Annotated in this window: 48 protein-coding genes (1 of these 48 only partly in view); 28 read left to right on the top strand and 20 right to left on the bottom strand. The window is 71.1% G+C overall.

Features of this window, described 5'->3' with window-relative positions; genetic code table 11:
- Positions 1–1,245, top strand: the 3' portion of a protein-coding gene (locus RS86_RS09185; RefSeq protein WP_045271942.1) for an MFS transporter. 135 nt of this gene lie to the left of the window's left edge; 1,245 of the gene's 1,380 nt are visible here — the last part of the coding sequence; its start codon lies beyond the left edge, outside the window; its stop codon occupies positions 1,243–1,245.
- A gap of 123 nt (positions 1,246–1,368) precedes the next feature.
- On the opposite strand, the gene RS86_RS09180 is transcribed toward RS86_RS09185, so the two are convergent.
- Entirely contained in the window at positions 1,369–2,067 is a 699-nt protein-coding gene (locus RS86_RS09180; protein WP_045271941.1) for an IclR family transcriptional regulator, read from the bottom strand.
- Positions 2,068–2,246: 179 nt separating this feature from the next.
- Between RS86_RS09180 and RS86_RS09175 the strand changes: the two genes are divergently transcribed.
- Positions 2,247–4,115, top strand: coding sequence for an FAD-dependent monooxygenase (locus tag RS86_RS09175; RefSeq protein WP_045272098.1), 1,869 nt, complete (start codon positions 2,247–2,249; stop codon positions 4,113–4,115).
- A gap of 149 nt (positions 4,116–4,264) precedes the next feature.
- On the opposite strand, the gene RS86_RS09170 is transcribed toward RS86_RS09175, so the two are convergent.
- The 4 genes from RS86_RS09170 to RS86_RS09155 form a co-directional block, all read right to left on the bottom strand.
- A complete protein-coding gene (locus RS86_RS09170; protein WP_045271940.1) occupies positions 4,265–5,125 on the bottom strand; it encodes a PhzF family phenazine biosynthesis protein in 861 nt (286 codons plus the stop codon).
- A 56-nt stretch (positions 5,126–5,181) separates the two neighbouring features.
- Positions 5,182–6,828 (bottom strand): thiamine pyrophosphate-binding protein, encoded by a 1,647-nt coding sequence (locus RS86_RS09165; protein WP_045271939.1) that lies wholly within the window; start codon positions 6,826–6,828, stop codon positions 5,182–5,184.
- Positions 6,829–7,029: 201 nt separating this feature from the next.
- Positions 7,030–8,553, bottom strand: a complete 1,524-nt coding sequence (locus RS86_RS09160; protein ID WP_045271938.1) for an ATP-dependent DNA ligase — start codon at positions 8,551–8,553, stop codon at positions 7,030–7,032.
- Between the two features lie 58 nt (positions 8,554–8,611).
- A complete protein-coding gene (locus tag RS86_RS09155; protein ID WP_045271937.1) occupies positions 8,612–9,031 on the bottom strand; it encodes a hypothetical protein in 420 nt (139 codons plus the stop codon).
- Positions 9,032–9,114: 83 nt separating this feature from the next.
- On the opposite strand from RS86_RS09155, the gene RS86_RS09150 reads away from it, so the two are divergent.
- Positions 9,115–11,253 carry a RecQ family ATP-dependent DNA helicase gene (locus RS86_RS09150; protein ID WP_045271936.1) on the top strand — a complete coding sequence of 713 codons (2,139 nt, stop codon included), beginning with the start codon at positions 9,115–9,117 and terminating at the stop codon, positions 11,251–11,253.
- A 481-nt stretch (positions 11,254–11,734) separates the two neighbouring features.
- On the opposite strand, the gene RS86_RS09145 is transcribed toward RS86_RS09150, so the two are convergent.
- From RS86_RS09145 to pdhA, 3 genes are read right to left on the bottom strand one after another with little or no spacing between them, the layout of a single operon-like run.
- Positions 11,735–13,234 (bottom strand): dihydrolipoamide acetyltransferase family protein, encoded by a 1,500-nt coding sequence (locus tag RS86_RS09145; protein WP_045271935.1) that lies wholly within the window; start codon positions 13,232–13,234, stop codon positions 11,735–11,737.
- On the bottom strand, positions 13,231–14,289 hold the full coding sequence (locus RS86_RS09140) for an alpha-ketoacid dehydrogenase subunit beta (RefSeq protein ID WP_082076705.1): 1,059 nt from the start codon (positions 14,287–14,289) through the stop codon (positions 13,231–13,233). The genes RS86_RS09145 and RS86_RS09140 overlap by 4 nt, the downstream gene beginning before the upstream one ends.
- Positions 14,286–15,443, bottom strand: coding sequence for a pyruvate dehydrogenase (acetyl-transferring) E1 component subunit alpha (gene pdhA / locus RS86_RS09135; protein WP_082076704.1), 1,158 nt, complete (start codon positions 15,441–15,443; stop codon positions 14,286–14,288). The genes RS86_RS09140 and pdhA overlap by 4 nt, the downstream gene beginning before the upstream one ends.
- 151 nt (positions 15,444–15,594) lie before the next feature.
- Between pdhA and RS86_RS09130 the strand changes: the two genes are divergently transcribed.
- Both RS86_RS09130 and RS86_RS09125 read left to right on the top strand, forming a co-directional pair.
- Positions 15,595–16,032 (top strand): Lrp/AsnC family transcriptional regulator, encoded by a 438-nt coding sequence (locus tag RS86_RS09130; protein ID WP_181158196.1) that lies wholly within the window; start codon positions 15,595–15,597, stop codon positions 16,030–16,032.
- A gap of 60 nt (positions 16,033–16,092) precedes the next feature.
- Positions 16,093–16,602, top strand: a complete 510-nt coding sequence (locus tag RS86_RS09125) for a phosphoribosyltransferase (protein ID WP_045271934.1) — start codon at positions 16,093–16,095, stop codon at positions 16,600–16,602.
- A 329-nt stretch (positions 16,603–16,931) separates the two neighbouring features.
- On the opposite strand, the gene RS86_RS09120 is transcribed toward RS86_RS09125, so the two are convergent.
- On the bottom strand, positions 16,932–17,699 hold the full coding sequence (locus RS86_RS09120) for an IclR family transcriptional regulator (RefSeq protein WP_045271933.1): 768 nt from the start codon (positions 17,697–17,699) through the stop codon (positions 16,932–16,934).
- Between the two features lie 262 nt (positions 17,700–17,961).
- On the opposite strand from RS86_RS09120, the gene dhaK reads away from it, so the two are divergent.
- The 3 genes from dhaK to ptsP all read left to right on the top strand — a co-directional run bounded on the left by dhaK (position 17,962) and on the right by ptsP (position 22,295).
- Positions 17,962–18,957, top strand: coding sequence for a dihydroxyacetone kinase subunit DhaK (dhaK, locus tag RS86_RS09115; protein WP_045271932.1), 996 nt, complete (start codon positions 17,962–17,964; stop codon positions 18,955–18,957).
- Between the two features lie 181 nt (positions 18,958–19,138).
- Positions 19,139–19,783, top strand: a complete 645-nt coding sequence (gene dhaL / locus RS86_RS09110; RefSeq protein WP_052680182.1) for a dihydroxyacetone kinase subunit DhaL — start codon at positions 19,139–19,141, stop codon at positions 19,781–19,783.
- A 7-nt stretch (positions 19,784–19,790) separates the two neighbouring features.
- Positions 19,791–22,295: a phosphoenolpyruvate--protein phosphotransferase gene (gene ptsP / locus RS86_RS09105; protein WP_082076703.1), complete on the top strand. Its 2,505-nt coding sequence runs from the start codon at positions 19,791–19,793 to the stop codon at positions 22,293–22,295.
- 27 nt (positions 22,296–22,322) lie between these two features.
- Here ptsP and RS86_RS09100 read toward each other — a convergent pair whose 3' ends face one another.
- A complete protein-coding gene (locus RS86_RS09100; RefSeq protein WP_045271931.1) occupies positions 22,323–22,973 on the bottom strand; it encodes an HAD-IA family hydrolase in 651 nt (216 codons plus the stop codon).
- Between the two features lie 100 nt (positions 22,974–23,073).
- Between RS86_RS09100 and RS86_RS09095 the strand changes: the two genes are divergently transcribed.
- From RS86_RS09095 to RS86_RS20385, 4 genes are all read left to right on the top strand, one after another.
- Positions 23,074–24,219: a DUF998 domain-containing protein gene (locus RS86_RS09095; RefSeq protein ID WP_045271930.1), complete on the top strand. Its 1,146-nt coding sequence runs from the start codon at positions 23,074–23,076 to the stop codon at positions 24,217–24,219.
- A gap of 136 nt (positions 24,220–24,355) precedes the next feature.
- On the top strand, positions 24,356–25,789 hold the full coding sequence (locus tag RS86_RS09090) for an aldehyde dehydrogenase family protein (protein ID WP_045271929.1): 1,434 nt from the start codon (positions 24,356–24,358) through the stop codon (positions 25,787–25,789).
- Between the two features lie 3 nt (positions 25,790–25,792).
- Positions 25,793–27,295, top strand: a complete 1,503-nt coding sequence (locus RS86_RS09085) for a GMC family oxidoreductase (protein WP_045271928.1) — start codon at positions 25,793–25,795, stop codon at positions 27,293–27,295.
- 502 nt (positions 27,296–27,797) lie between these two features.
- A complete protein-coding gene (locus tag RS86_RS20385) occupies positions 27,798–28,094 on the top strand; it encodes a hypothetical protein (protein WP_152642129.1) in 297 nt (98 codons plus the stop codon).
- Positions 28,095–28,137: 43 nt separating this feature from the next.
- Here RS86_RS20385 and RS86_RS09075 read toward each other — a convergent pair whose 3' ends face one another.
- Positions 28,138–29,166, bottom strand: a complete 1,029-nt coding sequence (locus RS86_RS09075; RefSeq protein WP_045271927.1) for a LacI family DNA-binding transcriptional regulator — start codon at positions 29,164–29,166, stop codon at positions 28,138–28,140.
- Between the two features lie 153 nt (positions 29,167–29,319).
- Between RS86_RS09075 and RS86_RS09070 the strand changes: the two genes are divergently transcribed.
- The 5 genes from RS86_RS09070 to RS86_RS09050 are packed head-to-tail and all read left to right on the top strand — an operon-like array spanning position 29,320 to position 34,639.
- Entirely contained in the window at positions 29,320–30,672 is a 1,353-nt protein-coding gene (locus RS86_RS09070; RefSeq protein WP_235281726.1) for an ABC transporter substrate-binding protein, read from the top strand.
- 2 nt (positions 30,673–30,674) lie between these two features.
- Complete coding sequence (locus tag RS86_RS09065; RefSeq protein WP_235281725.1) at positions 30,675–31,676, top strand: carbohydrate ABC transporter permease; 1,002 nt, start codon at positions 30,675–30,677, stop codon at positions 31,674–31,676.
- The gene (locus tag RS86_RS09060; protein ID WP_045271925.1) at positions 31,673–32,497 is read left to right on the top strand and encodes a carbohydrate ABC transporter permease; all 825 of its coding nucleotides are present in this window, start codon (positions 31,673–31,675) and stop codon (positions 32,495–32,497) included. The genes RS86_RS09065 and RS86_RS09060 overlap by 4 nt, the downstream gene beginning before the upstream one ends.
- Before the next feature lie 4 nt (positions 32,498–32,501).
- Positions 32,502–33,488 (top strand): glycoside hydrolase family 68 protein, encoded by a 987-nt coding sequence (locus RS86_RS09055; RefSeq protein ID WP_045271924.1) that lies wholly within the window; start codon positions 32,502–32,504, stop codon positions 33,486–33,488.
- Complete coding sequence (locus RS86_RS09050; RefSeq protein WP_045271923.1) at positions 33,485–34,639, top strand: serine hydrolase domain-containing protein; 1,155 nt, start codon at positions 33,485–33,487, stop codon at positions 34,637–34,639. The genes RS86_RS09055 and RS86_RS09050 overlap by 4 nt, the downstream gene beginning before the upstream one ends.
- Positions 34,640–34,669: 30 nt before the next feature.
- On the opposite strand, the gene RS86_RS09045 is transcribed toward RS86_RS09050, so the two are convergent.
- Entirely contained in the window at positions 34,670–35,299 is a 630-nt protein-coding gene (locus RS86_RS09045; protein WP_045271922.1) for a TetR/AcrR family transcriptional regulator, read from the bottom strand.
- 219 nt (positions 35,300–35,518) lie between these two features.
- On the opposite strand from RS86_RS09045, the gene RS86_RS09040 reads away from it, so the two are divergent.
- Genes RS86_RS09040 through RS86_RS09020 form a run of 5 tightly spaced genes read left to right on the top strand, consistent with a single transcriptional unit; the run spans position 35,519 to position 41,233 of the window.
- Positions 35,519–36,523, top strand: a complete 1,005-nt coding sequence (locus tag RS86_RS09040) for an ABC transporter substrate-binding protein (RefSeq protein ID WP_235281723.1) — start codon at positions 35,519–35,521, stop codon at positions 36,521–36,523.
- Positions 36,524–36,528: 5 nt separating this feature from the next.
- Positions 36,529–37,311, top strand: coding sequence for an ABC transporter permease (locus RS86_RS09035; protein WP_045271921.1), 783 nt, complete (start codon positions 36,529–36,531; stop codon positions 37,309–37,311).
- Positions 37,308–38,144: an ABC transporter permease gene (locus tag RS86_RS09030; protein WP_082076702.1), complete on the top strand. Its 837-nt coding sequence runs from the start codon at positions 37,308–37,310 to the stop codon at positions 38,142–38,144. The genes RS86_RS09035 and RS86_RS09030 overlap by 4 nt, the downstream gene beginning before the upstream one ends.
- Positions 38,141–38,923, top strand: coding sequence for an ABC transporter ATP-binding protein (locus tag RS86_RS09025; RefSeq protein ID WP_052680180.1), 783 nt, complete (start codon positions 38,141–38,143; stop codon positions 38,921–38,923). Before RS86_RS09030 ends, RS86_RS09025 begins: the two co-directional genes overlap by 4 nt.
- Complete coding sequence (locus RS86_RS09020) at positions 38,924–41,233, top strand: arylsulfatase (protein WP_045271920.1); 2,310 nt, start codon at positions 38,924–38,926, stop codon at positions 41,231–41,233.
- A gap of 138 nt (positions 41,234–41,371) precedes the next feature.
- On the opposite strand, the gene RS86_RS09015 is transcribed toward RS86_RS09020, so the two are convergent.
- Positions 41,372–42,046, bottom strand: a complete 675-nt coding sequence (locus tag RS86_RS09015; RefSeq protein WP_045271919.1) for a winged helix-turn-helix transcriptional regulator — start codon at positions 42,044–42,046, stop codon at positions 41,372–41,374.
- Between the two features lie 94 nt (positions 42,047–42,140).
- Between RS86_RS09015 and RS86_RS09010 the strand changes: the two genes are divergently transcribed.
- Positions 42,141–43,610 (top strand): DHA2 family efflux MFS transporter permease subunit, encoded by a 1,470-nt coding sequence (locus tag RS86_RS09010; RefSeq protein ID WP_045271918.1) that lies wholly within the window; start codon positions 42,141–42,143, stop codon positions 43,608–43,610.
- Between the two features lie 104 nt (positions 43,611–43,714).
- Here RS86_RS09010 and RS86_RS09005 read toward each other — a convergent pair whose 3' ends face one another.
- The 3 genes from RS86_RS09005 to RS86_RS08995 all read right to left on the bottom strand — a co-directional run bounded on the left by RS86_RS09005 (position 43,715) and on the right by RS86_RS08995 (position 47,878).
- Positions 43,715–44,887, bottom strand: a complete 1,173-nt coding sequence (locus tag RS86_RS09005) for an acyl-CoA dehydrogenase family protein (protein ID WP_045271917.1) — start codon at positions 44,885–44,887, stop codon at positions 43,715–43,717.
- Positions 44,888–45,083: 196 nt separating this feature from the next.
- Positions 45,084–46,364 (bottom strand): beta-ketoacyl-[acyl-carrier-protein] synthase family protein, encoded by a 1,281-nt coding sequence (locus RS86_RS09000; protein ID WP_045271916.1) that lies wholly within the window; start codon positions 46,362–46,364, stop codon positions 45,084–45,086.
- Positions 46,361–47,878 (bottom strand): ANL family adenylate-forming protein, encoded by a 1,518-nt coding sequence (locus tag RS86_RS08995; protein WP_045271915.1) that lies wholly within the window; start codon positions 47,876–47,878, stop codon positions 46,361–46,363. Before RS86_RS08995 ends, RS86_RS09000 begins: the two co-directional genes overlap by 4 nt.
- A 169-nt stretch (positions 47,879–48,047) precedes the next feature.
- On the opposite strand from RS86_RS08995, the gene RS86_RS08990 reads away from it, so the two are divergent.
- Complete coding sequence (locus RS86_RS08990; RefSeq protein ID WP_045271914.1) at positions 48,048–48,410, top strand: PadR family transcriptional regulator; 363 nt, start codon at positions 48,048–48,050, stop codon at positions 48,408–48,410.
- Positions 48,407–49,060 (top strand): HAAS signaling domain-containing protein, encoded by a 654-nt coding sequence (locus tag RS86_RS08985; RefSeq protein WP_045271913.1) that lies wholly within the window; start codon positions 48,407–48,409, stop codon positions 49,058–49,060. The genes RS86_RS08990 and RS86_RS08985 overlap by 4 nt, the downstream gene beginning before the upstream one ends.
- Before the next feature lie 23 nt (positions 49,061–49,083).
- On the opposite strand, the gene RS86_RS08980 is transcribed toward RS86_RS08985, so the two are convergent.
- From RS86_RS08980 to RS86_RS08970, 3 genes are read right to left on the bottom strand one after another with little or no spacing between them, the layout of a single operon-like run.
- Entirely contained in the window at positions 49,084–50,733 is a 1,650-nt protein-coding gene (locus RS86_RS08980; RefSeq protein WP_045271912.1) for an amidohydrolase, read from the bottom strand.
- A 1-nt stretch (position 50,734) separates the two neighbouring features.
- On the bottom strand, positions 50,735–51,577 hold the full coding sequence (locus tag RS86_RS08975; RefSeq protein ID WP_045271911.1) for a MoaF C-terminal domain-containing protein: 843 nt from the start codon (positions 51,575–51,577) through the stop codon (positions 50,735–50,737).
- 43 nt (positions 51,578–51,620) lie between these two features.
- Complete coding sequence (locus RS86_RS08970) at positions 51,621–53,066, bottom strand: APC family permease (protein WP_045271910.1); 1,446 nt, start codon at positions 53,064–53,066, stop codon at positions 51,621–51,623.
- Between the two features lie 264 nt (positions 53,067–53,330).
- On the opposite strand from RS86_RS08970, the gene RS86_RS08965 reads away from it, so the two are divergent.
- Both RS86_RS08965 and RS86_RS08960 read left to right on the top strand, forming a co-directional pair.
- Positions 53,331–54,077, top strand: a complete 747-nt coding sequence (locus tag RS86_RS08965) for an SDR family NAD(P)-dependent oxidoreductase (RefSeq protein WP_045271909.1) — start codon at positions 53,331–53,333, stop codon at positions 54,075–54,077.
- A 75-nt stretch (positions 54,078–54,152) separates the two neighbouring features.
- A complete protein-coding gene (locus RS86_RS08960; RefSeq protein ID WP_045271908.1) occupies positions 54,153–54,959 on the top strand; it encodes an SDR family NAD(P)-dependent oxidoreductase in 807 nt (268 codons plus the stop codon).
- 24 nt (positions 54,960–54,983) lie between these two features.
- Here RS86_RS08960 and RS86_RS08955 read toward each other — a convergent pair whose 3' ends face one another.
- A complete protein-coding gene (locus RS86_RS08955; protein WP_082076700.1) occupies positions 54,984–55,766 on the bottom strand; it encodes a potassium channel family protein in 783 nt (260 codons plus the stop codon).
- Positions 55,767–55,821: 55 nt separating this feature from the next.
- Here RS86_RS08955 and RS86_RS08950 point away from each other — a divergent pair, with 55 nt between their 5' ends.
- A complete protein-coding gene (locus RS86_RS08950) occupies positions 55,822–56,298 on the top strand; it encodes a DUF3465 domain-containing protein (RefSeq protein ID WP_082076699.1) in 477 nt (158 codons plus the stop codon).
- Positions 56,299–56,664: the final 366 nt, after the last annotated feature.

Below are 56,664 nucleotides of genomic sequence, written 5' to 3'. Positions count from 1 at the left end.
GTGGGACTGGTGTTCGGCCAGCTCTTCTTCAAGGATCTCGGTGCCAACAGCGCTCTGGTCGGTTTCGCGACGGTCGGCGTCAGCTTCCTGTTCCGCCCCCTTGGCGCATTCCTGGCCGGCCACTTCGGCGACAAATTCGGTCGCAAGGCGGTCCTGATGTGGACGCTGATCCTGATGGGTGCGGCGACAGCGCTGATCGGCGTGCTTCCCGATGCCAACGCGATCGGGGTCGCGGCGCCGATCCTGCTGGTGCTGCTGCGCATCCTGCAGGGCATCTCGGCCGGCGGGGAGTGGGGTGGCGCGGTGCTGATGGCCGTCGAGCACGCACCCAAGGCCAAGCGCGGCATCTTCGGTGCGGCGCCGCAGATCGGCGTGCCACTCGGCCTGCTGATCGCCTCTGGCGTGATGGCGGTCATGGCGCTGGTCGCGCCGGGCGACCAGTTCCTGTCCTGGGGCTGGCGGATCCCGTTCCTGCTCAGCGTGGTGCTGATCGTGGTCGGCTACTACGTGCGGCGCCGGGTCGAGGAGAGCCCGGTGTTCACCGAATTGGCCGAGCGCAAGGAGGCGGCGAGCATGCCGATCGTGCAGCTGTTCCGCAAGCACCTGCTGCTCGTGATCATCGCTGCACTCGTCTTCGCCGGCAACAACGCAGTCGGTTACATGACCACCGGGGGCTACATCCAGGGGTACGCGACCAACCCCGATGGTGCGCTCAAGCTCGACCGCGGACCCGTGCTGTGGGCGGTGGCCGGCTCTGCCGTCACTTGGCTGCTGTCGACCCTGGTCGCCGGATGGATCTCGGATCGGATCGGGCGCCGGACCACCTACATCGTCGGATGGATCCTGCAGCTCGTGGGCGTGTTCACGCTGTTCCCGCTGGTGAACACGGGGCAGGTCGGACTGCTGTTCGTGGCCCTCGCCATCCTCACGATCGGTCTCGGCTTCACGTACGGTCCGCAGGCGGCGCTGTACACCGAGCTCTTCCCCGCCTCGATCCGGTTCTCCGGAGTCTCGATCTCCTACGCGATCGGGGCCATCGCCGGAGGCGCCTTCGCTCCGACGATCGCGACCGCGATCGTGCAGGCCACCGGATCCACCATGGCCGTCACCTGGTACCTCGCGGGCATGACCGTGATCGGCCTTCTCGCGACGCTCCTGCTGCGCGACCGCAGCGGCATCCCGCTCGGGCCGGAGGCCGAGGCCGAGCAGGCCGTCAGTCCGATCCGCGGGCTCTCGCGGGTCTGAGGCCGGCGGGCGCGGGGCTGCTCCGCGCCCGCAACTCCGAAGGTTCCTTGCAACTCTGCAGGACGATGCGTGATCGTCCTGCAGAGTTGCGTTCGTCCTGCGGACTGAGGCTGGTGGTCCGGCTCAGGCCCCGAGCGCGTCGCGGATCGTCGTCGCCGAGCGCTCCAGGCGTGCGGCGATCTCCGCGTCGGTGCGGTCCGTGGCGACGTGCAGGACGGCGATCGCGGCCGGGCGCTGTCCGCGCAGGGCGAGTGGCACCGCCACGGACTGCACGGTCGGGATCACCTCGTCATGACTCGTGGCGTATCCCGTGGTGCGCACGCCGGCGGCCTCCGCGCGCAGCGCCGCACCGGCGCCCGAGGGCCACTCCGGCTCGGTGAGCTGGGCGAGGATCGCCTTGCCCGGCGCGCCTACGGTGACCGAGTGCCGCGCGCCAGGGTGCTGGGCGACGCTCGCCACGGCGTGGCGCGGCTCCACGCTCACGAGGGTGATGCATTCCTCGCCGTCGAGCACCGCGAGGAAGCAGGTCATGCCGAGCTCGTTCGCGACGGCGGTGAGCTCGGGGAGGGCTTCAGCCTGCAGATCGTTCGCGACGCCGGCGGCGAGGGCGGCCATGCGCGCACCCAGCGCGACGAGGCCCGAGGCGTCCCGCGAGACGAGCCCGTGATCCTCGAGCGTGCGCAGCAGCCGGTAGGCGATCGAGCGGTGCACGCCGAGCGCTGCGGCGATCTCGTCGATCGAGAGGGGTCCGCGCGCGTCGGCGAGGACCTCCAGGATCCGGATGCCGCGGCTGAGGGTCTGCGAAGCGGGGGCGTCGGCCATGAATGCTCCTCGCGTCTTGATCGCTCGCGCGACCTCGGATAGTCTGTGTTCAATAGTAGAACGTCATGTTCGAATATAGAACACGACGATGCGAGGCGCAAGACATTCTCGCGAAGCGCATGATCCGCGCACCAGCCCGAACCGAGCCCGACGGCGCCGTCAGGAAGGAATCGACGACGATGCAGTTCCACCACCACGGATACGTCTCCCACGACCCCCGCGTGCTCCCCGCCGCAGGGACGGGCATCGACCGTCCCGCGGACCTCCCCGACACGATGGATGTCCTGATCGTCGGATCCGGCCCTGCGGGCATGCTCCTCGCCGCCCAGATGTCGCAGTATCCCGACGTCACCACGCGGATGATCGAGAAGCGCGGCGGACGCCTCGTGCTCGGCCAGGCGGACGGCATCCAGCCGCGCAGTGTCGAGACCTTCCAGGCGTTCGGCTTCGCCGAGCGGATCGTCGCCGAGGCCTACAACATCGGCTGGATGAACTTCTGGGGCCCGGATCCGGAGAACCGCCAGAACATCGTCCGTACCGCGCGGACCGCCGACTACGCCTACGACATCTGCGAGTTCCCGCACCTCATCGTGAACCAGGCGCGCGTGCTCGACTACTTCGCCGAAGCAGCCGCCGACGGCCCGGGGCGGATCCTGCCGGACTACGGCGTGGAGTTCCTCGGCCTCACCGTGCACGAGGAGGGGGAGCACCCCGTCGAGGTGCGGGTGCGCTACTCCGCGGGGGAGCGCGCAGGCGAGGAGCGCACCATCCGCGCGAAGTACGTCGCCGGTTGCGACGGCGCCCGCAGCGGCGTGCGCGAGGCGATCGGCCGCAAGCACGTCGGCGGGATCTCCGCGCACGCCTGGGGCGTCATGGACGTGCTGGTCAACACCGATTTCCCGGACTGGCGCACCAAGTGCGCGATCAACGCCGAGGCGGGCAACATCCTGCACATCCCGCGCGAGGGCGGCTACCTCAGCCGCATGTACATCGATCTCGGCGAGGTCGCCGCCGACGACAACCACGCCGTGCGCGCGACGCCGATCGAGGCGATCATCACCAAGGCGAACGAGATCCTGCACCCCTACGCGATCGACGTGAAGGAGGTCGCCTGGCACAGCGTGTACGAGGTCGGCCACCGGATCACGGACGGCTTCGACGACGTGGATCCCGGTTCCGTCGCCGCGCCGCGCGTCTTCCTCACCGGCGACGCCTGCCACACGCACAGCGCCAAGGCGGGGCAGGGCATGAACGTGTCGATGCAGGACGGATTCAACCTCGGCTGGAAGCTCGGCTCGGTGCTCACCGGCCGCGCCCCCGCCGCGCTGCTGTCGACCTACGGCGCCGAGCGGCATCCTGTCGCCCAGCAGCTCATCGACTTCGACCGCGAGTGGTCCTCGCTCATGGCGCGCAAGCCCGAGGAGATCTCGGACCCGCAGGAGCTGGCGAAGTACTACCTCGCTACGGCGGAGTTCCCCTCGGGGTTCATGACGCAGTACACCTCGTCGATGATCACCGGATCCGATGCGCATCAGGCGCTGGCCGCGGGCTTCCCGCTCGGCAAGCGCTTCAAGAGCGCCGAGGTCGTGCGCGTATCCGACGGCAACGTCATCCACCTGGGCCACCACGCCAAGGCCGACGGCCGCTGGCGCCTGTACGCGTTCGGCGACGCCGCCGGTTCCGGGCTGGACGCGTGGGCCGAGGCCGCGGCGCCCGTGCTCGCCCGCTTCACCCCGGCCGACGGCGACGTGGACGCGGTGTTCGATGTGAAGGCGATCTCGCAGCAGTCCTACGAGGACCTCGACGTCACGACCGCCCCCGCGCTGTTCCAGCCGAAGACCGGCCCGCTCGGTCTCACCGACTGGGAGAAGCTGTACGCCGCGGCGCCCTCGCACTGGTCGACGACGGACATCTTCGCCGAGCGCGAGCTGTCCCGCGAAGGCGTGGTGGTGGTGGTCCGCCCGGACCAGTACGTCGCCGCGATCCTGCCGCTCGACGGTGTCGACGAGCTCGCCTCGTTCCTGGAGGGTGCCTTCCTGGAGGTGTGAGGCAGGGCCGGCCATTCCTGCGCCCGCTCCGGGGAGGGGCGGTGCCCACCGTGTCCCACTTTGTGCGGGGTGGTGTCCCACTTTCGGCTGTGAAACAGGCCGAAACCCAGCCAAAAGTGGGACACGGTCGGAAATTCGGCCGGGCGGACTCAGCCCGGGATCCTCGTCGCCCCGCCGGTCACGACGATGCCGCCGGACTCCGGGATCGTGACCGTCAGCAGGCTCGGGCGGCCGACATGCGCGCCCTGGTGGATCCGCACGATGCGGGCCTCGGGGACGCGGCCGATCGCGCGCAGGTAGGCGCCGGTCGCGGCGGCGGCGGATCCGGTCGCCGGGTCCTCGGTGATGCGTGCGACGGGGAAGATGTTGCGGGCGAGGAACTCGCGCTCCGATAGGGCGTGCAGCACGGTGATCGTGCCGGTCCAGCCCTGCGCGAGCATGAGCTCGGCCACGGGCTCCGGCGCGAACCGGAACTGGTGGAAGATCTCCGGATCCCGCAGCACCAGCACGGGGTGCCAGTTGCCCGCGAAGGCCTCCCGCGGCGGGTAGGCCGGATCCAGGTCGTCGGTGCGCAGCGAGAGCAGCTCGAGGGTTCGGCCGAGGACCTGCGGATCCAGCGCGCGCACGGTCGGCTCGACGCTCGTGAAGGAGACCTCGATCCCGTCCGCCGCTGATGTCGCCGCGATCGCGACTTCACCCACGGGCGTGTCGAAGACCATCGCGCCCGGTCCCTCGCGCTCGGCGAGCACCACGGCGGTGGCGACGGTCGCGTGCCCGCAGAACGGGACCTCCGCGGCGGGCGACCAATATCGGATCCGGTGCCGCCGGACGCCGTCGACGGTCGCGGAGGAGAGCAGGAACGCGGTCTCCGGATATCCGACATCCGCGGCGATCCGCAGCATCTCGGCATCGGTCAGGGCGGCGGCGCCGAGGACGATGCCGGCCGGGTTGCCGCCCTCGGGCGCATCGGCGAAGGCGGCGTAGCGGAGGATCTCGGGGCTGGCGCTCATGAGACCGAGCCTAGGGCGAGCGGGCGATCCGAGGACGGCCCGGATCGCCCGACGCGTCAGGAGTTCACCCGGATGATCTCCTCCTGGTACGGGGCGACCACGTCGCCGGAGATCCGCAGATCGAGCACGAGGAACGGGCGGGCGGCCGGATCCTCTGTGCTCCAGGAGGCGAGGCGGTCGAGGTCGGCGAGCGTGCGCACGGCAACCCCCTCGGCGCCCACGGCGGCGGCGAACGCGGAGAAGTCGACCTGGGGGATGAGCATGGGCTCGCGGGCCAGGCCCTTGAGACCGTACAGGTTCACCTCGGCGCCATAGGCGGCGTCGTTCCAGATCACGGCCATGCCGCGGCCTCCGGCGGCGCGGACGGCCGACTCGAGGTCGGCGATCGCCATGAGGCCGCCGCCGTCGCCGGAGGTGAGCACCACGGTCGCCTCGGGGCGGGCGCGCGTGGCGCCGACGACGCTCGGCCAGCCCTGACCGATCGCCTGGAACGCGGTGCCGATCATCATCATCCGGTCGGGCGACGCGACCGGCCAGTACATGTTCGCCCAGCCGATGAAGTGCCCGCCGTCCGAGACCACGACGCGATCCGCAGGGAGCAGCTCGGCGATGCGGCGCGCCGCGGAGCGCGGGTCGAGCCGGCCGTCGGGTGCGGCCTCATCGCCGGCCTCGTAGACGCGGGCGGCGGCGACGTCGACGCTCTCGCGCCAGCCGGATCCGTCGACCCCGTGCAGCCGCGACACGAGCGCCTCGGCCGCGAGCCGGGCGTCGGCGCGCACGAAGCCGCCGACGTGCGCGTGCGTGGCCGCGGGGGCCACATCGATCTGGAAGACCTGCGTGCCCGGGGCGAACAGCGCGCCGAACCGCATCGTGAACTGGTTGAGCGACGCGCCGAACACCACGGCGACGTCGGCCTCGCGGATGAGCTCCATCGCACCCTCAGCGCCGAAGCCGCCGGTCACGCCGAGGTCGAAGCGCTGGTCGGGGAACACCCCGCGGCCGAGCGCGGAGGACGCGGTGAGGGCGCCCGTCGCATCGGCGAGGGCACCCAGGGCCTCGCCTGCACCGGCGAGCCAGGCACCGCGGCCGGCGAGCAGGAACGGGCGCTTCGCGGAACGCAGGGCCGCGGCGAGCCGGTCGAGCATCCCCTCGGCGAACTCGCCCTTCGGGGCCAGCGGCGCCGGGACACGCGGGGCGGGGGCGGCGGCCACCTCGCCCGCCTCGAGGGCGGCGACGTCGTAGGGGATCGCCAGGACGACCGGCACGCGGTAGGTGAGGGCGTGCTCGATCGCGATGATCGTGGTGGCAGCCGCATCGGCGCGGCCCACGGTGTACGTGCGGGCGCCGACGCCCGAGGCGAGAGCGATCTGGTCGACGTCCCAGGGGCGCGGGCCGCTCGTGGGCTCGTCGCCGACGACGAGCACGAGCGGAATGCGCGCCTGCACCGATTCGGCGAGGGCCGTGAGCGTGTTGGTGAAGCCGGCGCCGTAGGTGCTGGTGGCGGCGGCGATGCGGCCCGAGGCGCGGAAGTGCGCGTCGGCGGCGACCACGGCCCCCTGCTCGTGACGGACGGCGGTGAACGTGGCGTCGGTCTGCTTCTCGATCGCGTCGAGGAAGTAGGCGTTGCCGTTGCCCATCACGCCGAAGACGGCGTCGATGTGCTGGGCGAGGGTGAGGGCGACGTGCGCGGAGACGGTGGGCATGCTGAACGGCCTTTCGAGACGACAACGGAACGAGGATCCGTATGTGTCTCGCCGGAGCGCGTCGTCGCACTGCGGGCTTCGTGCCCCTTTTTCGAGCACCGGCGCAGCAGCGGGTCGCGCATGCGCCGGACCCGTTCATTCTAGCGAGCGCCGGACGGGCGCGCGGATCGCTCTCAGAGGGAGCGGGGCCGCCGGGGCAGGTCACTCCCGGAGCAGTGCGCGGAGGGTCTGGATCGTGTCGGCATCGGCCGCCGTCTTGTCGGGGCGGTAGTGCTTGACGCGAGCGAAGCGCAGCGCGATCCCGCCGGGGTAGCGCGGAGAGTGCTGCACCCCGTCGATCGCGATCTCGACAACGATCTCGGGGCGCAGGAACACGGCCGCGCCCGTGCGTCGCGTCTCGTACCCGGGGAAGGTCTCCGTCTGCCAGCGCAGCAGCTCGTCGGTGAGGCCCTTGAAGGTCTTGCCGACCATGACGAACTCTCCCGGTTCGCCGAACTCGCCGACCGGATCCCTCGCGCCGAGATGCAGGTTCGAGAGCCAGCCGCGGCGGCGCCCGGATCCCCATTCCGCGCCCAATACGACGAGGTCATAGGTGAGCACGGGCTTGACCTTCACCCAGGACTTGCCGCGGCGCCCCGCTGCGTAGGCGGATCCGATCGCCTTGACCACCACGCCCTCGTGCCCGGCGGCCAGCGCCTCCCGGGAGAGGTGCTCGGCGGTTTCGGCGTCCGCGGTGACGATGCCGGGCATGCGCCAGGCGCCGGCCACCCGCTCGAGCTCGGCGAGGCGTTCCGAGAGCGGCTCGTCGAGGAGGTCGCGGCCGTCGACGTGGAGCAGATCGAAGAACCAGGGCCGCAGCACGAGCTCGCGCGAGGCATCGGCGCCGAATCGCGACATGGTCTGCTGGAACGGGCGAGGCCCGCCGTCCTCGTCGAGCGAGAGGGTCTCGCCGTCGAGGATGAGGTCGCGGGCGGGCAGCGCGCGCACGATCTCGACGATCTCGGGGAGCCGGTGCGTGACGTCCGCGAGGCTGCGCGTGAAGATCCGGACATCGTCGCCGTGGCGGTGCACCTGGATGCGCGCGCCGTCGAGCTTGTACTCCACCGAGGCCTCGCCGGTGATCTCCAAAGCGGCGCTCGGGGTCGTGGCGCTCGCCGCGAGCATCGGCAGCACGGGGCGCCCCACGGCGAGCCCCACGGCATCCAGGTCCTCCGCGGTGCCGGTGAGGGCGATGATCGCGGTCGCGCCGAGATCGCCGGAGAGCATCGCCGCCCGCCGGACGGTGGCGGAGGGGCGGTCGGCGGCGCGGGCGATCGCGTCGAGCAGCACGCCCGCGAGCGCGCCGGTGCGCAGCTCGCCGAGCATCGCGCGCACGAGGAAGTCCCATTCCTCCGCCGTGGCACGGGCGGCCAGTTCCGCGAGGAGGGCGGAGCGCGCCGCGGCGGATCCGGATCCCGCCACCGCGGCCAGGTCGTCGAGTGCGCGGTCGACGTCGGCGACGGTCAGGGAGGACGTCTCGGCGGGCGTCGCCTCGACCGCGGTGATCCCGCGCCATCCGACGCCGAGCCTGCCCTGTCGCGGCGAGGCGAGGAGCAGGCCGACGAGCGGCGCGAGCTCTTCGGGATCCGCGCTCTGGAGCAGTCGCGCCAGCACCTCGATCTTCGCCAGGCGAGACGAGGTGGCGGCGGCCTCTCCGGTCGCGGTGACGAGCGCGCTGAGCCTCATGACGGCATTGTCGCACCGGCTTCCGACATCGCGGATCCAGGACGCTGTCGGTGCCGTCTCAGCGTGAGCGCCGGACGAGCGCGAGCAGCGCGCGCCCATAGGCCTCGGACGGGTCCGGGTGCTCGAAGCCCATGCGCTCGCCCGCGATCTCGATCTCGACGCGGAAGGCGTCGTCGAGCCGCACGAGGCGGCGGAACGTGCCGCGCAGGAGGTCGCGGAGCTGATCCTCGCGGGGAAGCCAGACGGCATCGGCCAGCGTCACCGCGTCGAGCGCCCACTCGGTGGTGCCGTTGAACGCGAGGATCGTGCCGGTCGGGGTCTGCCGCGCCTCGATCGTCATCGTGCTGACCGTGTAGGTGTCGGCCTCGGCCTCCAGCTCCACCTCGTCCGGGAGGTCGAGCTGGAAGCGGTCGCCCTCGGCCGGGTGCCAGGCGAGGCCCGCGTCACGCAGGGCGAGCGCGAGCTCGCGGGCGATCACTCCGCGCTCCTGGTCATCGTCCGAGACTATTCCCGTGACCGCATCGGTGCGGCGATGTCCGCGGGAGAGGGCAGGGTGGAGGCATGACGTCGAACGCAGGCACCGCCGGAATCAGGGATCAGGCGCTCGAAGCGCTGCGCGCGCTCGTGGGCCGCCCCGATGCGGTGTTCCACGACGGGCAGTTCGAGGCGGTCGAGGCGCTGGTGGCCGACCGCCGCAGGGCGCTCGTCGTGCAGCGGACCGGATGGGGCAAGTCCGCCGTGTACTTCGTCGCGACTCTGCTCCTGCGTCGGGCCGGCGCAGGACCGACCGTGCTGGTGTCGCCGCTGCTGGCCCTCATGCGCGACCAGATCGGCGCCGCCGAGCGGGCCGGGGTGCGAGCGGTCGCGATCAACTCGACCAACGCGCACGAATGGGCCGATGTGCTCGAGCAGCTCGACCGCGACGAGGTCGACGTGCTGCTGGTCTCGCCCGAGCGGCTCAACAATCCCGCGTTCCGCGAGCAGCAGCTGCCCGCCCTCGTGCGCCGGATCGGCATGCTCGTGGTCGACGAGGCGCACTGCATCAGCGATTGGGGGCACGACTTCCGCCCCGACTACCGGCGGCTGCGCGACCTGATCGCGCAGATGCCGTCCGACGTGCCGGTGCTGGCGACCACCGCGACGGCGAACAGCCGGGTGGTGGCCGACGTCGCGGAGCAGCTCGGCACGAGTGGCGCGCACACCGAGGGTGAGCCCTCCGGATCCGGATCCGAGGTGCTCACGATCCGCGGACCGCTCGCGAGGTCGTCGCTGCGGCTGGGGGTTCTGCGCCTGCCGGATGCGACGAGCCGGCTCGCCTGGCTGCTCAGCCACCTCGACGACCTTCCGGGATCCGGCATCATCTACACGCTGACGGTGGCCGCCGCGGTCGACACGGCACGGCTGCTGCGCGAACGCGGGCACGAGGTCCGCGCCTACACGGGCCAGACGGATCCTGATGAGCGCGCCGAATCCGAGAGCATGCTGAAGCGCAACGCGGTGAAGGCGCTGGTCGCGACGAGCGCACTCGGGATGGGCTTCGACAAACCGGATCTGGGCTTCGTCCTGCACCTTGGCGCCCCCTCATCACCCGTCGCGTACTACCAGCAGGTGGGTCGCGCGGGGCGCGCGAGCGAGAGCGCCGACGTGCTGCTGCTGCCCGGTGCGGAGGACCGCGACATCTGGCACTATTTCGCGACCGCGTCGATGCCGGACCGGGAGCGCGCCGAGCGCGTGATCGCGGCGCTCGGGGATCAGCCCGTCTCGACGCCGGCGCTCGAGGCGATCGTCGACATCCGGCGCACGCCGCTCGAGCTGCTGCTGAAGGTGCTCGACGTGGACGGCGCGGTGCGGCGGGTGCAGGGCGGGTGGATCGCCACGGGGGAGCCGTGGAGCTACGACGCCGAGCGCTACGGCCGGATCGCGGCGGAGCGCCTCGCCGAGCAGCAGCACATGGTCGAGTACGAGCAGACCGGCGGGTGCCGCATGGAGTTCCTGCAGCGCACTCTCGATGACGCGACCGCTGTGCCCTGCGGGCGGTGCGACAACTGCGCGGGCGTCTGGTTCCCGACGGAGGTCGGATCCGCTGCGGCGGCCGCAGCCACGACGTCGCTCGACAGGGTCGGCGTGCCGATCGAGCCGCGTCGCGCCTGGCCGACCGGGGCGGACCGCCTCGGAGTGCCGGTGAGGGGGCGCATCGACGCGGCGGAGCAGGCAGGTGAGGGGCGCGCACTCGCACGGCTCACCGACCTGGGCTGGGGCGGCACGATGCGGGAGCTGTTCGCGGCCGGCGCCGTCGACGGGCCGGTATCCCCGTCGGTGCTGGCCGCCTGTGTGCGGGTGCTGGCCGATTGGGGCTGGGCGGAGCGCCCGGCCGCGGTCATCGCGATGCCGTCGCGATCGAGACCCCAGCTCGTCGAGTCGCTGGCGCAAGGGCTCGCGAGCATCGGCCGGCTGCCGTATCTCGGCGCGCTCGGTCTCGCGGATGGCGGGCCGACGGGTGGCCCTGGTGGCAACAGCGTCTTTCGTCTGGCAGGCGTCTGGGACCGCCTCAGCGCAGACGGCATCGACGTCCCCGCAGGTCCCGTGCTCCTCGTGGACGATATGGCCGACAGCCGGTGGACGCTCACCGTCGCCGCCCGCCTCCTCCGCCGTGCGGGTGCGACCGACATCCTGCCGTTCGTGCTCGCGCTGCGGGGCTGAAGGCCGCGCCGACGGTTCATCCTCCGGATCGTCTTGAGGCTTGCCCTCCGGTTTGGGGCGCACCAGCGCGTTTTGGGGCGCGTCACACCGGGATTTCGTGAGGAGACGCGCCCCAAACGGGATGATTGCGCCCCAAAACGTGAGTTTCGGGGTCTGGGGGCCGGACCGGAGGAATCGAGACGGAGATCGAAGGGTCGTATCCCTGGATCCGGATCCGGATCCGGATCCGGATGATGCTCTGAATCCGAATGATGCTCTGAATCCGGATGATGCTCCGGATTCGGTTGCTGCTCCGGATCCGGATGATGCTCCGGATCCGGACGCTGCTCCCGGCACGTTCACCACCCGGTTTCGGGGCGCGTTCATGCGTTTTGGGGCGCGTCACCGCGAGATTCGGCGTCGGGACGCGCCCCAAACGGAGCAGGCGCGCCCCAAACCGGGCGGGAGCGGCAGCGGGCGCGGGTCAGCGCACCCGCCGGGGTCAGCGCACCCGGCCGAAGGCGCGGGCGGGGTGCTCCAGGAGTTCCATGACGCGGCGCAGGAACGAGGCGGCGTAGCCGCCGTCGCACACGCGGTGGTCGAAGACCAGCGAGAGCTGCGCGATGCGCCGGGCCACGATCGCGCCGTCGACGACCCACGGGCGCTCGATCATCCGGCCGATGCCGAGGATCGCGACGTCGGGGTGGTTGATGATCGCGGCGGATCCGTCGACGCCCAGACCGCCGTAGTTGTTGAGCGTGAAAGTCGATCCGCGCAGCCGGTCAGGCGGCATGGATCCGGCACGGGCGGTCGTCGCGAGTTCGCGCAGCGCGGCGTCGAGCTCGTCGACGCTGAGTTCGTGCGCTCGCGGGATCACCGGCACCATGAGACCGCGCTCGGTGTCGGCGGCGACGCCGAGGTTGACGCCGTCGAACGAGAGGATCTCGGTCGCGTCGTCGCTGAGCCGCGAGGCCAGGAGCGGGTGCTCGGCGAGCGCGATCAGCACGAACCGCGCCACGAGGGCCGTGACGGAGGGGGCCTTGCCGCCTTCCGGCGCCATGGCGGCGCGAAGGTTCCAGAGCTCGGTGACGTCGACGTCGACCCAGACCGTGGCCTCGGGGATCTCGGACCGGCTGCGGGTGAGCTTGGCGCTCACAGCCTTGCGCAGCGGCGACATCCGCTCGCGGGAGGCGACGGCAAGGCCGTCGACGGTTCCCCCGGCGCTCTCCGCAGTCCCGGGCGCTGCCGCGGGAGCACCTCCCGGGGAGGCGAGCGCGTGCAGCGACATCCCGTCCACCGCCTGGTCGACGGCCGCGCGCAGCACATCGGCGCGGGTGACGGCGCCGTCGGATCCGGTGGGGCTGATCCGACGCACGTCGACACCGAGATCCCGCGCGAGCCGGCGGACGAGCGGGGAACGCACCGCGACCGGGCCGTCCTTCGTCTCGCTGCGCTCGCTCAGGAACCGGTCCGGGGATGGGGACGTCGATGCGGGGGGCTCCTCGGGTGCGGTGTTTCGTCTCGGTCGCGGCGGCGCCGCGTCCTCGCTCAACGACCCCAGGGTGTGACCTGCCGTGCGGCGTGCGCGGCGGCGGCCCGATCCGGCGCGTTCGGTCGTGCCGTAGCCGATCAGCACGTTGCCGGAGCCGGATCCCGCACGCTCCTCGGCGCGATAGGCGTCCTTCTCGACGTCGCCGCCCGTCGCGGCTTCGGCGGCGGGAGCAGCCGGATCCGCCGGAGCCGCGACAGCATCGGGATCCGCGACCTCGAGCACCGGGGCGCCCACATCGATCGTCTCGCCGGGCTCGCCGTGCAGCGCCAGGACCACGCCCGCGAACGGCGACGGCAGCTCGACGACGCTCTTCGCGGTCTCGACCTCGGCGATGGGCTGGTCGGTGCGGATGGTGTCGCCGACCTGCACCAGCCACTGCACGAGACCGGCCTCGGTGAGGCCCTCGCCGAGGTCGGGCAGGCGGAAGACCTTCGTCGTCGCGGTGGTCATGCTTCTTCTCCGTGCTCGTCGAGCCAGTGCAGCGTGTCGATCGCGTCGAGCACGCGGTCGGCGTCGGGCAGGTACCAGTGCTCGAACTTCGGCGGGGCGAACGGGGTGTCGAAGCCGGTGACCTTGCGCACGGGCGCCTCGAGGAACTCGAAGCAGCGCTCGAACACCCTGGACTGGATCTCGCTGGCCACGCTCGCGTAGCCCGGCGCCTCCGCGACGACCACGGCGCGGCCGGTCGAGCGCACCGCGGCGGTGATCGTGGCGTCGTCGATCGGGGTGAGGGTGCGCACGTCGATGACCTGCACGCTGCGTCCCTCGGCGGCCGCGATCCCGGCGGCCTCGAGGCACGTCGCCACCGAGGAGCCGTAGGAGATGAGCGTCACGTCGGTGCCCTCGCGGGCGACGCGGGCGGATCCGATCTCGCCGACGATCGACGTGTCGACCTCGCCCTTCGTCCAGTACAGCTTCTTCGGCTCGAGGAAGATCACCGGATCCGGCGACGCGATCGCGGCGCGCAGCAGCGAGTACGCGTCCTGCGGGGTGGACGGGCACACCACGGTCAGACCCGGTGTGTGCGCGTAGTAGGCCTCGGAGGAGTCGCAGTGATGCTCGACGCCGCCGATGCCGCCGCCCGTGGGGATGCGGATCACCATCGGCATCGGCAGGGCGCCACGGGTGCGGTTGCCGAGCTTGGCGACGTGGCTGACGACCTGCTCGAAAGCGGGCAGCGCGAACGCGTCGAACTGCATCTCGATCACGGGACGCATGCCGTTCATGGCCATGCCGACCGCGGTGCCGACGATGCCGGACTCGGCGAGCGGCGTGTCGAAGCAGCGGTCCTCGCCATAGCGCTCGGTGAGGCCGTCGGTGATGCGGAACACTCCGCCGAGGGCGCCGACGTCCTCGCCGAAGACGATGACGTCGGAGTCGGCCTCGATCGCGTCGGCGAGGGCGCGGTTGAGGGCCGCCGCCATCGTCATGGTCTGCACGGTCGACGCGGTCCGGTCCTCGGGGTGCGCGGCGTCCACACGGACGTCCTCGTGGGCGATGGTCATCGGATGCCTCCTCCGGGAGCGGATGCTTCGTGGGCGGATCCGGAGCGCGCCAGCTCGTCGCGCAGCTGGTGCCACTGCTCCTGCAGCTGCGGCGACCTGGTGCTGCGCACGAATCGGAACAGGTCTTCCGGATCGAGGTCGGTGTCGGCGTTGAGAGCATCGCGGAGCGCGGCGGCGATCGTCTCGGCGCCCTCCGCGAGCTCCTGCTCGCGGGCCTCGTCGAGCAGACCGCGGGCGGTGAGATGCGCGCGCAGGCGCGTCAGCGGGTCCTTCTCGGCCCAGGCCTGCACCTCGGCGCGCTCGCGGTAGCGCGTGTCGTCGTCGGCGTTCGTGTGCGCCTGCATCCGATAGGTGTGCGCCTCGACGAGGGTCGGGCCTCCTCCGGCCCGCGCGCGGTCCACGGCCTCGCCGAGCACCGCGAGGAGCGCCGCCACGTCGTTGCCGTCCACGCGCTGGCCCGGCATGCCGTAGCCGATCGCCTTGTGCGCGAGGGAGGGGGCGGCGGTCTGCCGCGAGAGCGGCACCGAGATCGCGAACTCGTTGTTCTGCACGAAGAAGACGACGGGCAGGTGGAACACGGCGGCGAAGTTCAGCGCCTCGTGGAAGTCTCCCTCGCTCGTGGACCCGTCGCCGCACATCGCGAGCACGACCGTGTCCTCGCCGCGGTGCTTCGCGGCCTGCGCGAAGCCGACCGCGTGCAGCAGCTGCGTCGCGAGCGGCGTGGTCTGCGGGGCCACGTGGTGCTCGTGCGGGTCGTAGCCGGAGTGCCAGTCGCCCTTCAGCAGCACCATGGCGTCGGCGGGGGAGACGCCCCGGGCGATCACGGAGACCGAGTCGCGGTACGTCGGGAACAGCCAGTCCTGCGCGCCGAGCACGAGCGATGCCGCGATCTGGCAGGCCTCCTGGCCGTGTGAGGAGGGGTAGACGGCGAGGCGCCCCTGCCGGACCAGGGCGTTCGCCTGGTCGTTGATCCGGCGCCCCTCGATGAGGCCGCGATAGGCGCGTCCGAGGAGCTCGTCCTCGGGCATCGGGTAGCCGTCGTCGACGCGGGCGGATCCGGTCTCGTCGATGAGCCGCACCGGCTCAACGCGGGGGAGCAGATCGCGGGGATCCGCGTCGTGCGCGTGGCTCGTGGCAGGCATGGTGTGCTGCATCGGGTCCGCCTTCCTTGCCGAACGTGATGCCTCCAGTGTGCGTCCGGAAATGCAGTCGTCCAACAGGATCCCGGCGAATCTGGACGATTGCAGAGCAACCACGCCAGAATGATGCAGAGTGTCAATGAATCACGAGCGGGAAGGCGCACGCATGGCGGAGCTGGATGACATCGACCTGGCGATCCTCGACGAACTGCGCCGCGACGCGCGCGTGTCGATGACGGCGATCGCGGAGACCGTGCACATCTCGCGCGCGGGCGCTCATGCCCGCATCAAGAGGCTGACCGATGCCGGGGTCATCACCGGTTACACCGTGCGCACGGATCCGGTGCTGCTCGGCCACCACGCGTCGGCCTACGTGATGCTCGCGCTCGAGCAGCCGGCCTGGCAGGAGGTGCAGGAGCAGCTGCAGCGGATCCCCGAGGTCGAGCACATGGCGCTCGTGGGCGGGGACTTCGACGTGATCCTGCTGGTGAGAGCCAGCGATGCGCGGGACCTCCGCCGGATCGTGCTCGAGGACATCCAGGCGATCTCCGCGGTGCGCTCGACCCGCACCACCCTGATCTTCGAGGACTTCGGCCGGAACTGAGAGGAGTCCGGTGAGGGATCCGCGTACCCCGGAAGGGGATCCGCACGGCAGAATGGGTCCATGACGGATGCGGTGATCGAGCGCGAAGTGCTCACCTGGGATGGTTTCGGCGAGGCGATGCGGGATCTGGCCCGCGACATCCTCGAATCGGGCTTCGAGACCGAGGTGGTCGTCGCGATCGCCCGCGGCGGGCTGCTGCCGGCCGGCGCCATCGCGTACGGCCTCGGCGCGAAGAACTGCGGCGCGATCAACGTCGAGTTCTACACGGGCATCGGCACGGTGCTGGACGCCCCCGAGGTGATCCCGCCCGCCCTCGACATGGACTACCTGAACGGCCGTCGCGTGCTGCTCGTCGACGACGTGGCGGACTCCGGGCGCACCCTCGCGCTCGCCGTGGAGCTGCTGCGCGAGAAGGGCGCCGCCGTGCGCTCGGTCACGATCTACACGAAGCCCACCACGATCATCCAGCCCGACTACGCGTGGAAGGACACCGATCGCTGGATCGACTTCCCGTGGTCGGCCAAGGGCACGGTCCGCGAGGAGGACCTGGGTCTGCCCCCCACCGCCTGACCCCCTCCCTCTACTATCTTCCGAGTCGTCCCCGTGAGCGCACCCCATAGCGTGCGCTCACGGGGACGACTCTGTTGCGGAGGGTGCTCCCGCGGGGCCCATTGACCGCGAGACTGCAACTCCGCGACGAGAATGCGCTTCGCACCCGCTGTCTCGTCGCCCAGATGCAGTCTCGCGGATGGTGCCGCGGGGCGACTGCGCCGCGAGGGCGACTTTGCCGCGAGGGCGACTTTGCCGCGAGGGCGACTGCGCCGCGGGGGCGACTTTGCCGCGGGGGCGGCTGCGCCGCGAGGGCGACTTTGCCGCGGGGGGCGGTTGCGCGCGAGGGGTCAGTCGTCGGGGGGAGCGATGCGCGGGGGCCAGGCCGAGGCGCCGAGCTCGCGCGAGATGTTGCGTGCAGTATCGCGGAGCGCGTGCAGCACGGCGTCGGACGCGGGGCCGTCTGCCGTGGGGTACACCACGGCGACCGCCGCGACGATGTCGCCGCGGGCATCCGCGACAGGCGAGGCGAGCGACGACTCCCCGAGCACCGCCTCGTCGACCTCGGTCGCGTAGCCGTGCTCGGCGATCGCGGGCAGGGCCGCCGCGAGCACCGCGGGATCCGTGACGGTGTCACCCGTGAGGCTCGTCAGCGGATCCGCGAACACCGCGCGCTGGAAGCCGAGGTCGTGCGCGAGCAGCACCTTGCCCATGGCCGAGGCATGCGCCGGCAGCGCCGCTCCCGTCTCCAGCATCTGCGGGCTGTCGTCGGGCCGCAGCGCGTGATGGATCACCAGCACCTCGGCGAAATGCGGGGCGCCGAGCCGCACGGCCATCCCGGTGCGCCGCGCGAGCTCCTGCGTCCAGCGCATCGATCGCGCCCGCACGTCGAGGGAGTCGAGGTAGACGCTGCTGAGCTTCAGCAGCGTGGGGCCGAGCATGTACCGCTGTCCGCCGCGCTCCTTCGCGACGAGGCCGTGCTCGCGCAGGGACGACACGATCCCGTGCACGGTCGACGGCGGTAGCTGCAGCGCGGTCGCCAGGTCGGTGATGCCGAGATGGCGGGATCCCTGCAGCAGTTCGAGCACCTTCGCGGCGCGATCGATCGCCTGGATCATCGGTGCTGCTCCCTCCTCGACGGCGGCGGCGACGACGGTGCGGATCCGGCCGCCCGATGCCTTGACAATCCGACGGCCTCATCGCATATTCGACATTAACGAAAAGTATTCCGATTCTGGAGTGCTGTCGCCCCCGGCGCAAGAGGCCCCGTCCTCTGTGTCGTGGCACGCCCCCGGAAGGCGGATCCGTCGGGATCCCACGGCTGCGGAGTGCTGCTCGGACGACAACGTGCTGGTGGAACTGCAACAAGGAGGTCGCAGGATGAAGAAGCTCATCAACGCTCCGGAGGACGTGCTCGCAGAGTCGCTGCGCGGGCTCGCGCTCGCGCATCCGGAGCTCGACGTCGACATGGCGAACCGCGTGATCCTGCGCCGGGAGCGCAAGGCCGAGGGCAAGGTCGCACTGCTGAGCGGCGGCGGATCCGGTCACGAGCCCCTGCACGGCGGGTTCGTCGGGACGGGCATGCTCGACGCCGCGTGCGCAGGAGAGGTCTTCACCTCGCCCACGCCGGACCAGATGCAGGCCGCGACGAAGGCGATCGACCGCGGCGCGGGCGTGCTCCACATCGTGAAGAACTACACCGGCGATGTCATGAACTTCGAGATGGGCGCCGAGCTCGCCGCCATGGACGGCATCGAGGTGCGCTCGGTCGTGGTGGACGACGACGTCGCCGTGCAGGATTCGCTCTACACCGCGGGCCGCCGGGGCGTCGGCCTCACGGTGCTGCTCGAGAAGATCGTGGGCGCCGCCGCCGAGGAGGGACAGGACCTCGCCGCCGTCGCCGACCTCGCCGAGCGCGTGAACGGCCAGGGCCGGTCCATGGGCATGGCGCTGACCAGCTGCACCGTGCCGGCCGCGGGCAAGCCCACATTCGACCTGCCAGAGGACCAGATGGAGATCGGCATCGGCATCCACGGGGAGCCCGGCCGGCACCGTGTTCCGCTGGCGCCGGCCAGGGACATCGCGGCGCAGCTCGTCGAGCCGATCCTCGCCGACATGGACTTCACCGGATCGCCGGCGATCGTGATGGTCAACGGGATGGGGGCGTCTCCGCTCATCGAGCTGTATCTCATGTACGGCGAGGTCGCGGCGCTGCTCGAGAAGGCGGGTGTCACGATCGCCCGCAACCTCGTCGGCGACTACATCACGTCGCTGGACATGGCCGGCTGCTCCGTCACCGTGCTCAAGGCCGACGACGAGCTGATCCGGCTCTGGGACGCGCCCGTCGTGACGCCCGGCCTGCGCTGGGGCGCCTGACCCTCAGCCCCTCCCGACACCGGCTGCCCTTCCCGGCACCGGCGGATCGCCCCCTTCAGGTCGCGATCACCCCGTTCAGGTCGCGAAATATGCGCCGAACCGGGCAGCGGAGGAGCAGAAATCGAGACCTGAACGCCGAGAGCCCCTCCCCGACACCATCATCAGCAAGGAGTACCGCCGGATGCCGACCTCGAACACCATCCCGCTCGCCGTCCTCGTCGACTGGCTGCACCGCTTCCGCGACGCCGTCGTGACCCAGCGCGACTGGCTCACCGAGCTCGACTCCGCGATCGGCGACGCCGACCACGGCGCGAACATGGCGCGAGGCATGACCGCGGCCGTCGAGAAGGTCGAGCAGACCGCGCCGCAGACGGCGGACGAGCTGTTCAAGACCGTGGGCATGACGCTCGTCTCGACCGTGGGAGGGGCGAGCGGTCCGCTGTACGGCACGTTCTTCCTGCGGATCGGTGCGACGCTCGGCGTCGTGACCGACGTCGAGCCGTCTGCGCTCGCCGCCGGTCTGCGTGCGGGGCTGGAGGGCATCGTCGCGCGCGGCAAGGCCGAGGCGGGCGACAAAACGCTGTTCGACGCGATCGCCCCGGCGCTCGACGCGCTGGGCGCGGCGCTCGCCGACGGGAAATCCCCGGCCGAGGCGACCGCCGCTGCTGCCGCCGCAGCCGCAGCGGGCCGTGACGCCACGATCGACCTCGTCGCGCGCAAAGGCAGGGCCAGCTATCTCGGCGAGCGCAGTGCAGGACACATGGATCCGGGATCCGCGTCGGCCACGCTCCTGTTCGAGACGCTCGCCGCGGCCGTCGCGGGCTGAGGCGACGATGAGCGCCGTCGGCATCGTCGCCGTCTCGCACAGCCTGCGCCTCGCCGAGGCCGCACAGGAGCTCGCCGCGCAGATGGTGCCGGGCGGGACCGTGCCGATCGCACTCGCCGCCGGTGCCGGGACGGACGCGGACGGCGCCCCGATCCTCGGCACGGACGCGACGCGCGTGGCCGCGGCGATCGATGAGCTCGCCGAGGCCTGCGACGGGGTGCTCGTGCTGATGGATCTCGGATCCGCGGTGATGAGCGCCGAGTTCGCGCTCGAGCTGCGCTCCAGCGCGGTTCCGGTGAGGCTCGCCTCCGCGCCCTTCGTGGAGGGGCTGCTCGCGGCGTCCGTGACCGCGGCGCAGGGCGCGTCGCTGGACGACGTCGCGGCGGAGGCGAACGGTGCCCTGATCGCGAAGTCGGCGCAGCTGGGAGACGAGCCGCAGGCTCCGGCCGGGTCGGGGGGCCCTGAGCTCGAGGAGAGCGCGCCGGCGTCTGCGGTCTCGCGGCCGGGGGAGGCGTCGCGCACCGTGCTCGTGCGCAACCCCGCGGGCGTGCATGCGCGTCCGGCCGCGATGATCGCGCAGGCCGCGGCGGGAGCGGAGCTGCGGCTGCGGCGACTGCCGGACGGGGATCCGGTCCCGGCGTCGAGCATGATGCGCCTGCTCGCCTTCGGGGCCCGACCCGGAGACGAGGTGCAGCTGGCGGGGGATCCCGCCGCGGTGGAGCGCGTGGCCGCGCTTTTCGAGGACGGCTTCGGCGAGATGGACGGCACTCCGCAAGCGCCCGGGCCGTCGCCGGGAACCGCCCCGTCGGGGTCGTTGAGCGAGGACGCGCGGACGGGGGTGTCGAGTGGAACCGCCCCTGCACCCCCGTCCCCGGGATCGACGCTCCGCGGTCTCGGGGTGAGCCCGGGGCGCGCGATCGCGCCCGCCGCGCAGCTCGGCGCGGCGATCCCCGAGCCGTCCGCAGACCGGGTGCCGGCCGCCGATCGCGATGCAGAGGCGGAGCGGATCGCGCCCGCCACGGCCGAGGTCGTGGCGGCCCTGCGCGCGACGGCCGCCGCATCGGATGGCGAAGCCGCGCAGATCCTCGAGGCGACCGCGCTGCTGGCCGCGGATCCGGACTTCGCCGCGGGCGCCGCCGCACGCGTGCGCGCCGATGGCGCGTCCGCCGCCCGCGCGGTGTGGGACGAGGCCGCGGATCAGGAGCAGGTGCTGCGCGGCCTGGGCGGGCGCCTGGCCGAGCGCGCCGTCGACGTGCGGAGCGTGCGCGATCGCATCGTGGCGAGGCTGACCGGGCAGGAGATTCCCGGGGTCCCCGATCGTGAGGATCCGTTCGTGCTCGTCGCGCGGGATCTCGCCCCCGCCGAGACCGCGACGCTGGGCCGCAGCAGGTGCGTGGGGCTCGTGACCGAGGAGGGCGGACCGACCTCGCATACGGCGATCCTGGCCCGCGCGCTGGGCATCCCCGCGGTCGTCGGGGCGACAGGCGCGGTCGGCATCGAGCCAGGGACGACCGTGCTCGTCGACGGCGAGGCCGGGACCGTGCGTCTCGACCCGCCTGCCGGGGAGGCCGTGGCCGCCGTGGAGCAGGTCGCTGCGTTCGACGGCACAGGGCTGCTCGCGGACGGCACGGCGATCCCTCTGCTCGCCAACGTCGGCGGCGCGGCCGATGCGGTCGCGGCGGCCGAGGCCCGCGCACAGGGCATCGGCCTGTTCCGCACGGAGTTCTGCTTCCTGGATCGCGCCGAAGAACCGACGGTCGCCGAACAGGTCGCCGCCTATCGCGGGGTGCTCGCGCCCTTCGCGGGACGCAAAGTAGTCGTGCGCACGCTCGATGCCGGAAGCGACAAGCCGCTTCCCTTCGCGACCGCGGCGGACGAGGAGAATCCGGCGCTCGGGGTGCGCGGCCTGCGCGTCTCCGTGGCGCATCCGGCGCTGCTCGCGCATCAGCTCGCGGCGATCGCCGCGGCGGGCGCGGCCGAGAGCGCGCAGCTCGAGGTGATGGCGCCGATGGTCGCGACGGTCGAGGAGGCCCGCGACTTCGCCGCCGCCTGCCGGGAGGCGGGGATCGCGCGGACGGGCATCATGATCGAGACGCCGGCCGCCGCGCTGATGGCGGCGGAGCTCTTCGCCGTGGTCGACTTCGTGAGCCTCGGCACCAACGACCTCACGCAGTACACGATGGCCGCGGACCGCCTGTCGGCGCCGCTGGGCGCGCTCAATGACCCGTGGCAGCCCGCGGTGCTTCGTCTGATCGCCGCCGTCGGGGAGGCGGGGCGCGCCGCGGGCAAACCCGTGGGCGTGTGCGGCGAGGCGGGGGGCGATCCGGCCCTCGCACCCGTGCTGGTCGGGCTGGGCGTCACGAGCCTGTCGATGACGGCGCGATCCCTGGACCGGGTGTCCGCGCGCCTGCGCACGGTGACGGCCGAAGACTGCCGTCGCGCCGCGGCCGCCGCACTCGGTGCGGCGACCGCCGCCGAGGCGCGCTCAGCCGTGGCCGCCGTCCTCGGCTGATGGCCGGAGACCCGGCTCTCGCGAACGTCAGTCGATCGTGAGGACGAAGCCTTCGGGGGCGGGGGTGATCGTCACGTGCGTGAGATCGGAGACGACGGCGTCAGGGGAATAGGCGGCGGATCCCGTGCCCACCCCGACCACGCGCATCCCCGCGGCGCGGGCGGCCTGGATCCCCGCGCCGGAGTCCTCGAAGACGATGCAGTCGGCCGGATCCGCACCGAGCCGGGAAGCGCCGAGCAGGAAGCCCTCCGGATCCGGCTTGGAGGCGCTCACGTGCTCCGCGGTGACAGGGCCGGTCGGCACGCCGAGCTCGGCGGCGCCCATGCGGACGCGCATCAGCCGGTCGTCCGCCGAGGTGACGATCGCGTGCGGGAACGGGGCGAGTGCCTGCAGGAACGCGGCGGCTCCCGGCACCTCGACGACGCCGTCCACATCGCCGCTCTCGCGCTCGAGCATGACGCGGTTCTCGGCGAGGTTCTCCTCGTGCGGGCGGTCCGGCAGCATGATCGCCATGCTCTGATGGCCCTGGCGGCCGTGCACGACGCTCAGGACGAACTCCGGATCGAGTCCGTGGGGTTCCGCCCACGCCAGCCACAGCCGCTCCACGACGGCGGTCGAGTCGACGAGCGTGCCGTCCATGTCGAGCAGGGCGGCGCGGGCGTGGAAGGTCTGGGTCATGTTCTCAGGGTAGTGGCGGCGCTGCTCCGCGTTCCCCGGGTGAGGGCTCCGCGCGGCCATAGGCTGGACGGACGCGGGACGAGACGAGAAGGGCGGCGCGATGAGAGCCGAGTGGGACCGACTGATCCGGCGTCTGCAGGATGCGCGCGCCTCGGCGACGCGGCACCAGATGCGCGAGACCGACGCGTTGCTCAGCGGCGCCGTGGCGTTCGTACTGGGCTTCCTCGTCTCGCTCCTGGTCTTCTGGCATCGCACCCCGTCGATCACCGGGGCGTGGTCGGTCGGCGCGGTCGCCGCGATCGGGGGCGCCGCCGTCGCCGTGCTGAGCTTCACGGCGGGCCGCATCGGTCTGCGCGCCGAGGCGGCCGAGGCGCCGGACGAGCAGGATCCCCATGCCGCGAACGACGGCTTCGCGATCCCTGGTCAGCGCCTGCGCTGGTACGAGCTGACCGCGATCGCCCTCGCTCACGGCGCCGTCGCGCTGCTCGCCCTGTCCGGGCTCGGCGCCCTGCTCGAGGCGGGCTTTCGCGACGCCCCGGTCTTCGCCTTCCCCGGCGCCGTGCTCGTCGGCGTCGCGCTCGCCCTCACCGGGTACGTCTGCTACCTGAGCGCGATCGCGCTGAGCCCCACGTCGATCTCGCTGATCCTGTCGATCTTCCTCGTGATCGGGGCGCTCACGGCGATGCTCGAGGCGAGCGATCCGCACTGGTGGCGCGACAACCTCTCGGCGCTCGGCATGTCGAGCAACGCCTCGTCGCCCGCGTTCAACGGCACCCTCATCGTCGCGGGCGTGATGGTCACCACGATCGCCCGGTACGCGACCGCGGCGCTGCCCGTGCCGGAGCCGCGGGACGAGCGGGGGCGCACGATCGTGCGGGTCGCGCTCATCCTGATCGGGCTGCTCCTGGCGTGCGTCGGGGTCTTCCCGGTGGACCGCTTCTTCCTGCTGCACAACACGGTCGCGACGGGCATGGCGGTGTGCTTCGCCGCTGTGGTGATCGGACTGCCCTGGTTCCTGCGCCGGATCTCGCGCGTGTTCGTGGTGCTGGGCTGGGTCTACGTGCTCGTGATCGCGCTGCTCGGCGTGTTCTTCGCGACCGGCTACTACAACCTCACCGCGGTCGAGCTCATCGCCGCCGTGCTGATCTTCAGCTGGATCATCGTGTTCCTGCGCACGGCAGGCGCCGACCACGGGCCGTGGGACGCCGCGTGGCCCGAGCGCGCGGAGGCTGTCGCGGGGCACTGAGCCGCCGCGCCGGAAGAGCGCGCAGGATCCCTTCGCGGAACGACATGTCCGGCGCACTCGGCGACAACCGGCGGTCTTCGCGCCGGACGACAATGGGGAGCATCGACCGTCGTCCGCACACTCGAAGGAGAGACCGATGACCGACACGTCCGCCGCGTTCGCGCTGCTCGACCGCATCCAGGCGCCCGAGGGCTCCGGCCGCGACATCCCCGATGCCGCCACGCGCGAGATCATCGGCCGCGCTCCGGTGCAGACCGTCGCCGACCTGGACGAGGCGATCGCCCGCGCCAAGGCCGCGCAGCCCGCCTGGGAGGCGCTCGGCCACGCGAAGCGGAGCGAGCTGCTGCTCGCGGCGGCCGACGCCCTCGACGCGAACGCGGAGGCGCTCGCGCACCTGCTCTCCCGAGAGCAGGGCAAGCCGCTGAACGGCCCGAACGCGCGGTTCGAGCTGGGCGCGTGCTCGGCCTGGCTGCGCACGAACGCGACCACGGTGCTGGAGCCCGAGGTGCTCCTGGATGACGAGAACCTGCACGCGGAGCTCGTCTACAAGCCCGCCGGCGTCGTCGGCGCCATCGGCCCGTGGAACTGGCCGCTCATGATCACCATCTGGCAGATCGGGCCGTCCCTGCGGATGGGGAACACCGTGGTCGCCAAGCCCAGCGAGTACACGCCGCTGAGCGTGCTCGCGATGCTGTCGGTCATGAACGAGGTGCTGCCGGCCGATGTGCTGATCGGGATCTCCGGCGACCGCGAGGTCGGTGCGCGGATCGCGTCGCACCCCGACGTCGACAAGATCATGTTCACCGGATCCACGGCCACCGGCCGCAAGATCATCGAGAGCTCGGCCGGCAACCTCGCGCGGCTCACGCTCGAGCTCGGCGGCAACGACGCCGGCATCGTGCTGCCCGGCACGGATCCTGCCGCGATCGCCGAGGACCTGTTCTGGGGTGCGTTCATCAACACCGGACAGACCTGTGCCGCGATGAAGCGCCTCTACGTGCACGACTCGCTCTACGACCAGGTCGTCGACGCGCTCGCGGGTATCGCGGCATCCGTGCCGATCGGCAACGGCCTGGACGAGAACAACGTGCTGGGCCCGCTGCAGAACAAGCAGCAGTTCGACATCGTCTCGCGTCTGGTCGAGGACGCCAGGGCGCGCGGCGCCCGCATCGTGACGGGCGGCGAGGCGGCCCCCGAGCTCGGCGAGCTTTTCTACCGGCCGACGATCGTGGCCGACATCGACAACGACGCCGCACTCGTGCAGGAGGAGCAGTTCGGGCCGGCGCTGCCGATCATCCGCTACTCCGACGTGGACGAGGCGTTCGCCCTCGCCAACGCGGTCGACGTGGGCCTCGGCGCCTCGGTGTGGTCGAGCGACCCCGAGGCGGCGCGCGAGGCCGCGACTCGCATGCAGTCCGGCACGGTGTGGATCAACTCGCACGGTGGTCTGCACCCGATGGTGCCGTTCGGCGGCGTGAAGAGCTCGGGCTACGGCCTCGAATTCGGCGTCGCGGGTCTCAAGTCCGTCGCCGTGCCGCAGGTCGTCTCCGGCCCCGGTCGGAAGGCCTGAGCCATGGCCCGCTCCGCGATCGTCGTCGGAGCCGGCACCTCGGGGAGCATCGTCACCCGGCGTCTCGTGGACGCCGGGTACGACGTGACGCTCATCGAGGCCGGCGGATACGACACCAACCCCGCGATCCACGAACCCTCCCGCGCCGGCGAGCTCTGGCACGCCGCCGAGGACTGGGACTACTACACGGTGCCGCAGGAGCATGCGGCCGGACGCCGGCTGCACCTGCCCCGCGGCAAGGTGACCGGCGGATCCCACGCCCTGAACGCGATGATCTGGGTGCGCTGCGCGGCGGCCGACTTCGACGGCTGGGAGAGCGCGGGCGCGACCGGCTGGGGCTGGTCCGAGGTGCTGCCCGTCTACGAGGCGATCGAGAACGATCTGCTCCCCGTGACCGACGACTACCCGCTCGTGCCGATCCAGCAGTCGATCATCGACGCCGCGGGGGAGGAGGGGCTGGCTCACAACCCCGACTACAACGGCGGCACCCTCGACGGCGTCTCGCAGGAGCAGGTCACGATGCGGGGCGGTCGGCGCGTCAACACGTGGATGGCGTATGTGCGCCCGGTCGAGGACGCCTCCAATCTGCGGATCGTCACGGACGCCGAGGTGCACTCCGTGATCGTCGAGGACGGTGTGGCCGTGGGCGTGCGCCTGACCTCGGTCGCTGAGCCTGTCGAAGCGTCCGAGCTCCGTGCCGACGAGGTGATCCTCGCCGCCGGCGCTCTCGGCAGCCCCGCGATCCTGCTGCGCAGCGGCATCGGCCCCCGCGAGGATCTCGAGGCCCTCGGGATCGACGTGGTCCGCGACGCCCCCGCGGTCGGCGCGAACCTGCACGATCACCTGCTGTCGCCGGTGATCTTCACGACGGCGCGACCGGTCGGCGCGCCGGAGCCCGGCGTCTCCGTCACGCAGACGCACCTGTTCTGGCGCTCGCGCGACGACCTCGCAGAGCCCGATACCCAGCCCATCCACTTCTCGGTGCCGATGTGGGGCGAGCTCGAGCCTCGTCCCGGTGTGCACGGACCCGGCGACGGCTTCTCGCTCATGGCGGGGCTCGTCACGCCGCACAGTCGCGGTGCGCTGCGGCTGTCCGGTCCCGCGGTCGAGGATCCGCTCCTCATCGATCTCGCCGCCCTCGAGGACGACCGCGACGTCGCCGCGCTCGCGGCATCCGTGCGCCAGGCGCGCCGGATCGGCGCCAGGCCGGCGCTCGCCGCGGAGTGGGGCGCGACCGAGGCCTACCCTGGCCCCGACGTGCCGGATGCCGAGGTCGAGGACTGGGTGCGCCGCACCGCGGTCACCTACCACCACCAGGTCGGCACCTGCCGGATGGGATCGGATCCGGACGCCGTCGTGGATCCGCGTCTGCGCGTGAACGGCATCGCAGGACTCCGCGTGATCGACGCCTCGGTCATGCCGACGATCACCACGGGCAACACGAACGCCCCCGCTGCGGTGATCGGCGAGCGCGGTGCGCTGTTCGTGCTCGAGGACGCGGGCTAGGAAGCCGCGCGGGCCGGCCTCTCAGGCGGGAGAACCCCAGGGGCTTCGGCTCATGGGTGCGCAGGGCCGAGTGAGGATCGTCGTGTCGTACGCTCGTACTCATGCCCGATGGACGACGAGACCTATGAGCGAGTTCTGGCGCAGCGACCCGCTCTCGCAACGGGAGTCGCGTCGGTCCTGTCAGGAGGCCACGTGCTATCGGCCTCACACCTATGAGCGGTTCTCGATCGGTTGATCGACTCCGGTACGGCGCCGCTTACAGGGGTGCCCGGCGAGGCTGTGCAGTCGTTGGCAGTATCAGATGATCCATGCAGATGAGATCTGGATCGCATCCCTCCAGCCGCTTGTTCGCAGGCCACGAGGTTGAGAGCGTCGAGTCCACGCTCGGCGACCTCCTGCGGGGCCAGGACCGGCTCGCGTCGTCAAAGGCGCTTTCCGCGAGTCCGCGGCGGTCGTACACCCCCGCGATTCCGTGCCGATGCACGACGCGTATCGTGCCATGGTGACCCGTCTCATTCGCGGTGGCCGTCGGGTGACTATCACGGCCCACGATGCCGAACTCGTCGGCCGGCTTCGCGATGAGCACGGCGACGACCTGTGCGCCGAACATGTGGAGTTCGAAATGCTCCAGGGCCTCGGCACCGTGCTCCTGGACCGGCTGCGCGGAGAGAACCTCATCACCCGGGAGTACATCGTGTACGGCCCCGAATGGTGGCTCTATGTACTCAATCGGATCGCCGAAAGCCCCGAACGAGCGATCACTGCACTGGCCGATCTCAACCCGCAGTTCGCGTCGTGAAAGCGCGCAAGCGTGACAGGCCCCGCCGCCAAGGGGCGCGGGTCTAGGGTCCGTCGGCTCGGCCCACGGAGTCGCGCATGACGACCGGCATCGGGATCAGCGACTCGGTCGGGGGTTCGGGGTGAAGGAGCAGTTCGACCGCACGGGCGCCCATCGTCTCGTGCGGGAGGGCGACCGTGGTCAGGCCAGGGCGAAGGTAGGAGGCGATCTCGTCGTTGTCGAAGGAGATGATGGACAGATCCTCAGGGATGCGCACTCCGAGCTCGCCGGCCGCCTGGTAGGCGCCGAACGCGAGCCGGTCGTTCATCGCGACGATGGCCCTGGGCGGGTTCTTCTGCCGCAGCAGGCGTTTCGTGGCCTGGTAGCCCTCGGCCGGTTCCCACAGCCACACGGAGACCTCGGTGTCGAACGCGAGGTCCTGGTCCGCCATCGCGTCACGGATCCCGGCGACGCGCTGTGCAACGGTGGCCGAACGGAAGAGCTCCTTCTCCTTCGCCTCGCTCTGACCGAGCAGGGCGATGCCCTCCCGGAATCCGGCGTCCATGAGCACCTGAATCGCAGCCTGTCCTCCGCGATACTCATCGGGGAGCACGCAATGGGGGAAACGTGCGTTGGTGGCGTTCAGCATCACGGCCGGCGTCTCGATGCGCGCGTCGGGGAGGAAGAGCTCCCGTGCGCGCATGGCCGCGAAGATGACGCCGTCGACCTGCCTGTCGAGTGCGGCGCCGATCGCCTCCGTTTCGCGTTTGGGCTCGCCCCCGGTCTCGAGCACCATCATGACGTGCCCGGCCGCCTCTGCGGCCGCCAGGGCACCCTTGATGAGTCCTGACGCGAATCGGGTGGTCGCGACGACATCCGAGATGAAGGCGATCGTCTGGGTCTTGTTGGTCTTGAGTCCGCGGGCGGCGACGTTGGGGCGGTAGCCGAGCTCGGCGGCTGCGGCGTGCACACGGTCGTGCGCATCCTGGGAGAGACGGGTGTCGGGCTTGCCGTTCAGGATCATCGACGCGGCGGAGACGGAGAGGCCGGCCTTCTTGGCGACATCGGTCAGAGTTACGCGCCTGCTCAGCATCGAGAAGACCCTCCTTTTTGTGTGCGGTGGCCGCGCTCGGCCCGCTTCGCGTCCTGCAGTTGACAAACGTACGCGAATTGGTTCAGTATTGGCCCGCTGAAAGCTTTCAGCACAGGAATCGGGAGTGTCCTCCCATGACAAAGGAGTCTCTGCATGTCCGCATCTGCACGGGGAAGGCGGGTGCGCGGCGCAACGGCCGTCGCCCTGATCGCCTCGCTCGCCGCAATCGCCCTCACGGCGTGCGCGCCCGGTTCGTCGACCGGCGGCGCGACCGCTGCGACGAAGGTCAGCACTGAGCTGACGAAGGACAAGGTCCAGCTCACGATCGCCGATGAGACCGGGTTCCCGCTGACGGACGACCTGACCAAGGAATTCACCAAGCAGCACCCGAACATCACGTTCAAGATCACCCGCGACACGTTCCAGAACCTCACCGCGAACGCGCCGAAGCTGCTCGCGAGCTCGACGCCGCCGGACCTGATCCGGCTCCCCACCCTGGGCGACACGGTGAAGGACGGCCTCGTCGCGAACCTCGACCCGTACTTCACCGCCTATGGCTGGGACAAGTGGTCACCGGCGCAGCTGGCTCCGTTGCGGATGACGGCCGACGGGGTCCGCGGCAGCGGATCGCTCTACCAGCTCGGCCTCGGCTACAGCGTGACCGGCATCTTCATGAACACGAAGCTGGCAGAGCAGGCCGGCATCGGTGCGCCGCCGCAGACGCTCGCAGAGCTCGGTGACGACTTCGCGAAAGCCAAGGCAGCCGGCGTCGCTCCGTTGGTCGAGGGCGACAAGGACGGCGTCGTGAACTTCGCCGTCCAGGCGGCGATGAACCAGTACGCGGACAAGCAGCAGTTCCTCGACTGGATGTTCAACACGCCGGGCGCGAGCTTCAACACGCCAGGCAACGTCAAGGGCGCCGAGCTGATCCGTACCTGGGCTGACGCCGGCTACTTCCCCTCGGACATCAACGCCCTCGACTACTTCTCCTTCGTCAGCAGCTTCCAGGCCAGCGGGGGAGTGTTCACGTTCAACGGCAACTGGGAGGCGACGAACTACGCGAAGAAGCTGGGCAAGGACGTGACGTTCTTCTTGGTGCCGCCGGCGGAGAAGGGCAGCAAGCACGTCGCGATGGGCTCCGCGAACTCGTTCTCCGCCGCAGCCAAGTCCACGCACCTCAACGAGGTCGCGTACTTCCTCAACTGGGTGCACACCAATGACAAGGCGCGCCAGATCGTCGTCGACGTCACCGGGGCCGCTCCGGGCGGCGAACCGTCGCAGGCGCAGCCGAAGGTGGAGAAGGGTTCCATCACTGAGCAGGTGCTCGCAGCGGCGGCGCAGGTCGCCAAGGAGGACGGTCAGGTCGACTTCATGGCGAACACCACGGCCGGGATCTACGCGGGTGTGATCATCCCGGAGTCGCAGCTGCTCGTGACCTCCCAGATCACAGGTCAGGAGTACGTCGACAAGGTGCAGGCGTTCTATGCGCAGGAAGTGAAGAAGTAGCGATGAGCTCCCTGCGGTCTCGCTCAGGCGACGACACGACCTACCCCGCCCTGTCGGCACGACGGGTGGCTCGCGACCTCGTCCCGGGGGCCGCCGCGGAGCAGACCGTCCGCCCGTCCGCCCGTCTGCGGACGGGCGGCCGGGCCGGCCGGATCGGCTGGCTGCTCGTCGCCCCGGCGCTGCTCTTCTATGCGGCGTTCGTGCTCTGGCCGCTGCTCCAGGGCGTCCAGTACTCGTTCTACGACTGGAACGGCATCGGCCCCTCCACCTGGGTCGGCCTCGCGAACTACGTGACGGTGTTCACGGATCCCGATCTGCTCGGGGCGATCCGGAACGCCTTCGTCCTGATCGCGTTCTTCACCGTCATCCCGGTGACGGCGGGACTCGTCCTCGCCACGTTGATCCGTTCGGTGCGCGCCGGATTCTTCTCGAGCGTGTCCCAGACGATCCTGTTCCTGCCCCAGATCATCCCGTTGGCAGCCGCCGGCATCGCATGGTCGTGGATGTACGCCCAGACCGGCGCGGTCAACCAGATCCTCGGATGGATCGGGCTGGGCAGACTCGCGCGCCCTTGGCTCGGCGATTATCAGACGGCCCTGCCCGCGGTGGGTCTGATCGGCTCCTGGACGCTCACGGGGCTCTGCACGGTGCTGCTTCTCACGGGCATCGGGAAGATCGACGCGTCGCTGTACGAGGCTGTGCGCCTCGACGGCGCGGGATGGTGGCGCGAGTTCTTCACCATCACCGTCCCCGGGCTGCGCCAGGAGCTGGCCGTGCTCGTGACGATCACGATCATCGCAGCGCTGAGCAGCTTCGACATCATCTATACCACCACCCTCGGCGGCCCCGGACGGGCCACTCTCGTGCCGGGCATCTCCATCTACCGGATCGGCTTCACCCAGAGCGAGGTAGGCCTCGCCTCCGCCTTCGGGATCGTCCTGATGATCCTCGTGCTCGCGGTGGTCCTCCCGATCCAGCGTCTCTCGAAAGTCCGTGACAAATGATCGTCAACCCGATCGAGAAGTGGACCGGGCGAGTGCTCCTCATCCTGGTCCTCGTGCTCACCGTCATCCCGCTGCTGAACATGGTTTCGGCCGCTCTGCAGCCGGCCGATGTGAATCCGACCGGACTCGCCTGGCCGTCGAATCCCCAGTGGGGGAACTTCGTCGAGGCGTTCAACACCGGGCACGTGTGGGAGCTCCTCGGTTCGAGCGCGCTCGTCGTGCTGGGCGTCGTGCCGGTCAGCCTGATCGTGGCATCTCTCGCGGGTTACGCGCTCGGCGGGATCAGGATGCGCGGCTCGCGGGCCCTCCTCGTGCTCTTCGTCCTCGGGCTCACGATCCCGTTCGAGGCGATCATCATCCCGCTGTACTACGAGATGCAGTCGCTCAACGTGCTCAACACCCAGTGGGCGATCATTCTCCCGCTTATCGGACTGTTCATGCCGTTCAGCGTGTTCTGGATGCGGGCGCACTTCGTCGGCGTGCCCGAAGAACTCGCCGAGGCCGCCCGCATGGACGGCGCCGGCATGTGGCAGGAGCTGCGGCACATCCAACTGCCGCTCGCGCGGCCGGCGCTGTCGGCGCTGGCCATCCTGCTCTTCCTTTGGACCTGGAACCAATTCCTGCTGCCCGTCGTGCTCGTGTCCGACCCGCTGCAGCGCACCGTCGCGGGAGCGCTCACGTTCTTCCAGGGCCAGTACAGCCTGAGCATCCCCCTGCTCAACGCGGGGGCGCTGATCATCATCCTTCCCACGATCCTGATCTTCGTGATCTTCCAGCGCCAGTTCATCAAGGCGCTGATCCAGGGCGCGGTCAAGGGCTGACGGGATGGTGTTCAGCACACGCGATCACTGGGTCTGGGACTTCTGGGTCGCCGACGGCGGCGAGCTCTTCCACCTGTTCTATCTGCACGCCCCGATGTCGCTCGGCGACCCGGATCTCCGGCATCGCAACGCGCGCATCGGCCATGCCACCTCGCGCGACCTCGTCGAATGGACGGACCACGGCGTCGTGCTGATCCCCGGGGACCCAGGGGAGATGGACGCCTCGGCGACCTGGACGGGGAGCGTGATCCGGGCCGACGACGGATCCTGGCGGATGTTCTACACGGGCTCCCGATTCCTCTCATCGAACGAGATCGCGAACATCGAGACGGTGGGCGTCGCCCGATCGGACGACCTGTTCACATGGCACAAGCTCCCCGAGGTACGGCTCTCGGCGGACGCGCGCTGGTACGAGCGCCTTCCGGACGGGACGTGGCACGAGGAGGCATGGCGCGACCCGTGGGTCTTCCGCGACCCCCACGGCGACGGATGGCACATGCTCGTGACGGCGCGATCGCGCACGGGCGCATCGGCCCGTGACCGCGGTGTCGTCGGGCATGCACGGTCGGCGGACCTCTCCGAGTGGCGCATCGGCCCGCCGCTCACCGATCCCGGTGCGGGATTCGCCCACCTGGAGGTGCTGCAGCCAGTACGGCTGAACGGGCGCGATTGGTTGCTGTTCTCCTGCGACGCAGCCCATCTCGCCGGCGACCGCTACGGCGAGCGGGGCGGGATCTGGATCGCTCCCGCAGCCTCGCCCACGGGACCGTACGACCTCGAGCGCGCCGAGCTGCTCGCAGACGAACGCCACTACGCGGGGCGCGTGGTCACGGACCGCGCGGGCACCTCCTGGCTGCTCGCCTTCGAGAACGCGGGATCGGGTGACGCCTTCGCGGGCCGCATCACCGATCCACTAGCCATCAGCCAGCGCGGCCCGATCCCTCGGCTGGCCGGTTCCCGGACACTCGACGACGCCGAGGAGACGCCATGACGCAGACCGACATCCAGGGAACCGCCGAGTCCGGCTACGAGAAGGTCGCCGACGCCTTCGCGGACGCCTTCGCCGGACGGCCGACGATGGGCGCCGGTCTGACGATCCGCGTCGACGGACGCCGGGTGGTGCACCTGTGGGGAGGCGTCGCGGACGAGCGGACCGCCGCACCGTGGCGCGAGGACACCGCATCCGTGATCTTCTCGTGCACCAAAGGCGTGAGCTCGGTGCTGGTCGCCCGTCTGGTGCAGGAGGGTCTGCTCGACTACGAGCAGCCGGTCGCGCAGTACTGGCCGGAGTTCGCGGCGGAGGGCAAGGCCGGAGTGACGGTCGCCGACCTGCTCGCGCATCGGGCCGGGCTCTCCGCCTTCCGCAGCCCCCTCACCCTGGAGCGGGCGCTCGACTGGTCGTTCGCCACGGCCGCGCTCGCGATGCAGGAGCCGCTGTGGGCGCCGGGCACCGGCTACGCCTACCACGCGATCACCCACGGCTGGCTCGCCGGTGAGCTTGTGCGGCGGGTGACGCGACAGTCGCTCGGAGAGTATCTCGCCCGCATCGCGGAGCCGTGGGCGAACGCCATCTGGGTCGGTCTCCCCGATGCTCAGCGCTCCCGGGTCGCCCACCTGCAGGCTTCGGAGAGTCAGCAGGAAGCAGGGCGCCAGCTCGAGGCGGCGGCGTCCCCGTGGACGTCGCGGGCGATGACGCTCGGCGGCGCCTTCCCCGCCGCGCTCGTGACCCCTCACGGCGGGTTCAACGATCCGCGTGTGCAGGCGGCGCAGCTCCCGGGCGCCGGGGGCATCGCCACGGCCGACGCGCTGAGCGCCTTCTGGTCGGCCACCGTCGCCGAGACCGACAGCGTGCGCCTGCTCGACGACGCGGTCCTCGACCAGGCGCTGATCCCGATGAGCGCGGGCGAGCCCGTGTTCCCCACCGACGGGCCCTGGCCCCGATGGGCACGCGGCTTCCAACTCGATTCCGAAGCGCGACGGTACCTCGGCGAATCGAGCTTCGGTCACGACGGTGCCGGCGGTCAGGTCGCCTTCGCCGACCGCGATGCCCGGGTGGGCTTCGGGTTCGTGACCAACTGGATGGAGGCCGGTGCAGACGACCGCGCCACGAACATCGTCGACGCGCTCCGGGGCAGCCTCTGACCGAGAGGGGCCTCATCGAGCCTTCTGGCCTCAACCATCTCGCCCTCGGCGGCCGGATCCGCCCGCGGGCCGGCCGCGTAGCTCTCCGAGCAGCGCCTGCAGCCCCGCCTCGATGCGATCGTCTCCGGCGACCTCCGGCAGCAGCACCGAGACCATCTGCCATCCCGCGTTGCGCGAGGCGACCTCGCCGACCGCCGTGTCGATGTCGATGTGATCGGCGAGCTCGCCGTCCTCCCGCGCCTCGACGAGGAAGCGGTGGAACTGGTCCCTCCAGCGCTGGTTGTTCTCGCGGTGGATCTGGGTGACCCTGGTGTCCTGCGAGGCGTGATCCCAGAAGGCGATCACGACGCGGGCGTACTTGGGGCCGAGATCTCCGAAAGGGAGGATCTCGCGGCACATCTGCTCCAGGGCGTCGAGGCCGCGCTTGCCCGCGACCTCGGTGAGGATCCGCCCGTTGGCCTGCACGTGGAGCCGGACGAAGGACGCCGTGAGCAGGCTCTCCTTGGTGGGGAAGTAGCGGGCGATCGCGCCGTGGGTGTAGCCGGCCTCGGCCGCGATCTGGCGCATCGTGAGGCGCTCGAAACCCTCCCTGGCGATCACCTTGGTGGCCGCATCCGCGATGTGGTCCCGCCGTTCGTCGTGGTCAACGATCTTGGGCACGTCAGTCCTCCTCCGATGCTGATGATCCTAGGGGCGGGCGAGCCGCGCCCCGTCTCATCTTTCGTGTCCGGTTGGACACGTAAGAATTCGAAACATCTTGACAACACTATCTCCTTGCTGGATATTTAAGTGACCAAGTGGTGATTAAAGACGATGAAGTCGCACCGCAGCGACGCCTCCGCTCCGAGATCCCATCCCTCGCTCTGACAGGAAGCACACATGCACATCACGCGCGCACTCCGTGTCGCCGCCGCGGTCGTCGCCGTCGGCGCGGCCGCCGCCCTCGCCGGCTGCTCGTCCTCGTCCGGCAGTGCCGAACCGGGCAAGAAGGGCGACCTGACCACGGTCAAGGTCGCCACGATCGGGCTCACCTCCGACGGCAGTCTGCTGACCGGGATGGCGAAGGGGTTCTTCGCCGATGAAGGACTCACCATCGAGACCTCGATCGTCGCGAACCCGCCCGCCGGTCTCGCCGCCGCGCAGAGCGGCCAGGTCGACATCGCCTACTCGCCCAGCATCCCGCTGCTGAACGCCCTCAGCCAGGGTGTGAAGATGAAGGTCGTCGCGCCCGCCGACGGCTATCCCGACGCCGCGACCAGTGCGTCCGACCCCGCGTCCTTCGACGACACCGGTCTGTTCGCGAGCGTATCCAGCGGCATCACGTCCGTGAAGGAGCTCGCCGGCAAGACCATCGCGGTCCCTGCGCGCAAGGCCCAGCTCGAGGTCGTCATCGCCGATCAGCTCAAGAAGAACGGCATCGACCCCGCGACCGGCGTGAAGTGGGTCGTGCTCGACTTCACCTCTGCCGTCGCCGCCCTGAAGAGCGGCAACGTCGACGCGGCAGGGCTGGTGAGCCCCTTCACGGCCCAGGCGCTCTCCGCGGGCAACCCCCAGCTCGCCGCGCCGTCGATCGGCTTCTTCGAGACCGGTGCGACGGGCCTCTGGACGACGGGGGACGCGACTGCGACCTCGAAGAAGGACGTCGTCAGCGCGTTCCAGCGCGCGATCGCGAAGTCCAACGAGTACGCCACCGCGCACCCCGAGGAGGCCATCAAGGCCGGTCTCGCCTACACGAAGTCGACGCTCGCGGTCGATCAGGTGAAGGTGCCGGTGTGGCCGGCGACCGTCACGGACCAGGACCTGCAGCGTCCCGACGACAAGATGGTGGATCTCGGGTTCCTGAAGAAGCCGGTCGACCTCTCGGGCGTCATCCTCACGAAGTGACGGCCATGACCCGCTCCCGCATCCTCCCCGCGCTGCTCGGCGCCGCCGGTGCGCTGACCGCACTCGTGGTGTGGCAGCTCGCCGCGACGGTCGGCCCGCTCGCCGGTGCGCCGCTGCCCTCCGCCCTCGAGGCGCTGGGCGCGGCGGGCCGTCTGCTGGGCACGCCGCAGCTCTGGCAGGCGATGGCGGACACCCTGGTCATGGCCCTCACCGGCCTCATCGTCGCCGCGCTCGTCGGCGTGCTGCTGGGCATCGCGATCGGATCCTCTCCGCTCGCGATGCACGCGACCAGGGTGCCGCTGGAGTTCCTCAAGCCGATCCCGCCCATCGTGATCCTCCCGGTCGTGGTGCTCGTGCTCGGCCCCACCTCGGGGATGGGGACCTTCCTCGTCTTCTTCGGCTCGTTCATCGCGATCGCTGTGCAGTCCTCCGCGGGGGTGTTCGACACCGATCCCGTGGCCCGCGCGACGGGGGCCTCCTACGGGATGAGCCGCGCGGAGATCCTCACCCGGATCGTGATCCCGAGCGCGCTGCCCTACATCGGCACCGCGCTGCGGGTCGCGGCCCCCACCTCGCTCGTCATCGCCGTCGTCGCGGGCCTCCTCGGCGGAGGGCCGGGGCTGGGCCAGAGCCTGCTCATGTCGCAGATCTCCGGCAACCAGCCCGAGCTGTTCGGCTACGTGCTGATCCTCGGCGTGCTCGGGCTGCTCATCCAGGGGCTCAGCCAGTGGGGCGAGCGGCGGCTGCTGCACTGGCACCCGCAGTACCGGAAGGCGGAACACGCATGACCCTCACCACGTCCGTGCAGACGAGCGCCCGGCTGCGGCGCGGTCGCCGCGTGAGCACGTCCCCGCGCTGGCTCCTGATCCTCGTCGAGGTCGCGGTCCCCGTCGTCCTCATCGCGCTGTGGTGGATCGTGTCGGCGGGATCGACCAACACGTTCTTCCCGCCGCTGTCCGCGATCCTCGCGCGTCTCGCCGAGCTGATCGGCACGCCCGCGTTCCTCGGCGACATCGGCATCTCGGTGCTGAACCTCGCCGTTTCCTTCCTCATCGCAACGGTCGCCGGCGTGCTGCTCGGCTGCGCGCTCGGTCTGATCGCGCCGCTCAGCTGGTTCGTCGAGCCGACGATCCACTTCTTCCGGGCGATCCCGCCGGTCGCGCTCGTTCCGATCTTCGTGTCGCTCATCGGCTTCGGCAACGGTACCCGCATCCTCTCGATCTCCCTCGCCGCGCTCTTCCCGATCCTCATCTCGACGATCGACGGCGTGCGCGCGGGCGAGCCGACGCTGCAGATGGTGGGGCGGGTCTACCGGCTCACCCGCTCGGAGCGCCTGTTCCAGGTGACGCTGCCCGCCGCGAGCCCGAGGATCCTCTCCGGCATGCAGGTGAGCCTCATCACGGCGTTCGTGGTGATGATCGCGAGCGAGATGCTCGGATCCTCCTCGGGCCTGGGAGCGGCGACGCTCCTCGCGCAGCAGTCGTTCGCGATCGCCGACATGTGGGCGGGCATCATCGTGCTCGGCGTGCTCGGCTACCTGTCCACCGCCCTGTTCGTCCTGTTCCGCCGCGCCGTCCTGCGCTGGTACATCGCCTCACAACAACTGGAGAAGAGCGAATGAGCATCACCACCAGCCCCCGGCTCAGCGTCCAGGGCCTCGCCAAGACCTATCGCACCAAGAGCGGCGACGTGCCGGTCATCGCCGACCTCACCTTCGACGTGCAGGCGGGCGAGGTCGCCTGCATCGTCGGGCCGTCCGGCATCGGCAAGACCACGCTGCTGAAGTGCCTCACCGGACTGCAGCCGATCACCTCGGGATCCGCGCGCATCGACGGCGTCGAGATCGACGGCCCGCCCGAGGAGATGGCCCTCGTGTTCCAGGAGTACACGCGCTCGCTCATGCCGTGGCTCACGGTCGCGAAGAACGTCCGGCTGCCGCTCCGGCACCTGCGACTGAGCACCGCGGAGCGGGAGGAGCGCATCGCGTCGGCGCTCGCCGCGGTGGGTCTCGCCGGCGCGGAGGCGAAGTACCCGTGGCAGCTCTCCGGTGGCATGCAGCAGCGCGTCGCGATCGCCAGGGCGATCGCCTACCGGCCCGAGGTGCTGGTGATGGACGAGCCGTTCGCCTCCGTCGACGCGCAGACCCGGTTCGAGCTCGAGGATCTGTGCCTGCGGATCCGGGAGCAGTTCGGCATGACGATCCTGCTCGTGACGCACGACATCGACGAGGCCGTGTATCTCTCCGATCGCGTCATCGTCCTCGGAGAACGTCCCGCCCGCGTGACGGAGATCATCGAGATCGACTTCGGCGACCCTCGCGATCAGCTGGAGACCCGTGCCACCGCGGCGTTCGCCGAGCTTCGTACCCGCATCTTCGGGCTCATCCGGAAGGCGGGCTGAATGCACAGCGCTGCACGCGGCTACGAGGGCTTCGCCGGACGCATCGGCGAATTCACCTCCGAGTCGGATCCCGCCTGGCGCCCTCGGCCGACCGCTCAGGAGGGAGCGCCGAACATCGTCGTCATGCTCGTGGACGACCTCGGCTTCAGCGACCTCGGACCGTTCGGCAGCGAGATCAGGACGCCGTTCATCGATGGACTCGCGGCCGACGGCTGGCTGTTCACGAACTACCGCACGGCGCCCATGTGCTCCCCGTCCCGTGCCGCGCTGCTCACGGGGCTCAACCCGCACAGGGCGGGGTTCGGTTTCGTCGCGCACATCGATCCGGGGTATCCGGGCTTCGCCTGCGAGCTGCCGGCGGCCGCGCCCACGCTCGCGGAGTCGCTGCGGGCGGGGGGCTACGCGACCTTCATGGTCGGCAAGTGGCACCTGACCCTCGAATCGCGGCTGCACGATGGCGCCGACCGGTCGTCGTGGCCGCTGCAGCGCGGGTTCGACCGCTACTTCGGCTCGATGGACGGCTTCACCTCGCTGCATCACCCGCACCGCCTCGTCCAGGACAACTCCGTGCTCGACGTCGCCGAGTTCCCTGACGGGTTCTTCCTGACGGATGAGCTGACGGATCGCGCGATCGGGATGATCGACGAGCTCCGCGTGAACGAGCGGCGCAAGCCCTTCTTCCTCTACTACGCGCACACCTCGGTGCACGGCCCGATCCAGGCCAAGGAGGAGGACATCGAGCGCTATCGAGGCCACTACGAACGCGGCTGGAACGCGCTGCGCGAGGACCGCTTCGCCCGTCAGCGCGCCCGCGGCATCGTCCCCGCGCACGCGGAGCTTCCGGTCGACGCCCTCGCGGACGGCGACCGGATCCCGCACTGGGACGACCTCGGCGCCGACGAGAGGGCGCTCTTCGCCCGCCACATGGAGGTCTACGCCGCCGCGGTCGATGAGATCGATCAGAGCGTGGGGCGGCTGCTCGCGCGACTCGACGAACTCGGCGAGCGGGAGAACACGATCATCGTGATCGCGAGCGACAACGGCGGCACGGCCGAGGGAGGACCGACAGGCACGCGGAGCTACTTCTCGCAGTTCGGGCTGCACGGCGCCGTCCCGGACGGATGGGTCGGCGACGTGCCTCGCGAGCTGTCCGAGATCGGCGGGCCGCGGCTGTACGGGCAGTATCCGACGGGCTGGGCGCGGGTGTCGAACACGCCGTTCCGGTCGTTCAAGTCGAGCACCTACGAGGGCGGGGTGCACGCGCCGCTCGTGATCTCCTGGCCCGCCGGGGCGGCGTCGCCGGGGCTCAGGGACCAGTTCGTCTTCGTGTCGGATCTCGCCCCGACGCTCCTCGAGCTCGCCGGCGTCGTCCGCCCGGAGCAGTGGAACGGGATGGCCGCGCTCGAGGTCGACGGCGACAGTATCGCCGGGATCCTCGCGGATCCGGCTGCCCCTGGGCGGGAGCAGCAGTACTTCGAGTGCGTCGGTCGGCGTGCGTTCGTCGACGGGGAGTGGAAGGCGGTGTCGCCGATCCCGCCGACGCGAGCGCAGGGCGCCGCCGGCGGAACGTGGGAGCTCTACCACCTGCCGAGCGATCCGACCGAGACGCGCGATCGCGCGGGGCACGAGCCCGAACGGGTGCAGGCCCTCGCCGAACGGTGGCGTGAAGAGGCCTGGCGCAACACCGTGTTCCCGCTCGACGACGACGGCACCCTGCACTCGGTGCGGCCGGACACCGAGGCGTCGCTGTCGGAGCCGGTGGACCTCGTCCCGTTCCGGCCTCCGCTGGAGCGCTTCCGCTCCGCGCGGCTCACCGTGCTGCGCTCCTTCGAGGTGCACGCCGAGCTGGATCTCGAGGCCGGCGCGGAGGGCGTGCTCCTCGCGCACGGCGATCAGGGCGGGGGTTACCTGCTCGCCCTGGACGGGGATCAGCTGCTGCTCTCCTACAACGCCTACGGGGCGATGCGCCGGGTGCGCGCGAGCGCGCCGGGGTCGGGGCGCCATCGCGTCGCCCTCCGGGTGCGGGCCGATCTCGGGCTGCGCTGGAGTCTCGCGGTCGACGTGGACGGTGTGGAGCAGCTCCGCCTGGACGATGTGCCCATGCTCGTCGGCATGGCGCCGTTCACCGGCATCAGCGTGGGCTACGACTACGGCGGCCCGGTGGACTGGGAGATCTACGAGCGGCACCGCTCCTACCGCTTCCGCGGCGGCCGGATCCTCTCCCTGCGCTACGCGCCGGGGGAGCGGTCACCCGAGGATGCGACCGTGCTCCGCGCGATCGAGCAGGAGATGCGCGACCTCGTGGACTGATCGCGGGGCGGGCGCGGCGTGTGCGGCGTCAGCCCCAGGGCAGGCCGGATTCGTCGACGCCCCCTCGCAGCGTCGGCGCCCCCTCGTGGTGACGCTCCTGCGAGGGGGCCTGGGTGCTGCGAGGGGGCGTCGACGTACTCATGCCGTCTCGGCGAGGTGGACGCTGTAGGGGACGCGCAGGGTGTCGGCGAAGCGCTCGAAGAGGGCGGGGTCGCCGTCGAGGGCGACCGCTCCGGTCTCGACGGCGTCCTGGGCGCTCAGGGTTCCGGCGAGCACATCGCGGATCCCCGGTCCCGCCGTGATCTCGAGGTCGGCGTCCTCCGCGAACCCGGGGTCGGCGGTGATGGCGCCGTCCCGCATCACCACGTGCACCTCGACCTCGCCGACCCGCACGTTGTAGACGGTGTCCCAGTCGGCCGGTGCGACGCCGTCGCCCGCCGCCACGCGGAGCGCGGCCGTGATCGAGGACGTCGTGACGATCTCCCCGTCGCGGGGCTCCCGCATTCCGCCCGCGCCCCACCGGGAGAGGGCATCGAGCGCCGGTCCGAGCTCCTCGCCGCGGGACGTGAGCCGGTAGACGACGGAGCGCTCGGTGCCGGTCGGAGCCGTGCGCGCGACGATCCCCTCGTCCTCGAGCTCCTTCAGCCGCGTCGCCAGCGTGTTCGTGGGGATGCCGGGGAGGCCGGCGACGAGCTCGGAGTAGCGCCGCGACCCCACGCTGAGGTCTCGCAGGATCAGCAGGGTCCAGCGTTGCCCGACGATCTCCGCCGCGCGTGCGAGGCCGCAGAACTGGCCGTAGTGCTGGTTCGTCATGAAAATCAGGATAGCACTTGACTTCATTATTTGCAGTGTGCTTTATTTTTTGCAGTAACCCGGATTCGGGCTCATCAGCGAAGAGGAGAAGGACATGACCGCCACCATCGCCCCGGCCGAGATCGATGCCTCGCCGGACAAGGAAGCCGGAGCAGCGGCGCGCAACAGCACCGCCCTGAGGCTGCTCCTCGCTGCGGTCTTCGTCGTGTTCCTGAACGAGACGATGATGGCCGTCGCGCTGCCGCGGATCCAGGAGTCGCTCCACATCGACGCGACGCGAGGGCAGTGGCTGACCACGGCCTTCGCGCTCACGATGGCGGTCGTGATCCCCACCACCGGCTGGCTGATGCAGAGGTTGCGCACCCGCACCGTCTTCACGGTCGCGATGTCGAGCTTCGTCGCGGGCACGGTCATCGCCGCGTTGTCCCCGGTCTTCGAGATGCTCGTGGTGGGTCGCGTGGTGCAGGCCATGGGCACCGCAGTGATGATGCCGCTCATGATGACGACAGTGATGACGGTCGTGCCCGCCGAAGAGCGCGGCCGGGTCATGGGTCGCGTCTCGATCGTCATGTCCGTGGCCCCCGCCGTCGGCCCCATCGTCTCGGGGGCGCTGATCCAGGTGCTGCCCTGGCAGGGACTCTTCTGGGTGATGCTGCCGATCGCGCTCACGATGCTCGCCATCGGGATCCGCCGGATCCCGAACGTCTCTGAGACCCGGGCCGTCCCGCTCGATGCGCTCTCGGTGGTGCTCGCCGCCCTCGCGTTCTCCGCGCTGGTGTTCGGCCTCAGCCAGATCGGCGCGACCGCCGTCGGACAGGCCGCGGTGCAGCCCTGGATCCCGATCGTCCTCGGGGTGGCCACGCTCGGACTGTTCGTCTGGCGTCAGCTGGTCCTGCAGCGCAGCGACTCGGCGCTGCTCGATCTGCGGACGTTCCTCTCGCGAGACTTCGCCGTCGCGGTCGCCATGATGACCGCCGGCATGGTGTCGCTGTTCGGCGCCTTTATCGTGCTGCCGCAGTTCGCGCGCTACACGCTGGGCCTCGAGCCGCTGTGGGTGGGCGCGATCCTCCTTCCCGGAGGGCTGCTGATGGGCCTCGCGGGTCCCACCGTCGGGCGGCTGTACGACCGCTTCGGTCCGCGACCGCTGGTCATCCCGGGATCGGTCGGCCTCGCGGCCTCGCTGTGGACCCTCGCGTTCGGGCTGGGCGAGCACTCCTCCTGGGTCGTGCTGCTGGGCGCTCACATCGTGCTCATGCTGTCGCTCGCCTTCCTGTTCACACCGGCATTCAGTGCTTCGCTCGGTTCGCTCGCACCTCAGCTGTACTCGCATGGCAGCGCGACGATCGCGACGCTGCAGCAGGTGGCCGGCGCGGCCGGTACCGCGATCTTCGTGGCCCTCTACGCGACCGGAGTCACTGCGACCGGATCCGCGGATCCCGACCTGCCGTCGCCGGCGGCCGCCGCCGCGGGCTCGCACCTCGCGTTCCTCGCGGGAGCGATCCTGTCGCTCATCGTGATCGGACTCGCGCTGTGCGTGCGCCGGCCCGCCGCCGCGCCGGCGTGAACCGTCGACGCCCCCTCTGAGCATCCGGGCCCCCTCGCAATAACGTTCCTGCGAGGGGGCCCGGGTGCTGTGAGGGGGCGTCGACGGAGGTAGGCGGGCTCAGGTCAGTCGTCCAGCAGGGCTGCGGCGAACATCGGGCGGGCGGCGTCGGCGCTCGGCGGGTGGAACAGGCCGGCGGTCGCATCGCGGTACAGCCTGCTCAGCTCGTGGCCGTTGTCGAAGCCGCCTCCGCTCGTGCACATGAGCGCGGCCTCCGCAGCGCGGCGCGCGGCGGTCGAGGCGTTCAGGCGGGCGCTCACGAGGAGCAGCGGCCAGCGGGCACCGTGGTCGAGCAGCTCGTCGAAGTCGCGGCAGTACGCCTCGAGCTGCGCGGGCACCGCCAGGTAATCGAGGTGCGCGTCGGCGAGCCTGGTGCGCGACTCCGGCACCTCGGCGTAGGTCGCTCCGGCCTTGGCGGAGCGGCGCTTCTTGAGCCCGGCGGCGCCCAGGTCGAGGGCGCGACGGGCGACGCCGGCGTAGACGGATCCGATCAGCAGCTGGAAATTGCTCGTGATCGCGAACGTGAGGAGGTCCAGAACGCGGCCCACGGCGATGCGGCGGTTCACCCGCTCCGGCGCCATCCGCACGTCCTTCAGGATCGTCGCGCGGCTCTGCGACGCCCGCATGCCCATCACATCCCACTGGTCCGACACGGTGATGCCATCCGCGCCGCGTTCGAGGAAGCCGTAGACGAGCATCGGGTCGTCCGGATCCGTGTCGTCCCGGCCGTGCGTGATGAGACGGGTCCAGACGGGGGAGAGCGACGTGAAGATCTTGACCCCGTTGAGGAGGTAGCCGCCGTCGGCCTGCGGCACGGCGGCCGTCTTCGAATCCTGCATGACCCAGTCGTTGGACGGCTCGCTGATCCCGAACGCGAAGATCTCTCCGGCCAGGGCCTCGGTGAAGACCTCGTCGAGGGAGTGGTCGCCGCGGTCGGTGAGGGCCTTCGCGACGCCCGTGCACATGAGGTGCATGTTGACCGCGAGAGCCGTTGCAGGAGCCGCGGTCGCGAGCCGCTGCTGCAGGTGCGAGACCTCGTCGAGGCTCAGCCCCGGCCCGCCATGCGCCTCCGGGACGAACAGCAGCAGGTATCCGCGCTCGGTGAGCTCGGCGAGATCCTCGTCGAAGAACCGGTTCTCCCGGTCGTACACGGCCGCGCGCTCGCGGAACCGCGCGAGCAGCTCATCCGGCAGGTAGCGCTCGGCGAGCTCGGCGTGGCGGGTGAGACGGTCGGTCATCGTGCCTCCTCGGGTGAGAGAGCGGATCCTGGCTCGGATCCGGGTCGTTTCGGGGCGTCATCGTGCGTTTTGGGGCGCGTGACGCCGGGTCGGGACGGAGTACGGCGCCCCAAACGGAGAGGGTGCGCCCCAAACCGGGCAGCAGGGTCGAGCGCAGGGCCGAGTGCAGGGCCGAGTGCAGGGCCGAGGCATGCCATCACGGCCGCTCCAGCACGAGGGCGCCGTTGTGGCCGCCGAAGCCGAACGACGGGGAGAGCACGCGACGGATCCGTCGCGTGTCGCGGGCGGCGCCGCGGACGATGTCCCAGTCCGCGAACTCCGGATCGTCGAGGTTGACGGTCGGCGGGATCAGGCCCGTCTGCAGGGTGCGGACCGCGACGATGGCCTCGACCGCCCCCGAGGCGCCGAGGAGGTGCCCCGTGCTCGACTTCGTCGCGGTGAGCGGGATCGAGCGCGCACGATCGCCGAACACGGCGTCGAGCGCCGCGAGCTCGGCCGCGTCCCCGGCCGGCGTGCCCGTGCCATGCGCGTTGACGTGGTCTATGCCGTCTGCGGCATACGGATCGAGTCCCGCGTCGGCCAGCGCCGCCGCGACGGCCTGGGCGGCGCCTCGGCCCTGCGGATGCGGAGCCGTGGGGTGGTGCGCGTCGCTCGACTCGCCGAACCCGGCGAGGACGGCGAGCTGCTCCGCGCCGCGATCACGCGCGACGTCCTCCGCCTCGAGCAGCAGGGCCGCCGCGCCCTGGGACATCACGAACCCGCGGCGTCCGCGGTCGAACGGTCGGCTGGCGGCCGTCGGATCCGCCTCGTATCCGCTCGCGAGCGCCCGCAGGTTCGCATTCGCGGCGAGGTTCACCGCGTTGAGGCAGTCCTCCATGCCGACGACGAGCACCGCGTCTGCGTAGCCGTGTCGGATGCGGCGCAGCCCCTCGCCGAGCCCGACCACGCTCGATGCGCACGTCGCGGTCACGCCGTGCGCGGTGCCGCGGGCGCCGTATCTCTCGCTGAGCAGCGCCGCCGCCGCATCCGGGGCCCCGTGCACGACGACGCTCAGCGGCACGCCGCGCGGCCCTCGCGCGTCGAGGGCGCGGGTGGCGGCCTGCATCGCGTCGACCGGGCCGGATCCGGTGGCGGCGAGGACCGCCGTGCGCGTCGGATCCCAGGGGAGCCCGGCTCCCGTGCGCAGCGCGGCGGGATCGATGCCGGCGTCCGCGAGGGCCTGGTCCGCGGCGGCGATCGCCCAGAGCAGCAGAGGGCTGAGGCGGCGGCTCAGCGGCGGATCCACGACCCCCGACGCGTCGAATCCGCGGATCCTGCCGCCGATCCGCACGGCGAGGCCCTGGAACTCCGGCTCGTCGAGGGTCGTGATCGCGCTGCGGCCGGAGACGACCGCGTCCCACAGCGAAGGGACATCGAGTCCGCTCGGCGTGATCGCGCCGAGGCCCGTGACGACGACGCGCCGATCCGCGCGGGTCACAGCCGCACCGCCTCGCCCGACTCGACCAGCGCGGCCGTGGCGGCGCGGCGGATCTTCCCGCCCGCCGTCCGCGGCAGCTGCGGCATGCGGTACCACCGCCGCGGCACGAACTGCGGCGCGAGCCGGTCGCGCGCCCACGCCTGCAGATCCGCCTTGGGAAGCGGTGCGTCGGGGCCGTCCTCGACCACGAGCGCGATCACGGCGCCGAGCCGCGCATCGGGCAGGGCGACCGCGCAGACCGCGCCGAGTCCGGGCATCGCGGTGAACGCGCGGTCCACTTCGGGCAGCGAGACCTTGTGCCCGCCGGTCGCGACGATGTCGCCGGCGCGCCCGGCCAGTTGCAGCCGGCCGCCCACCAGGCGGCCCATGTCGTGCACGGTGGCCCAGCCGTCGGGTCCCCGCAGTACGGCGTCGGTGGTCGCGGCGAGGTAGCCGTCCGAACAGGCGGCGGCGCGGATCCACAGCGTGCCGAGCTCGCCCTCGGCGACGTCGTCACCGTCGTCGTCGCGGATCTCGGCAGCCACCTCGTCGTACACGTCGAGCAGCGTGCCGTCGCCGCCGCGGCTGTCGCCGATGAAGCCGATCTCGGCGGCGCCGTAGTAGCTGATCAGTCGCACGTGCGGCAGCGCCGCGGCGAGCCCTTCGCGCAGAATGGAGGGCAGGTTCGCGCCGCCGGTGATGACGAGCTCGAGCCCGGCGAACGCGGACGGATCCCGGCGGGCAGCGTCGACCAGCACCTGCACCACGGCCGGGACCGCGACGATGCGGGTGATCCGCTCTGCGGCGACGCGGCGAGCGAGATGCGCGGCGTCGAACGCGTCCGCGAGATGCGCGCCGCCACCGGTGGCGAGGCACTCGATGAGCGCGTACAGCGTGAGGCTGTACGACAGCGGTCCGGGAGCCAGGGTCTCGACGCCGGGCAGCGGCTCGAGGTGCGCGCGGGAGACCGCGACGTTCTCGCGGTACTGCCGCCGGGTCTTCAGGAACGCCTTCGGATCGCTCGTGGTGCCGGAGGAGAAGAGCAGCAGGAAGGCCTCGTCGCCGTCGCGCACGGTCGGCGGATCCGCAGGGGTCGACGCCTGCTCGCGATCCCGGAACTCGGCGAGCGTGAGCACGGATCCGGTCCATCCGGCGTCTCCGAGGGCCGCGGCGAGCCCGGCGTCGTCGCTGATCACGAGGCCGATACCCGCGGCGGTGATGACGTGCACCCGGTGCGGGAGGGGCCAGTGCGGGTCGATCGTGGCGGACACCGCCCGGTATCCGGCGAGGCCCGCGACGATCCGTGCGGCGTGGAACGCGCTCGCGACGCTGACGGCGGTGATCGGGATGCCGCCGGTCTCGGGGGCGGGAGAAGGGGGAGCGGCCTGCGCGCGATGCGCCGCGTCGACCACCGCGAAGGCGCGGCGCGAGTCCTCGACGAGGCCTGCATAGTCGAGCGCGCCGTCGGCGCCGACGATCGCCTGCTGCGCGGGGCGCTCTGCGGCGGTGGAGAGCACGGTCCTGGTGATCGGCATTCCCCGCCCTTCCCGTGACGCGTGCGCGCCGGGCGCGGCCGGCTTCGCCGATCCAGTCTATGACCGGGCCGCGGTCGCAGGACCGGGGCGAGGTCGGCGGTCCGCGGTCGGCCGGGCCGCCGCCGTCCCATCCTTGACCTCTCTTGCCGTGCAAGCTAGCTTGTGAGGCATGACACCGGACGTCGGCGCGCAGATGCGCAAGGGCGTGGTCGAGTACTGCGTGCTGGGCCTGCTTGCGCGCGGCCCGATGTACGGCTGGGAACTGTCGGAGCGGCTGATCGCTGAGGGCCTCATCGCCAGCATCGGCACGCTCTATCCGCTGCTGTCTCGACTGCGGCAGAGCGGCTGGGTGCGGACGTTCGAGCGCCCTTCGGCGTCGGGTCCGGTGCGGCGCTACTACGAGCTCACGGATCGCGGCGTGCAGCAGCTCGCGCAGTTCAGGGCGTCCTGGACGCCGTTCGCACGCAGCGTGGCGGATCTGATCGCCGACGTCCCGCCGATGGCGCGGACGATCGCAGAGGGGGAAGCATGACCGAGACCGAGGCGCAGAACCTGCGCGACGACTACCTGAACCGACTCGACGCGGCCATCGCGGAGCTGCCATGGCGCGTCGCGAACGAGCTGCGCCGCGGCATCGCGGAGGAGCTCGACGGCCTCGACGCCACGGCGGTGCGGGAGCGGATCGCGCAGCTCGGTGATCCGGCGAAGATCGCCGAGGCCGCCGGGGACGAGGCCGCGTCAGCGCCGCCCGCCCCCATCATCGTCGTGGCGCCCGCGCCCGCGCCGCTGCCGGTGTTCTGGGCGAAGCCGGCGATGGTCGACACGAAGTGGTTCGCGATCGTGGGCGCGATCGCACTCGGCTTCGGAACCTTCGTGTTCCCGATCGGCGGGTGGGTCATCGGCATGGCCCTGGTCACGTCGAGCCGGTTCTGGCGGCGCTGGGAGAAGGCGGTGGCGATCCTGCTGCCGTTGCCGGTCTGCCTCCTTGTCCTGCTCGTCTCGTTCCTCGGCGTGCTGTGGCAGGGGCCGGTCCCGAGCTCCGGCTCCGGGGCGTCGAATCCTCTGCTGCCGTCCGGGATCGCGCTCTGGCACACGTCGATCCTGCTGGCGTTCTACACGATCCCGATCGGCGCCGCGTGGCTGCTCTGGCGCCTGCGCGGCAGGGAAGCGCCGCTGCGCTGAGTCGAGCCTGGGGCGCCCGGGCCTCAGCCCGCTGTGTACACCTCGCGCCCTGCGAACCAGGTCGACAGCACGCGCGCGTCGATGATGGCGTCGGCGGGGCCGCCGATCGCGTCACCGTCCAGGACGACGAAGTCGGCCGACTTGCCGACCTCCAGGGATCCGGTCTCGGCCGCGAGGCCCATCGCGACCGCGGCGTTGCGGGTGAACACCTGCAGCGCCTCCTCGGCCGTGATCGCCTGCTCCGGCCAGAGCGTCCCCGGCGCGCGGCGCAGCGGATCCGCACGGGTCACGAGACCCTGGATGCCCTCGAGCGGGTTCGGGGACTCGCTCACCGGCCAGTCGGATCCGCCGGCGACGAGCGCCCCGGCGTCGAGGAGGGCGCGGTTCGGCTGGGAGTGCTCGGCCCGCTCGCCGAGGACCTCGGCGAGCATCTGCGGGATGACTCCGGGGAACCAGATGAACGGGGAGATGTCGGCGACGACGTCGAGCGCGGCGAGGCGGGGGATGTCCGCTTCGGCGAGGAACTGCCCGTGCGCGATCTGGATCGGCGTCGTGAAGCCCTCGGTGCGCAGCCGCTCCGCGACGTCGAGCACGAGGCGGGCTGATCCGTCGCCGGTGCAGTGCACCTTGGCGCCGAGGCCGCGCTCGGCGACTTGCCGCAGCCAGCCGTACAGCTCGTCGAAGGTCATGATGGTCTCGCCGTGGAAGTGGGCGCCGTGCGCGGCGTCGGCGACGTACGGCTCCAGGAACGAGGCGGTGCGTGCGGGCGGCACCCCGTCGAGGAAGATCTTCACGAAGTCGGGGCGGTGGTGCGGGGTGCGGAACTCCTCGCCGCGCGCGATGAGCGGGGATCCGATGGGATCGAATCCGAAGATCTCGTCGTTGATGAGGAGCGATGACACGACCCAGGCGTCGAGCTCGCCGTCGGTGTCGAGCTCCCGGAGGGCGTCGAGGATGTCGGTGGAGACGCCGGCGTCCTGGAAGGCCGTGATCCCGTAGCTGTTCGCGAGCCGCACGCCGTGCGCCGACGCCGCCCTGTGCTGCGCGGAGGTCAGTCCGCCAGAGCGGTCGTAGGCCTCCTGCACGGGGATCCCGGCGGCTTCGAGCAGGACACCGGTGGGGGCGCCGTCCTCGTCGTCCAGGATCGTGACGCCGCCCTCCGGAATCGAGTCCGGCCTGATGTCGGCGAGTTCGAGGGCGCGTGAGTTCACCCAGCGGTTGTGCCGGGAGTCCTCCACGAGCATCACCGGACGACCGCCGCCGGCCTCGTCCAGCAGGCGACGGGATGCCGTGTTCGCGAGCGTCGGCAGCAACGTGCTCGCGACGGGCCCGCCGATGATCCACGCGTCCTCCGGCAGCGTCGCCGCCTTCTCCCGCACGCGGCCGAGGATCTCGTCCAGGGTGAGCGAGGACGGCAGGGCCAGCTCGAACAGATCCGTCCGTCCTGCCATCGCGTGATGATTGTGCACGTCTGCGAAACCGGGGTAGACCGCGGCCCCGCCGAGCTCGAGAACCCGCGTGCCGGGTCCGCGCAGCGCCTCGACCTCGGCGCGCGTGCCGATCGCCGCGATGCGGCCGTCGCGGACGGCGAACGCCTCGGCGGCGGGCCGCGCGGGATCCACGGTGCGGATGACGTCGGCGACGACGATGAGCTCGGCGGGGGCGGTCGTCATGTCAGGCTCCGGTTCCGAAGTACGCGGGCTCGAGCTCCGGCGCGTGCTGCGTCACGGAGATGAGGCGGCCCCAGGCGCCGAACGTGAAGTGCGTGGGCACCTCGCCCGACTCGTCCAGCCCGAACAGCACGCCGTGGGAGCGGATCTTCGTGACGTCGCGGTGGTCGGCGATCGTGACGGAGGCGCAGGGGATGACCTTCTCCCGCCAGGCGAACACGTAGATGCCGGGGCGGACCTCCCACACGCTGTTCTCGTCGGTGTCGGCGAGCCCGCGCTCGGGACCTGCCAGGCACTGCCAGCTGTACCAGCGCTCGGACAGGTACACGTGCTCGTACGCGTGCTCGGTGCTGTAGATCCACTCCACGCGACGGCCGATCAGCGCGGTCGTCGGGTGCGGCTCGTCGCCGGAGGGCGCAGTGCCATCGATGGTCGCGGTGCCGAAGTGGTGCTGCACGCGGGTGCGGCCCTTCTCGTCGGCGGGGAGGATCTCGCTGAGGATCGACAGCACGCGCCCCGCGCGCAGGTCGACCACGAGGGACACGGCCTCGTTCGGCAGGTAGTCGTGGTGGAACTGCACGAAGAACAGATCCTCGTCGACCTCGAACGCCTCGTACGCGTCGGTGTCGCTGGCCGGTGCGGTGGGGTCGCCCTCACCGGGGGAGTAGGTCCAGGTGACCTCTGCGTCGGCGAAGCGGTGCGCGATGCGGGTGCCGTTGGGTGCGGTGAGGTTGATCTCGCGGCCGGACAGGGCGGTGGTGTGCGGCGCCTTGTTCGCGTCGAAGCCGGGGGCGAGGCCGTCCAGCGGAAGCCAGGTCGACGTGTCGGCGGGGTTCATGGTGCTCATGATGCTCCTTGGTGGGTGGTTCGGGGCGGGGGAAGACGGGCGGTCAGCGCGTGCTGAACTGCTCCAGGTCGGCGGAGAGGCCGTCGTACACGGCGCGCCGGGAGCGCTTCAGATACTGCGCGTAGACGACCCCGCCGATCACGGCGAGAACGAGCAGCAGCGGCAGCAGGTTGATCCAGAGCTCCTCGGATCCGGCCACGATGTTGAAGTTGAACATCGCCAGGATCGCGATCGCCGCGATGCCGAGGAAGCCGATGCCGGGGGCGATGAACGTGCTCCACCACCGGCCGTCGTTCCGGCGGCGGAAGTAGACGACGATCGACAGCGCGGCGAGGCCCTGCAGGATCAGCACGCTGAGCGTGCCGAAGCCGAGCATCGCGGGCACGATCTGGGTGATCGGGTTCGCACCGGCGAGGAAGAAGATCACCGCGACGACGGCGGCGAATCCGGCCTGCACGATGCCGGCGATCTGCGGGGCGCCGCCGGCGCGGGTACGGGCGAAGGCGTGCGGCAGGATCCGGGCGCGACCGAGCGCGTACAGGTAGCGCGTCGCGGAGTTGTGGAAGGCCAGCATCGCGGCGAAGAGGCTCACGAGCAGCAGGATCTCCATGACCGTGGTGAGCGGTCCGCCGAGATAGGTCTGCGCGATCGAGAAGATGAGGTCGCCGTTCGCGAGGTGGTCGTTCGCGGTCTGCCCCGCCTTCGCGACGCCGATCGCGCTCACCACGGCCCAGGTGGTCACGCCGAGGATGACGCCGATCGCGGTGATCGCCGTGTACGTGGCGCGCGGGATGGTGCGCAGCGGCTGCTTGGCCTCCTCGCTGAACAGCGCGGTGGCCTCGAAGCCGAGGAAGCCGGTCGCCGCGAGCAGCAGGCCGATCGGAAGGGATCCGGAGAACACGGCCTCGGGGCTGAACGCCTCGAAGCTGTAGCCTGTGCGGATGAGCACCGAGATGTCGAAGACGACGAGCATGCTCACCTCGAGCACGAGGCAGACGCCGAGCACCTTGGAGGAGAAGTCCACGCCGATGCGCGCGAGCACGAAGCACACCGCGATCGAGAGCAGGCCCCACACCAGCCAGTGGATGTCGAGGCCGGTGAGCTGGGCAATGATCGTCTGCATGAAGAAGCCGCTGGTGCCGATCGTGCCGACGACGAAGAAGTTGTAGCCGAGGGTCGCGATGAGCCCGGCGATGAGCCCGCCGGTGCGGCCGAGGCCCTTGACGACGAAGGCGTAGAAGCCTCCTGCGTTGACGAGCTGCTTCGACATCTGCGCGTAGCCGACGGCGAACAGCAGCAGGATCACCGCCACCAGGAAGAACGACACCGGGGCGCCGCCGCCGTTGCCGAACGCGATGACGAGCGAGGCGACGACGACGATTCCGGTGAGCGGCGCGACGGCGGCCAGCACCAGGAAGACGATCCCGGCGACGCCGAGGGCTCCCTGTCGCAGTGCGGTGTGGGTCTGTGGGGTGGGTTCAGCGGTCACGTCGGCTCCTTCGCTCGGTGACGGCGCGTTCTTCCGGCCAGGGCGGGCCTCGCAGCGCGGACGTTGTGCTGCGTGGAAGACGGGCATTGTCGGACTCTGCCGAGTCTGCCGCGCTCCCGAGCGGGCGGCTTGCCCATGAGTGAAGGACGATGGTGTCAGCGTGCACACCCGTCGCGCGCCCCCTCGATCCGGCTTCGTCCGCGGAGCAGGATGGCGGAACGGAGCCGGTCGGCCTGGCCGGCTCCTCACTCGGAGGGAGCGGCGATGGAGCTGCAGCTGCAGGGCAGGACCGCCCTGGTCACCGGTGCCGCCGGAGGGATCGGCCGGGCCGTCGCCCAGGCGCTCGCGGCCGAGGGCGTGCGCGTCGCGCTGCTGGATCGCTCGGCCGCGGGCCTCGCGGAGACCGCCGCGTCCTGTCCCGGATCCGTCCCGGTGGTCGCCGACGTCACGGACGAGGCCGCGGTCGACGTGGCGGTCGCCGATGCCGTGGCGGACCTCGGGGCGCTGCACACCGTCGTGTGCTGCGCGGGGATCTCCGGCCCGGTCGGATCCGGCATCGATGAGATCTCGCTCGCGGAGTGGCAGGCGGTGTTCGCGGTGAACGTGACGGGGGCGTTCCTCGTGCTGCGTGCCGCGCTACCGGCGCTGCGCGCGGCGCCCGAGGCCTCTGTCGTGCTGGTCGCGAGCGACTCCGCGTTCGTGGCGTCGGCCGGGATGACGCCGTACTGCGCGTCGAAGGCCGCTCTCGTGCAGTTCGGACGCGCTCTCAGCGTCGACCTCGCGGGCGACGACGTGCGCGTCACGACCGTCTCGCCCTCGATCGTGGACACCGCGATGAGCCGGGGCGACCTCGGCGACGAGGCGTTCGCGGCCCCCGCCTTCCCGGTGCAGACCGCGGAGGAGATCGCGGCGCACGTCGTCTACCTCGCGTCCCCGCGGGCCCGCGCGGTGAACGGATCCGGGATCCTCAGCGACTTCGGCTACAGCGCCCGCTCTGGGTTCCCCGCCTGACGAGCCCGCTCCGACTTCCCTTCTTCGACTTCCCCCTTTCTTCGACTTCCCCGCATTCCACGACAGGAGACCCCCATGACCACCAACGGATCCACCGGACGCGTCGTCGTCATCACCGGCGGCGGCACCGGCATCGGCGCCGCGATCGCCGCCCGGTACGCCGCAGAGGGCGCGCACGTCGTCGTCGTCGGACGGCGCGAGGCACCGCTGCGCGAGGTCGAGCGCGCGGTCGGCGCTCATCCCGTGATCGCCGACGCCGCCTCGACCGAGGACGCCAAGCGCGCGGTCGCCGAGGTGCTCGCGACCTTCGGCCGCATCGACGTGCTCGTCGCCAACGCGGGAGGTCACGGCTTCGCCCCGGTGGGGGAGACGGACGACGCCGGATGGGAGGCCGCGATCCGCGCGAACCTCACGACGGCGTTCGTGATGGCGCGCGAGGCATTGCCCGCCCTCATCGAGGCGAAGGGGCAGATCGTCGTGATCTCCTCGCTCGCCGGACTCTTCGCCGGCCCCTCTGTCGCGGGCTACACGGTGGGCAAGCACGCGCTGATCGGCCTCACCCGCACGCTCGCGCGCGACTACGGCAAGCACGGCGTGCGCGTGAACGCGGTGTGCCCCGGCTGGGTGCAGACCCCGATGGCGGACGAGGAGATGGACGAGTTCGCGGAGCACGCGGGTCTCGCGTCACGCGAGGAGGCGTACGCCACCGTCACCGCGGACGTGCCGCTGCACCGCCCGGCGCAGCCCGCCGAGATCGCAGCCGTGGTGCGCTTCCTGGGTTCCGGCGAGTCGTCGTACATGACCGGATCCGTGCTCGTCGTCGATGGCGGCGCGCACATCGTCGACCTGCCCACGACCGCGTTCGAGCACGCCGGGATGTAGGGGGGGGCGGGCCCCGTTCCGGCGTCAGCTCTTCGCGGCGGACGGATCGGGGCCGTCCGGCTCTGCGACGGGCGGTGCTTTCGCGTCGGTCGCGCGCAGGGCCGGATCCATCCGGGCGAGCACCGTCCGCAGCTCGGCGATCTCGGCACGGAGGGCGTCGACGTGCGCGACCGTCGCCGCCTGGCGGCTGGTGTTCTCGGCCGAGACCTGTTCGACGATCCATGACGCGAAGGTCGCGGAGACGACACCGAGCAGGGCGATGCCGCTGAGCATGAGCCCCACGGCGATCACCCGTCCCTCGAGCGTGACCGGCACGAGGTCGCCGTAGCCGACCGTCGTGATGGTCGTGAACGCCCACCAGATCGCGTCGGGGAACGTCGCGATGCTGCCGCCGCCGGCGCGCTCGGCGTCGAGCACCGCGAGGGAGGCGACGTAGACCACGAGCAGGCTCGCGCCCGTCACGTAGATGACGATCTGGCCGCGCACGGCCCGGCCGGCGGTGCGCTGCAGCACCGCGAGCAAGGTGACCACGCGCAGCACCCTGAGCGGACGGAGCATGGGCAGCACGACGGTCGCGAGGTTGAACAGATGCGTGAAGAACCAGTGCCAGCGCCGCGGCGCGATCACGAGGCTCACGATGTAGTCGATGAGGAACGTGCCCCAGGAGACCCAGAGCAGGTCTTCGAGCAGGGCGCCGACGCTCTCTTTCGGATCCACGATCACCTGGATCGAGTAGGTGACGAGGAACAGCACGGACGCGACGATGAGCGGCCACTCGGTGATCCGTCGCCAGCGCTCCAACGTCATGCGCGCATCGTACGCCCGGGCGGGCGGAGACGGATCCGCGGTCTAGGCTGGCGCCGTGACTCGGAGGGCGCGGTGGACGACGGTCGTCGTCGTGGTCGACCTCGTGGCGCTCGCGGTGCTCGTGCTCGGACGGGGCGGGATCCCGGGCGGTCCTGCCGCGGTGGTCGCGTCGCCCTCCGCCACCGCGGGATCCGCGGGGGCCGGCGATCCCGTGCGCGCGCTCTTCGAGGGGCGGCGCAGCGGGGCGGAGGTGCAGGGCACGGGCGTCGTGTCCCGGATCCTGCCGGACGACGACGACGGCTCGCGGCACCAGAAGTTCATCCTGACGACGCCGTCGGGGATCTCGATCCTCGTCGCCCACAACATCGACATCGCCCCGCGGCTCGAGGGGCTTTCGACGGGCGACCGGGTCGACTTCCGCGGTGACTACGAGTGGAACGAGAAGGGCGGAACGGTGCACTGGACGCACCACGACCCCTCCGGTCGCCACGAGGCGGGCTGGCTCGCCTGGAACGGCCGCACTTTCTCCTGACCCCGGCCTCGCACCCGCCTGGCACCACCCGGCCTCGCTGTCCTGCCCCGCACCGCTCCGCGGCTTGCCCCGCTCTTTCGCGCCGCTCCACCTCCGAGTCGTCCCCGTCAGCGGACTCCATAGCGTGCGCTGGCGGGGACGACTCGGAAGTGGGGGCGCCCCAAGTGTGAAGGCGGGGGACGCGTGCGGGGGCTGTTCGCCGAGGGCACCGCATCTTGTCGGGCGCACGGCATCGCCGCGTCATCGTCCGGTGCACTCGGGAACATCCCGTCCGCTCGGCAACACGCGGCACCGGGTCCGCGGGGGCGCGGACCGGGTGCCGGGGACGCGGGGCGCGGACCGGGTCCGCGGCACCCGGTCCGCGCC

The sequence above is a fragment of the Microbacterium azadirachtae genome, from assembly GCF_000956505.1.
Classification (GTDB): domain Bacteria; phylum Actinomycetota; class Actinomycetes; order Actinomycetales; family Microbacteriaceae; genus Microbacterium; species Microbacterium azadirachtae_A.
Note: the sequence above shows the minus strand (reverse complement) of the source record. Positions and strands in the feature narration are given on the sequence as shown.

Bases quoted from the DNA above. Each gene is read 5' to 3' on its own strand.
- RS86_RS09180 (WP_045271941.1), bottom strand. From the start codon at position 2,067: ATGGCCGACGCCCCCGCTTCGCAGACCCTCAGCCGCGGCATCCGGATC.
- RS86_RS09175 (WP_045272098.1), top strand. From the start codon at position 2,247: ATGCAGTTCCACCACCACGGATACGTCTCCCACGACCCCCGCGTGCTC.
- RS86_RS09170 (WP_045271940.1), bottom strand. From the start codon at position 5,125: ATGAGCGCCAGCCCCGAGATCCTCCGCTACGCCGCCTTCGCCGATGCG.
- RS86_RS09165 (WP_045271939.1), bottom strand. From the start codon at position 6,828: ATGCCCACCGTCTCCGCGCACGTCGCCCTCACCCTCGCCCAGCACATC.
- RS86_RS09160 (WP_045271938.1), bottom strand. From the start codon at position 8,553: ATGAGGCTCAGCGCGCTCGTCACCGCGACCGGAGAGGCCGCCGCCACC.
- RS86_RS09150 (WP_045271936.1), top strand. From the start codon at position 9,115: ATGACGTCGAACGCAGGCACCGCCGGAATCAGGGATCAGGCGCTCGAA.
- RS86_RS09145 (WP_045271935.1), bottom strand. From the start codon at position 13,234: ATGACCACCGCGACGACGAAGGTCTTCCGCCTGCCCGACCTCGGCGAG.
- RS86_RS09140 (WP_082076705.1), bottom strand. From the start codon at position 14,289: ATGACCATCGCCCACGAGGACGTCCGTGTGGACGCCGCGCACCCCGAG.
- pdhA (WP_082076704.1), bottom strand. From the start codon at position 15,443: ATGCAGCACACCATGCCTGCCACGAGCCACGCGCACGACGCGGATCCC.
- RS86_RS09130 (WP_181158196.1), top strand. From the start codon at position 15,595: ATGGCGGAGCTGGATGACATCGACCTGGCGATCCTCGACGAACTGCGC.
- RS86_RS09125 (WP_045271934.1), top strand. From the start codon at position 16,093: ATGACGGATGCGGTGATCGAGCGCGAAGTGCTCACCTGGGATGGTTTC.
- RS86_RS09120 (WP_045271933.1), bottom strand. From the start codon at position 17,699: ATGATCCAGGCGATCGATCGCGCCGCGAAGGTGCTCGAACTGCTGCAG.
- dhaK (WP_045271932.1), top strand. From the start codon at position 17,962: ATGAAGAAGCTCATCAACGCTCCGGAGGACGTGCTCGCAGAGTCGCTG.
- dhaL (WP_052680182.1), top strand. From the start codon at position 19,139: ATGCCGACCTCGAACACCATCCCGCTCGCCGTCCTCGTCGACTGGCTG.
- ptsP (WP_082076703.1), top strand. From the start codon at position 19,791: ATGAGCGCCGTCGGCATCGTCGCCGTCTCGCACAGCCTGCGCCTCGCC.
- RS86_RS09100 (WP_045271931.1), bottom strand. From the start codon at position 22,973: ATGACCCAGACCTTCCACGCCCGCGCCGCCCTGCTCGACATGGACGGC.
- RS86_RS09095 (WP_045271930.1), top strand. From the start codon at position 23,074: ATGAGAGCCGAGTGGGACCGACTGATCCGGCGTCTGCAGGATGCGCGC.
- RS86_RS09090 (WP_045271929.1), top strand. From the start codon at position 24,356: ATGACCGACACGTCCGCCGCGTTCGCGCTGCTCGACCGCATCCAGGCG.
- RS86_RS09085 (WP_045271928.1), top strand. From the start codon at position 25,793: ATGGCCCGCTCCGCGATCGTCGTCGGAGCCGGCACCTCGGGGAGCATC.
- RS86_RS09075 (WP_045271927.1), bottom strand. From the start codon at position 29,166: ATGCTGAGCAGGCGCGTAACTCTGACCGATGTCGCCAAGAAGGCCGGC.
- RS86_RS09070 (WP_235281726.1), top strand. From the start codon at position 29,320: ATGTCCGCATCTGCACGGGGAAGGCGGGTGCGCGGCGCAACGGCCGTC.
- RS86_RS09065 (WP_235281725.1), top strand. From the start codon at position 30,675: ATGAGCTCCCTGCGGTCTCGCTCAGGCGACGACACGACCTACCCCGCC.
- RS86_RS09060 (WP_045271925.1), top strand. From the start codon at position 31,673: ATGATCGTCAACCCGATCGAGAAGTGGACCGGGCGAGTGCTCCTCATC.
- RS86_RS09055 (WP_045271924.1), top strand. From the start codon at position 32,502: ATGGTGTTCAGCACACGCGATCACTGGGTCTGGGACTTCTGGGTCGCC.
- RS86_RS09050 (WP_045271923.1), top strand. From the start codon at position 33,485: ATGACGCAGACCGACATCCAGGGAACCGCCGAGTCCGGCTACGAGAAG.
- RS86_RS09040 (WP_235281723.1), top strand. From the start codon at position 35,519: ATGCACATCACGCGCGCACTCCGTGTCGCCGCCGCGGTCGTCGCCGTC.
- RS86_RS09035 (WP_045271921.1), top strand. From the start codon at position 36,529: ATGACCCGCTCCCGCATCCTCCCCGCGCTGCTCGGCGCCGCCGGTGCG.
- RS86_RS09030 (WP_082076702.1), top strand. From the start codon at position 37,308: ATGACCCTCACCACGTCCGTGCAGACGAGCGCCCGGCTGCGGCGCGGT.
- RS86_RS09025 (WP_052680180.1), top strand. From the start codon at position 38,141: ATGAGCATCACCACCAGCCCCCGGCTCAGCGTCCAGGGCCTCGCCAAG.
- RS86_RS09020 (WP_045271920.1), top strand. From the start codon at position 38,924: ATGCACAGCGCTGCACGCGGCTACGAGGGCTTCGCCGGACGCATCGGC.
- RS86_RS09015 (WP_045271919.1), bottom strand. From the start codon at position 42,046: ATGACGAACCAGCACTACGGCCAGTTCTGCGGCCTCGCACGCGCGGCG.
- RS86_RS09010 (WP_045271918.1), top strand. From the start codon at position 42,141: ATGACCGCCACCATCGCCCCGGCCGAGATCGATGCCTCGCCGGACAAG.
- RS86_RS09005 (WP_045271917.1), bottom strand. From the start codon at position 44,887: ATGACCGACCGTCTCACCCGCCACGCCGAGCTCGCCGAGCGCTACCTG.
- RS86_RS08995 (WP_045271915.1), bottom strand. From the start codon at position 47,878: ATGCCGATCACCAGGACCGTGCTCTCCACCGCCGCAGAGCGCCCCGCG.
- RS86_RS08990 (WP_045271914.1), top strand. From the start codon at position 48,048: ATGACACCGGACGTCGGCGCGCAGATGCGCAAGGGCGTGGTCGAGTAC.
- RS86_RS08985 (WP_045271913.1), top strand. From the start codon at position 48,407: ATGACCGAGACCGAGGCGCAGAACCTGCGCGACGACTACCTGAACCGA.
- RS86_RS08980 (WP_045271912.1), bottom strand. From the start codon at position 50,733: ATGACGACCGCCCCCGCCGAGCTCATCGTCGTCGCCGACGTCATCCGC.
- RS86_RS08975 (WP_045271911.1), bottom strand. From the start codon at position 51,577: ATGAGCACCATGAACCCCGCCGACACGTCGACCTGGCTTCCGCTGGAC.
- RS86_RS08965 (WP_045271909.1), top strand. From the start codon at position 53,331: ATGGAGCTGCAGCTGCAGGGCAGGACCGCCCTGGTCACCGGTGCCGCC.
- RS86_RS08960 (WP_045271908.1), top strand. From the start codon at position 54,153: ATGACCACCAACGGATCCACCGGACGCGTCGTCGTCATCACCGGCGGC.
- RS86_RS08955 (WP_082076700.1), bottom strand. From the start codon at position 55,766: ATGACGTTGGAGCGCTGGCGACGGATCACCGAGTGGCCGCTCATCGTC.